Annotated in this window: 57 protein-coding genes and 1 pseudogene; 31 read left to right on the top strand and 27 right to left on the bottom strand. The window is 59.7% G+C overall.

Annotation, left to right across the window (positions count from 1 at the left end):
* From FN828_RS10115 to FN828_RS10125, 3 genes and pseudogenes are all read left to right on the top strand, one after another.
* Positions 1–89 (top strand): annotated as a pseudogene (locus FN828_RS10115) (IS5/IS1182 family transposase); the annotation flags it as partial.
* Between the two features lie 135 nt (positions 90–224).
* Positions 225–803, top strand: coding sequence for a hypothetical protein (locus tag FN828_RS10120; protein ID WP_142493290.1), 579 nt, complete (start codon positions 225–227; stop codon positions 801–803).
* Between the two features lie 36 nt (positions 804–839).
* Positions 840–1,268, top strand: coding sequence for a VOC family protein (locus FN828_RS10125; RefSeq protein ID WP_142493291.1), 429 nt, complete (start codon positions 840–842; stop codon positions 1,266–1,268).
* Positions 1,269–1,379: 111 nt separating this feature from the next.
* Here FN828_RS10125 and FN828_RS10130 read toward each other — a convergent pair whose 3' ends face one another.
* The 3 genes from FN828_RS10130 to FN828_RS10140 all read right to left on the bottom strand — a co-directional run bounded on the left by FN828_RS10130 (position 1,380) and on the right by FN828_RS10140 (position 2,644).
* On the bottom strand, positions 1,380–1,877 hold the full coding sequence (locus FN828_RS10130; protein WP_142493292.1) for a MarR family winged helix-turn-helix transcriptional regulator: 498 nt from the start codon (positions 1,875–1,877) through the stop codon (positions 1,380–1,382).
* A 90-nt stretch (positions 1,878–1,967) separates the two neighbouring features.
* Positions 1,968–2,246, bottom strand: a complete 279-nt coding sequence (locus tag FN828_RS10135; protein ID WP_142493293.1) for an FAD assembly factor SdhE — start codon at positions 2,244–2,246, stop codon at positions 1,968–1,970.
* Positions 2,243–2,644: a helix-turn-helix domain-containing protein gene (locus FN828_RS10140; RefSeq protein WP_142493294.1), complete on the bottom strand. Its 402-nt coding sequence runs from the start codon at positions 2,642–2,644 to the stop codon at positions 2,243–2,245. The genes FN828_RS10135 and FN828_RS10140 overlap by 4 nt, the downstream gene beginning before the upstream one ends.
* Before the next feature lie 105 nt (positions 2,645–2,749).
* On the opposite strand from FN828_RS10140, the gene FN828_RS10145 reads away from it, so the two are divergent.
* The 3 genes from FN828_RS10145 to FN828_RS10155 are packed head-to-tail and all read left to right on the top strand — an operon-like array spanning position 2,750 to position 4,730.
* A complete protein-coding gene (locus tag FN828_RS10145; RefSeq protein WP_142493295.1) occupies positions 2,750–3,952 on the top strand; it encodes a pyridoxal phosphate-dependent aminotransferase in 1,203 nt (400 codons plus the stop codon).
* Positions 3,949–4,326 (top strand): bleomycin resistance protein, encoded by a 378-nt coding sequence (locus FN828_RS10150; protein ID WP_142493296.1) that lies wholly within the window; start codon positions 3,949–3,951, stop codon positions 4,324–4,326. The genes FN828_RS10145 and FN828_RS10150 overlap by 4 nt, the downstream gene beginning before the upstream one ends.
* Positions 4,323–4,730, top strand: coding sequence for a hypothetical protein (locus FN828_RS10155; protein ID WP_142493297.1), 408 nt, complete (start codon positions 4,323–4,325; stop codon positions 4,728–4,730). Before FN828_RS10150 ends, FN828_RS10155 begins: the two co-directional genes overlap by 4 nt.
* A gap of 57 nt (positions 4,731–4,787) precedes the next feature.
* Here FN828_RS10155 and FN828_RS10160 read toward each other — a convergent pair whose 3' ends face one another.
* Positions 4,788–6,134, bottom strand: a complete 1,347-nt coding sequence (locus tag FN828_RS10160; RefSeq protein WP_235891455.1) for an MATE family efflux transporter — start codon at positions 6,132–6,134, stop codon at positions 4,788–4,790.
* 195 nt (positions 6,135–6,329) lie between these two features.
* On the opposite strand from FN828_RS10160, the gene FN828_RS10165 reads away from it, so the two are divergent.
* Together FN828_RS10165 and FN828_RS10170 are read left to right on the top strand one after the other, a co-directional pair.
* Positions 6,330–6,959 carry a DUF1007 family protein gene (locus tag FN828_RS10165; RefSeq protein ID WP_142493299.1) on the top strand — a complete coding sequence of 210 codons (630 nt, stop codon included), beginning with the start codon at positions 6,330–6,332 and terminating at the stop codon, positions 6,957–6,959.
* Positions 6,944–7,867, top strand: coding sequence for a nickel/cobalt transporter (locus tag FN828_RS10170; RefSeq protein ID WP_142493300.1), 924 nt, complete (start codon positions 6,944–6,946; stop codon positions 7,865–7,867). The genes FN828_RS10165 and FN828_RS10170 overlap by 16 nt, the downstream gene beginning before the upstream one ends.
* A gap of 63 nt (positions 7,868–7,930) precedes the next feature.
* Here the strand turns inward: FN828_RS10170 and ppk2 are convergent, their stop codons facing one another.
* Entirely contained in the window at positions 7,931–8,980 is a 1,050-nt protein-coding gene (gene ppk2, locus FN828_RS10175; protein ID WP_142493301.1) for a polyphosphate kinase 2, read from the bottom strand.
* A 127-nt stretch (positions 8,981–9,107) separates the two neighbouring features.
* Here ppk2 and FN828_RS10180 point away from each other — a divergent pair, with 127 nt between their 5' ends.
* Entirely contained in the window at positions 9,108–9,992 is an 885-nt protein-coding gene (locus FN828_RS10180) for an alpha/beta fold hydrolase (RefSeq protein WP_328592209.1), read from the top strand.
* Positions 9,993–10,004: 12 nt separating this feature from the next.
* On the opposite strand, the gene FN828_RS10185 is transcribed toward FN828_RS10180, so the two are convergent.
* Complete coding sequence (locus FN828_RS10185) at positions 10,005–10,670, bottom strand: dimethylsulfonioproprionate lyase family protein (RefSeq protein WP_142493302.1); 666 nt, start codon at positions 10,668–10,670, stop codon at positions 10,005–10,007.
* A gap of 207 nt (positions 10,671–10,877) precedes the next feature.
* Positions 10,878–11,573, bottom strand: coding sequence for a redoxin domain-containing protein (locus FN828_RS10190; RefSeq protein ID WP_185958985.1), 696 nt, complete (start codon positions 11,571–11,573; stop codon positions 10,878–10,880).
* 250 nt (positions 11,574–11,823) lie between these two features.
* Here FN828_RS10190 and parE point away from each other — a divergent pair, with 250 nt between their 5' ends.
* The 7 genes from parE to FN828_RS10225 all read left to right on the top strand — a co-directional run bounded on the left by parE (position 11,824) and on the right by FN828_RS10225 (position 17,936).
* On the top strand, positions 11,824–13,779 hold the full coding sequence (gene parE, locus FN828_RS10195; protein ID WP_142493304.1) for a DNA topoisomerase IV subunit B: 1,956 nt from the start codon (positions 11,824–11,826) through the stop codon (positions 13,777–13,779).
* 78 nt (positions 13,780–13,857) lie between these two features.
* Positions 13,858–14,490: an MT-A70 family methyltransferase gene (locus tag FN828_RS10200; RefSeq protein WP_142493305.1), complete on the top strand. Its 633-nt coding sequence runs from the start codon at positions 13,858–13,860 to the stop codon at positions 14,488–14,490.
* 2 nt (positions 14,491–14,492) lie between these two features.
* Positions 14,493–15,215 carry a BglII/BstYI family type II restriction endonuclease gene (locus FN828_RS10205; protein WP_142493306.1) on the top strand — a complete coding sequence of 241 codons (723 nt, stop codon included), beginning with the start codon at positions 14,493–14,495 and terminating at the stop codon, positions 15,213–15,215.
* 392 nt (positions 15,216–15,607) lie between these two features.
* Positions 15,608–16,300: a MotA/TolQ/ExbB proton channel family protein gene (locus FN828_RS10210; RefSeq protein ID WP_142493307.1), complete on the top strand. Its 693-nt coding sequence runs from the start codon at positions 15,608–15,610 to the stop codon at positions 16,298–16,300.
* On the top strand, positions 16,300–16,677 hold the full coding sequence (locus tag FN828_RS10215; protein WP_142493308.1) for an ExbD/TolR family protein: 378 nt from the start codon (positions 16,300–16,302) through the stop codon (positions 16,675–16,677). The genes FN828_RS10210 and FN828_RS10215 overlap by 1 nt, the downstream gene beginning before the upstream one ends.
* 3 nt (positions 16,678–16,680) lie before the next feature.
* Positions 16,681–17,076: an ExbD/TolR family protein gene (locus tag FN828_RS10220; RefSeq protein WP_142493309.1), complete on the top strand. Its 396-nt coding sequence runs from the start codon at positions 16,681–16,683 to the stop codon at positions 17,074–17,076.
* A complete protein-coding gene (locus FN828_RS10225; protein WP_142493310.1) occupies positions 17,073–17,936 on the top strand; it encodes an energy transducer TonB in 864 nt (287 codons plus the stop codon). The genes FN828_RS10220 and FN828_RS10225 overlap by 4 nt, the downstream gene beginning before the upstream one ends.
* A gap of 7 nt (positions 17,937–17,943) precedes the next feature.
* Here FN828_RS10225 and FN828_RS10230 read toward each other — a convergent pair whose 3' ends face one another.
* Positions 17,944–18,609 (bottom strand): TetR/AcrR family transcriptional regulator, encoded by a 666-nt coding sequence (locus tag FN828_RS10230; protein ID WP_185958986.1) that lies wholly within the window; start codon positions 18,607–18,609, stop codon positions 17,944–17,946.
* Between the two features lie 140 nt (positions 18,610–18,749).
* Here FN828_RS10230 and FN828_RS10235 point away from each other — a divergent pair, with 140 nt between their 5' ends.
* The 4 genes from FN828_RS10235 to FN828_RS10250 all read left to right on the top strand — a co-directional run bounded on the left by FN828_RS10235 (position 18,750) and on the right by FN828_RS10250 (position 26,348).
* Positions 18,750–19,898 carry an efflux RND transporter periplasmic adaptor subunit gene (locus tag FN828_RS10235; RefSeq protein WP_142493312.1) on the top strand — a complete coding sequence of 383 codons (1,149 nt, stop codon included), beginning with the start codon at positions 18,750–18,752 and terminating at the stop codon, positions 19,896–19,898.
* A gap of 24 nt (positions 19,899–19,922) precedes the next feature.
* Entirely contained in the window at positions 19,923–23,021 is a 3,099-nt protein-coding gene (locus FN828_RS10240; protein WP_142493313.1) for an efflux RND transporter permease subunit, read from the top strand.
* Between the two features lie 290 nt (positions 23,022–23,311).
* A complete protein-coding gene (locus tag FN828_RS10245) occupies positions 23,312–25,534 on the top strand; it encodes an NADP-dependent isocitrate dehydrogenase (protein WP_142493314.1) in 2,223 nt (740 codons plus the stop codon).
* A 136-nt stretch (positions 25,535–25,670) separates the two neighbouring features.
* On the top strand, positions 25,671–26,348 hold the full coding sequence (locus FN828_RS10250; protein ID WP_142493315.1) for a hypothetical protein: 678 nt from the start codon (positions 25,671–25,673) through the stop codon (positions 26,346–26,348).
* A 62-nt stretch (positions 26,349–26,410) separates the two neighbouring features.
* On the opposite strand, the gene FN828_RS10255 is transcribed toward FN828_RS10250, so the two are convergent.
* Positions 26,411–26,836, bottom strand: coding sequence for a c-type cytochrome (locus FN828_RS10255; RefSeq protein WP_235891456.1), 426 nt, complete (start codon positions 26,834–26,836; stop codon positions 26,411–26,413).
* Between the two features lie 6 nt (positions 26,837–26,842).
* Positions 26,843–27,241: a c-type cytochrome gene (locus FN828_RS10260; protein ID WP_142493316.1), complete on the bottom strand. Its 399-nt coding sequence runs from the start codon at positions 27,239–27,241 to the stop codon at positions 26,843–26,845.
* 151 nt (positions 27,242–27,392) lie between these two features.
* On the opposite strand from FN828_RS10260, the gene FN828_RS10265 reads away from it, so the two are divergent.
* Both FN828_RS10265 and FN828_RS10270 read left to right on the top strand, forming a co-directional pair.
* Positions 27,393–27,803: a PaaI family thioesterase gene (locus tag FN828_RS10265; RefSeq protein ID WP_142493317.1), complete on the top strand. Its 411-nt coding sequence runs from the start codon at positions 27,393–27,395 to the stop codon at positions 27,801–27,803.
* Between the two features lie 13 nt (positions 27,804–27,816).
* On the top strand, positions 27,817–28,260 hold the full coding sequence (locus FN828_RS10270) for a DMT family transporter (RefSeq protein WP_142493318.1): 444 nt from the start codon (positions 27,817–27,819) through the stop codon (positions 28,258–28,260).
* Here the strand turns inward: FN828_RS10270 and FN828_RS10275 are convergent.
* The 3 genes from FN828_RS10275 to proS form a co-directional block, all read right to left on the bottom strand.
* Positions 28,257–28,940 (bottom strand): ABC transporter ATP-binding protein, encoded by a 684-nt coding sequence (locus tag FN828_RS10275; RefSeq protein WP_142493319.1) that lies wholly within the window; start codon positions 28,938–28,940, stop codon positions 28,257–28,259. The two genes, FN828_RS10270 and FN828_RS10275, sit on opposite strands and share 4 nt — an antisense overlap.
* Positions 28,933–30,222 carry a lipoprotein-releasing ABC transporter permease subunit gene (locus FN828_RS10280; RefSeq protein ID WP_142493320.1) on the bottom strand — a complete coding sequence of 430 codons (1,290 nt, stop codon included), beginning with the start codon at positions 30,220–30,222 and terminating at the stop codon, positions 28,933–28,935. The genes FN828_RS10275 and FN828_RS10280 overlap by 8 nt, the downstream gene beginning before the upstream one ends.
* 188 nt (positions 30,223–30,410) lie before the next feature.
* Positions 30,411–31,763 (bottom strand): proline--tRNA ligase, encoded by a 1,353-nt coding sequence (gene proS, locus FN828_RS10285; RefSeq protein WP_142493321.1) that lies wholly within the window; start codon positions 31,761–31,763, stop codon positions 30,411–30,413.
* 162 nt (positions 31,764–31,925) lie between these two features.
* Here proS and FN828_RS10290 point away from each other — a divergent pair, with 162 nt between their 5' ends.
* Genes FN828_RS10290 through FN828_RS10305 form a run of 4 tightly spaced genes read left to right on the top strand, consistent with a single transcriptional unit; the run spans position 31,926 to position 37,518 of the window.
* Entirely contained in the window at positions 31,926–32,993 is a 1,068-nt protein-coding gene (locus FN828_RS10290) for an AI-2E family transporter (RefSeq protein WP_142493322.1), read from the top strand.
* The gene (locus tag FN828_RS10295) at positions 32,993–33,694 is read left to right on the top strand and encodes a P-loop NTPase family protein (protein ID WP_142493323.1); all 702 of its coding nucleotides are present in this window, start codon (positions 32,993–32,995) and stop codon (positions 33,692–33,694) included. The genes FN828_RS10290 and FN828_RS10295 overlap by 1 nt, the downstream gene beginning before the upstream one ends.
* A gap of 50 nt (positions 33,695–33,744) precedes the next feature.
* Positions 33,745–35,919: an RNA degradosome polyphosphate kinase gene (locus tag FN828_RS10300; RefSeq protein WP_142493324.1), complete on the top strand. Its 2,175-nt coding sequence runs from the start codon at positions 33,745–33,747 to the stop codon at positions 35,917–35,919.
* Between the two features lie 54 nt (positions 35,920–35,973).
* Positions 35,974–37,518 (top strand): Ppx/GppA family phosphatase, encoded by a 1,545-nt coding sequence (locus FN828_RS10305; RefSeq protein ID WP_142493384.1) that lies wholly within the window; start codon positions 35,974–35,976, stop codon positions 37,516–37,518.
* On the opposite strand, the gene FN828_RS10310 is transcribed toward FN828_RS10305, so the two are convergent.
* The 5 genes from FN828_RS10310 to FN828_RS10330 form a co-directional block, all read right to left on the bottom strand.
* On the bottom strand, positions 37,515–37,892 hold the full coding sequence (locus FN828_RS10310) for a hypothetical protein (RefSeq protein WP_142493325.1): 378 nt from the start codon (positions 37,890–37,892) through the stop codon (positions 37,515–37,517). The two genes, FN828_RS10305 and FN828_RS10310, sit on opposite strands and share 4 nt — an antisense overlap.
* 66 nt (positions 37,893–37,958) lie before the next feature.
* On the bottom strand, positions 37,959–38,987 hold the full coding sequence (locus tag FN828_RS10315; protein WP_142493326.1) for an endonuclease/exonuclease/phosphatase family protein: 1,029 nt from the start codon (positions 38,985–38,987) through the stop codon (positions 37,959–37,961).
* Positions 38,987–39,667 carry a molecular chaperone DjiA gene (locus FN828_RS10320; protein ID WP_142493327.1) on the bottom strand — a complete coding sequence of 227 codons (681 nt, stop codon included), beginning with the start codon at positions 39,665–39,667 and terminating at the stop codon, positions 38,987–38,989. Before FN828_RS10320 ends, FN828_RS10315 begins: the two co-directional genes overlap by 1 nt.
* Before the next feature lie 49 nt (positions 39,668–39,716).
* The gene (locus FN828_RS10325; protein ID WP_142493385.1) at positions 39,717–40,202 is read right to left on the bottom strand and encodes a GNAT family N-acetyltransferase; all 486 of its coding nucleotides are present in this window, start codon (positions 40,200–40,202) and stop codon (positions 39,717–39,719) included.
* 11 nt (positions 40,203–40,213) lie between these two features.
* Positions 40,214–40,837, bottom strand: a complete 624-nt coding sequence (locus FN828_RS10330; protein ID WP_142493328.1) for a VOC family protein — start codon at positions 40,835–40,837, stop codon at positions 40,214–40,216.
* An 89-nt stretch (positions 40,838–40,926) separates the two neighbouring features.
* Here FN828_RS10330 and nhaA point away from each other — a divergent pair, with 89 nt between their 5' ends.
* Positions 40,927–42,111, top strand: a complete 1,185-nt coding sequence (nhaA, locus tag FN828_RS10335) for a Na+/H+ antiporter NhaA (protein WP_142493329.1) — start codon at positions 40,927–40,929, stop codon at positions 42,109–42,111.
* A gap of 136 nt (positions 42,112–42,247) precedes the next feature.
* Here nhaA and scpA read toward each other — a convergent pair whose 3' ends face one another.
* Complete coding sequence (scpA, locus tag FN828_RS10340; RefSeq protein WP_142493330.1) at positions 42,248–44,374, bottom strand: methylmalonyl-CoA mutase; 2,127 nt, start codon at positions 44,372–44,374, stop codon at positions 42,248–42,250.
* A gap of 156 nt (positions 44,375–44,530) precedes the next feature.
* Here scpA and FN828_RS10345 point away from each other — a divergent pair, with 156 nt between their 5' ends.
* Positions 44,531–44,998, top strand: a complete 468-nt coding sequence (locus FN828_RS10345) for a DUF4174 domain-containing protein (RefSeq protein ID WP_142493331.1) — start codon at positions 44,531–44,533, stop codon at positions 44,996–44,998.
* A gap of 81 nt (positions 44,999–45,079) precedes the next feature.
* Here FN828_RS10345 and FN828_RS10350 read toward each other — a convergent pair whose 3' ends face one another.
* From FN828_RS10350 to FN828_RS10375, 7 genes are all read right to left on the bottom strand, one after another.
* Positions 45,080–47,128: an acetyl-CoA carboxylase biotin carboxylase subunit gene (locus FN828_RS10350; protein ID WP_142493332.1), complete on the bottom strand. Its 2,049-nt coding sequence runs from the start codon at positions 47,126–47,128 to the stop codon at positions 45,080–45,082.
* Between the two features lie 125 nt (positions 47,129–47,253).
* Entirely contained in the window at positions 47,254–47,460 is a 207-nt protein-coding gene (locus FN828_RS10355) for a hypothetical protein (RefSeq protein ID WP_142493333.1), read from the bottom strand.
* Positions 47,461–47,812: 352 nt separating this feature from the next.
* Positions 47,813–48,211: a hypothetical protein gene (locus FN828_RS10360; RefSeq protein ID WP_142493334.1), complete on the bottom strand. Its 399-nt coding sequence runs from the start codon at positions 48,209–48,211 to the stop codon at positions 47,813–47,815.
* Between the two features lie 78 nt (positions 48,212–48,289).
* Complete coding sequence (locus tag FN828_RS20495; RefSeq protein ID WP_185958987.1) at positions 48,290–48,430, bottom strand: hypothetical protein; 141 nt, start codon at positions 48,428–48,430, stop codon at positions 48,290–48,292.
* Positions 48,431–48,644: 214 nt separating this feature from the next.
* Positions 48,645–49,052, bottom strand: a complete 408-nt coding sequence (locus tag FN828_RS10365) for a DUF6497 family protein (RefSeq protein ID WP_221930546.1) — start codon at positions 49,050–49,052, stop codon at positions 48,645–48,647.
* Positions 49,045–49,398, bottom strand: a complete 354-nt coding sequence (locus FN828_RS10370) for a hypothetical protein (protein WP_142493335.1) — start codon at positions 49,396–49,398, stop codon at positions 49,045–49,047. Before FN828_RS10370 ends, FN828_RS10365 begins: the two co-directional genes overlap by 8 nt.
* Before the next feature lie 113 nt (positions 49,399–49,511).
* Positions 49,512–51,044, bottom strand: coding sequence for an acyl-CoA carboxylase subunit beta (locus FN828_RS10375; RefSeq protein WP_142493336.1), 1,533 nt, complete (start codon positions 51,042–51,044; stop codon positions 49,512–49,514).
* Between the two features lie 191 nt (positions 51,045–51,235).
* Here FN828_RS10375 and FN828_RS10380 point away from each other — a divergent pair, with 191 nt between their 5' ends.
* From FN828_RS10380 to FN828_RS10390, 3 genes are all read left to right on the top strand, one after another.
* Complete coding sequence (locus tag FN828_RS10380; RefSeq protein WP_142493337.1) at positions 51,236–52,450, top strand: multidrug effflux MFS transporter; 1,215 nt, start codon at positions 51,236–51,238, stop codon at positions 52,448–52,450.
* 71 nt (positions 52,451–52,521) lie between these two features.
* On the top strand, positions 52,522–53,919 hold the full coding sequence (locus tag FN828_RS10385) for a helix-turn-helix domain-containing protein (RefSeq protein WP_142493338.1): 1,398 nt from the start codon (positions 52,522–52,524) through the stop codon (positions 53,917–53,919).
* A complete protein-coding gene (locus FN828_RS10390; protein ID WP_142493339.1) occupies positions 53,919–54,740 on the top strand; it encodes an alpha/beta hydrolase in 822 nt (273 codons plus the stop codon). The genes FN828_RS10385 and FN828_RS10390 overlap by 1 nt, the downstream gene beginning before the upstream one ends.
* Before the next feature lie 71 nt (positions 54,741–54,811).
* On the opposite strand, the gene FN828_RS10395 is transcribed toward FN828_RS10390, so the two are convergent.
* Complete coding sequence (locus FN828_RS10395; protein ID WP_142493340.1) at positions 54,812–55,048, bottom strand: YdcH family protein; 237 nt, start codon at positions 55,046–55,048, stop codon at positions 54,812–54,814.
* Positions 55,049–55,179 lie beyond the last annotated feature (131 nt).

Raw genomic sequence — 55,179 nt, forward strand, 5'->3', positions numbered from 1 at the left:
GGCGGCGGGTCGCCACCCGATATGACCGCTGCCCCGAAGTCTTCCTCTCGGCCATCGCTCTCGCCGCAACAGTCATGTTTTGGTTATGAGTCCTGAGCCTAAGCCGCGTTGCCCTGTCAGACGAAGCGCAGGCACAGGCTCCCACCGCCCGCAACGCTGACTTTGCTTACAGCAAGCTGGAGCTTGGGCTGGAACACCGCATTGCTTTGGGGAAAGAACGGGGGATGATCACGTGGGACGGGGCTATCAGCCAGTCCTGGTATGGCGGCGCGGCCTATCAGGATGCGCTACGGCTGGGGGTTGCACGCATGTGGCCGCTGGCAGCGGGACATCAGGCCGAAGTATCGCTGGGATTAGAACACGCGCGCGCCGCATCCGGTGGCGTGGAACTGACACAGATCGACCTGCGCGCACGGGTTGCGCGGGAATTGAACACCGGGGCTACGCTTCAATATGGGCTGGCTTTGCAGATGGTGGACAGTGATTTTACCAATGCCAAACGGCGGCGCGGCACGGTCTATCTGGCCTATGGATTACCGCAAAAACTGGGGCCAGCCAAAGTTTCGATGAGCATCGGCGGATCGTTGGGGGATTACTACGATTACCGGGTGGGGCCATTCATCGTTCCCGGCGGGCGCGAAGACCGGACCCTGTTTGGAAGCGCAGATTTCATATTTGAACAGCTTGACTATGCGGGCTTCGTGCCGTCTTTGAAGATACAGGCGCAAAAGACGCGATCAAATGTCAGCCGGTTCGAGACAAATGAAATGTCGGTATCGCTGGGGTTCGTTTCGCGCTTCTGACTGCGGCCAACATGGACAGGAACGAGGGGTAAACCAATGGAACTACGGTATTTGCACACGATGGTCCGGGTGAAGGATCTGGAAAAAAGCATGGCATTCTATGCGCTGCTGGGGCTGAAAGAAACCCGCCGCTATGAAAGCGAGGCAGGCCGCTTCAGCCTGATCTTCATGGCCCCCGAAGGACAAGAAGAATGCCCGGTCGAACTGACCTATAACTGGGACGGGGACGAAGGGCTGCCATCCGACAGCCGCCATTTCGGGCATCTGGCCTATGAGGTCGAAGATATTTATGCGATCTGCCAACATTTGCAGGACAATGGCGTTGTGATCAACCGCCCGCCCCGCGATGGGCGCATGGCATTCGTGCGCTCGCCCGACAACATCTCGGTGGAATTGCTACAGGCAGGCGAGGCGAAAGCCCCCGCTGAACCGTGGGCCAGCATGGAAAATACCGGCCACTGGTAAACATGTCTTTGTCCGCAAGGGGGCGTGAAAATCCCGGCACTGTTTTTTCACGCCCCCCCTGCGGATCAAATATGGCAAAGGATTTTAGGTGCCTTCCCTGCATGACGATTGTCAGTAGATATAGCGTATCTGATCGGTCCAGTACCGTTCGACCCGCCGCAATGAATTGGTAATCTCTGCAATTCCGTCCGGCCCCAGAACGCCCTTGGCCTCTAGCCCTTCGGCGTGGCGGGCGAACAGTTCTGAAATCACATCCCGAATATCCCGCCCCTTCTGGGTCAGGCGCACGCGCACAGACCGGCGATCAATTTCGCACCGTTGATGGTGCATGAATCCGGTTTCCACCAGTTTTTTCAGATTATAACTGACGTTGCTGCCCTGATAATATCCACGGGTTTTCAATTCGCCCGCCGTCACTTCGTTATCGCCGATATTGAACAACAACAAAGCCTGAACCGCGTTGATTTCAAGCACGCCTACGCGTTCAAATTCATCCTTGATCACATCCAACAGCAGTCGGTGCAGCCGTTCGACCAGCGCCAGCGCCTCTAGGTAGCTGCCCATAAAAGCGGCGCGGTCGCCGGTGCTGATGGGGTTATGTATGCTCATCCTGATCTCCGTCCGGGTGTATTCCGAGCCAGAGACTGCGCATCATTCCCCAATATTCGGTTAAACTTGGGCGGATGGCTAAAATGCGAATTATTCCGCCGCACCGATCAGGTTGCGGATGTCACCGATCAATCCGGCGAACCGCGCATCGGGGATCACCTGCCCCGACACCCATTGATATAAATCCTGATCGTTTTCCGACAAAAGCGCATCATATTCTGTCAGCTCATCATCCGACATCGCCGCCAGTTTCGCATCTGCGTAACGTGACAGGATAATATCCATTTCCTTGATCCCACGTCGCATGGACCGCATCGAAAGCCGTTTCAGACGGTTTTCGTGGGTTTCCCCAGATGGCGCTACGCTCATGCGTCTTCCCCTTTGAGTTTCAGCCGAAGCTGTTTTTCCAAACGCCCAATCCGATCCGCCGCGCCTGAAATCTGTCCTTTCAGGTCGCGCAGTTCGATCAGCAGAGCGTTGATATCAGGCGAAAGCGGCGCATCGTCAAGCGGCGGTGACACACCTTCGCCTTCGCCCGTCAGCAACCACCCAACCGAAACATTCAACAATCCCGCCATCATCGTCAGCTTATTCGCGCGCGGTTCGGCAATATCATATTCCCAATCGCGCAACGTACCCAGCTTGATGCCCAACCGTTTCGCCAGTTGTTTCTGTGTCATGCCCGCGCTTTCGCGTGCCGCTGCAACGCGGTCGCCGAATGTTGCCGCTTCGGGTCCGTACCAATCGTCGTGATCCTGGGGTGACATAGTTTTTCCTTTCCGCCGATCCCACTTGATCGGCTGTACCGCGCAACCTATGACAGGCAGGCTAGGATTACAAATTCCCCTTATTCCAACCCAAAAGGTCTACCCATGTCTTTCCTGTCTCAGACACTTGCGCGCGTAAAACCGTCGCCCACGATCGCCGTCAGCAATTTGGCTATGGACCTGAAAGCACAGGGCCGCGATGTGATTTCGCTGGGCGCAGGGGAACCGGATTTCGACACGCCGGAAAACATCCGCGCTGCGGGCATCCGCGCAATCGAAGAAGGCAAAACCCGCTACACCGCTGTCGATGGTATCCCCGAATTGAAGCAGGCAATCTGCGCCAAGTTCAAACGCGACAACGGGCTGGATTATACCCCGAAACAGGTGACGGTCGGCACCGGCGGCAAACAAGTGCTTTATAACGCCCTGATGGCCACCCTGAATCATGACGACGAGGTGATCATCCCCGCCCCCTATTGGGTCAGCTATCCCGATATAGTGCTTCTGGCGGGCGGTATTCCCGTCTTTGTCGAAGCGACGCTGGAAAACGATTTCAAAATCACGCCTGACCAGTTGGAAAAGGCGATCACTCGCAACACCAAATGGTTCCTGTTCAATTCCCCCAGCAACCCCACCGGGGCGGGCTATTCGTGGGATGAACTGAAGGCGCTGACCGATGTGCTGATGCGTCATCCTCATGTCTGGGTGCTGACGGATGATATGTATGAACATCTGGCCTATGACGATTTCAAATTCTGCACCCCCGCGCAGGTGGAACCCCGCCTGTATGACCGGACGCTGACGGTAAACGGTGTGTCCAAGGCCTATGCCATGACCGGCTGGCGCATTGGCTACGCCGCCGGGCCGGAAACGCTGATTGCGGCCATTCGCAAGGTGCAATCCCAATCCACATCGAACCCCTGTTCGATCAGCCAATGGGCCGCAGTCGAGGCGTTAAACGGCCCGCAGGATTTCATCGCCCCCAATAACGTCATGTTCGCCCGCCGCCGCGATCTGGTGGTTGGGATGCTGAATGAAATTGACGGCATCACCTGCCCCACCCCCGAAGGGGCGTTTTATGTCTATCCCTTCATTTCCGGGCTGATCGGCAAAACCACCCCAAAAGGCGTGACAATCACCAATGACGAGGTGTTCGCCACCGAATTGCTGAACGATACCGGCGTGGCCGTGGTGTTCGGCGCAGCCTTTGGCCTGTCGCCTGCGTTCCGCATCAGCTACGCCACCTCGGATGACCAACTGCAAGAGGCGTGTAGCCGCATCCAGGGCTTCTGCGCAGCATTGACATGACGCACAATCGGATCACGGCGAACCTGCCCTCTTCGGATTTTGAACGCACGATATCCTTCTACGGCGACCTTGGGTTCGCCGTAGACTTTCAGGACGAGGGTTGGCTTATCCTGAAACGCGGGGCGCTGGAGCTGGAGTTTTTCCCGCACCCCGACGTGGATAAATGGTCCAGCTGGTTCAGTGCCTGCATCAGACTGGATGATATTGATACGATGCTGGCGGAATGGGAAACTCTGGATATTCCGCGCGACAACACATCAATTCCCCGACTGACCGGCGCATTCAAGCTGCCCAACGCCCCGCGCATGTTTGCACTGGTAGACCCTGACGGGTCTTTGCTGCGGGTACTGGAAAACGAGGATCAAAACCAATGACAGACTTGCCCGACTATTTCTTTCGCGTGCGCGACAATGGCGCCTTCGTGTTCCGGGTGGATGCTGAAAACCGGCAACGCCGCATTGACATGGACCAGATCGCAACCGTGAACATCCGTAACGGCGAAATCAAACCACAAGGCGACCGGGTATTGTCTGACGCGGATGTAACCGCCATCAAGGAATGGATGGATGACCGCCAGAAAGTCCTGAACAAGCGCGAAATCGAGGATATTCTTCGGACGGTAGACCACCTGAACCAAACCTCGCATTGGGCGCAATCGCGGGCGACAGATGCGCAACTGGAACGCGTGACCAATACGCTGCTGCTGGCCATGCACGATCTGCGGGGCGTTCTGGTCCGCCGCAAGGCGGATCGTCTGGCAAAAGACGAAAAAAGCTGATCCCGGCATCCCGCGCCTTGCGCACGCCCCCCGCCGTGCCGCGCGGCCTGAACGATATCAGGCCGCCGCGACGCGCTTGACGGCAAACCCCCAGAACCGCACGGTCATGAACACACCGGCACAGGCCAGCCCCACCGCCAGCCCCAGCCAGACCCCCGGCCCCTGCCAATCCAGAACAAAGCCCAGCAGATAGCTGACCGGCATCCCGATCCCCCAATAGGATACGGCGGCAATGATCATGGGCACTTGCGTGTCTTTTACCCCGCGCAACAGGCCCAATGCCATGACTTGCGCGGCATCCGCCAGTTGGAATAGCGCCGCCGCCGCCAGCAGCGGCACGCCCAGCGCGATCACAGTCACGCGATCCGGTTCCTCCGGGGACAAAAACAGCCCCATCATCCATTCTGGGATGGTCAGAAATGCCACGACGGTCAACGCAGCCACGACCAGAGACAACGCCACGACCACCTGACCGCCGCGTTTCAGATCCACAAGATCACCGCGCCCCACCGCGCGGCCTGCCCGCACGGTGGCCACGTTCGACAGGCCCAGATGCACCATGAACGTCAATGACGCGATCTGTAGCGCGATTCCATGCGCCGCCAGCGGCAAAGCCCCCAGCCACCCCATCATAGTCGAAGCCGCAGCAAACAGCCCCACCTCGGCCAGACTTGTCACGCCAATCGGCCAGCCCAGCCGGAAGACCTGTCCGAAGGCTTCCCAATCCGGGCGCCAAAAGCGGATGAACAACTGATGTTCAGCTGTGGACCACGCCGCATACAGGCCCAACAACAGCCCCGAAACCAATTGAACGGCAACCGATGCAATCGCCGCCCCGCGAATACCCAGTTCCGGCATTCCCCAATGCCCAAAGATCAGGGCATAATTCACCACCGCATTCACCGCCACGGCGCTTAGCGTGACCCACAGTACAACGCGGGTCCGCTCCAGCGCCGCCAGATAAGATTTCAGCACCATAACCAGCAAGGCGGGGATGATCCCCCACCCCGCGATCACCAGATAATCCGCAGCCAAAGCCGCAATATGCGGCGGTTGCCCCAGCACATGCAGCAGATGTTCCGAAAAAATCATCAACGGCATCACCGCCGCACTGAACAGCAGCGAAATCCACATCGCCATGCGCGTGAAGCGGCGAACCTGGGTGGTATTCCCTGCGGCTTCGGCCTCGGCCACCATCGGCATCACCGCCCAGGCAAATCCCGATCCCATCAGGAACAGAACGAAAAACACCATCCCGCCCAGCACCTGTGCGGCCAACGCCTGAACATCATACCATCCCAGCATGATGGCATCGGTCAGCGAAATCGCAAACTGCGCAATATGGCTGCCGATCAGCGGAAGGCCCAGAACCATAACGGCGCGGGCGTGTTGAAAATAACTCATACGCGTATCCATACCCTGCCGTAGCCCCCGCAAAGGAAGCAGGCAAGATGCCACGCGGCAGGCACCGGAAAACTACGGTGCGGGCGGAAACAGACGCAGGCACATCGCTTGCCCACAGGCAAAGACCCGCCAAGACCCAAATTTACAACGATTTCCGCCCTTTTCCACGTCCTTGCGCCGCGCTACATCCGTCACATGCGCTACCTGCTTGCCCCGATCTGTTCCCTTGCCCTGTGCGTGCCACTACCGGCATTCGCGCATCCCCATATTTTTGTTGCCACATCCCTGACTATTCTGACCGATGATCGCGGCCACGCCACCGGGGTCGAGGTCCAATGGAGCTATGACGATCTGTATTCCCTTCTGGTGCTGGAAGATATGGAACTGGACGGCGATTATGATGGCATTCTGACCCCCGAAGAACAGGCCAGACTGACCGGGTTCGACATGCACTGGGTCGAAGGCTACGAAGGCGATCTTTATGCCTCTGGCCCGGACGGGCCTGTCCGGCTCAGCGCGCCCGAACCGCTGGACACCCGGTTTGCCGATGGCAAAATCATCACGCGCCATATCCGCCGCTTCGATCAGCCACAAAGCCAGTTGGTGCTAAAAGCATATGATCCGACATTCTATACCGCCTATGATCTGACGGGCGGAGTCAAAACCCCCGATGCCTGCCGCACCGCGCTGACAGTCGCGGATGAAAACGCCGCCTTTGCCTTGGTGGAAACCAAGCTGAAAGAAGGCAATTATTCCGAGGACGACTATCCCGAAGTCGGTGAAGCCTTTGCCGATACGGTCACGGTGACATGTCAGGACGCTTGACCCTCCTTCTGCCTGTTCTGGCACTCGGTTTGATGGCGGCGCTGGCGATCTGGCTGTGGCCGATGGGGGGAATGATACAGGTGGAACGCTGGGCCACCACGGGCCAACGCGAGGTACAAACCGCAATGGCAGGTGCGTTGCGGCGGCTGAAATCTGGCGATCCCGCCGCGATGACCGCGCTTCTGGGTTTGTGTTTCGCCTATGGGTTTTTCCATGCCGCAGGACCGGGACACGGCAAGGTGCTGATCGGCGGCTACGGGCTGGGGCGGCGGGTGCCTTTGCTGCGCCTGTCCGGGTTGGCCGTGGCGTCGTCACTGGCACAGGCAGCCGCAGCGGTGGCAATGGTCTATGCCGGGGTTTTCGCCCTGAACTGGACGCGTGAACGCATGGTCGCCACCGCCGAGGCTGTCTTGGCCCCGGCCAGCTACGGGCTGATTGCGGTGGTCGGTCTGTGGCTGTTGCTGCGCGGGCTGGGACGGTTGCGCAAGGCTATTCGGGCGCGGCAACCTGAAACGCATGTCCACCACCATGACCACGGCGGCACCTGTGGCTGTGGCCATAAACATGGCCCCACAGCCGAAGAGGCCGCAGAGGTGCATTCGCTGCGCGAGGCACTGATCCTGATTGGCACCGTCGCAATACGGCCCTGCACCGGGGCGCTGTTTTTGCTGATCCTGACATGGCGCATGGATCTGGACTGGATCGGTATTGCCGGGGCTTTCGCAATGGGGTTGGGGACCGCATCCGTCACGGTTGCCGTGGCGATCGGATCGGTACTGCTGCGCGAATCCACCTTGGCCCGCACACAGCAACCGGGCCTGCTGCGCTTAGCCCTGCCTGCGCTGGAAATAACCGCCGGTGCATTGGTGGCGTTACTTTCCGTGAACCTGATGCTGACCGCGCTATAGAGCGGCACAAAATAAAAGCCGCCATTCATCATAGCGGCTTCCACTCTTGGTCTTCCCCATCGCTTATTTCGATACGGGCCGCTCTGCATCGCGGGCCTTGCGCATATCCGGGTGCAACGCGCTGCCCAGAATATGATCCGAGCGGTGGATCACATGGTTCGCGCCCCCCACGATCAACGGATCAGGCGCATGGGCGATGTGCAAATCTTTGCCGGGATAATCCAGCGTCGATAGGAAATGCAGCATACAGTTCAGACGCGCCCGTTTCTTGTCGTTCGACTTGACCACAATCCACGGCGCATCAGCCGTATCTGTATAAAAGAACATCGCCTCTTTCGCTTCGGTGTAATCGTCCCATTTATCCAAGGACGCCTTGTCGATCGGGGACAGTTTCCACTGTTTTAACGGATCGGTTTCGCGGCTTTTGAACCGGGCCTGCTGTTCCGCTTGCGTGACAGAGAACCAGTATTTGTACAGCCTGATCCCAGAGCGAACCAACATACGTTCCAGTTCGGGGGTCTGGCGCATGAATTCCAGATATTCGTTGGGTTCACAAAATCCCATGACCCGTTCCACCCCGGCGCGGTTGTACCATGAACGGTCATACAGCACGATTTCCCCCGCCGTCGGCAGATGTTCGATGTAGCGCTGGAAATACCACTGACCGCGTTCTTCGTCCGTTGGTTTATTCAGCGCCACAACGCGGGCGTTGCGCGGGTTCAGGTGTTCGGTGAAGCGTTTGATCGTCCCGCCCTTCCCTGCTGCATCGCGGCCCTCGAACAGCAAAACGAATTTTTGGCCGGTTTCCTGCGCCCAAAGCTGAACCTTCAGCAATTCGGCCTGCAACTTGGCCTTTTGCGCCTCGTAGGAACGGCGGGACAGCTTGGTGGTATAGGGGTATTCACCAGACTCGAAGGCATGGCGCACCTGATCGGGGGTCGGCTTGGGATGACGAAACCGCGTGGCTTTCGGGGCTGATTTCGCCTCGGACTGCGCCGCGATTGCTGGGGACGAAGCCTCTGGCGTGACGTCAGGCTTGGTTGCGGTTTTGCTGGTGGCATTCGCCGGAGCGGAAACAGAATTCGCCTTCGCGGCGGGCGGCGTCACGGTCATACGTTTCTCCTTAACTGGTATGAATGCACTCTATCGCATGGCCGCGTCCGGTGCTTTGATAGAGGTCAATAAACTGTTACATTCTGGCGCAGCACAGTCAGGCAACGCCCCGCGCAGGAGACACAGAATGTCGATGTTGAGCCACCATATCGAACTAAACGGCCAGCCATATCATTATCTGGGTGCCGGAAAATCCGGGGCGCCGGTGCTGTTATTCCTGCATGGGTTTCCTGAATATTCAGGGGCATGGGCCGATCTGGCCCCACGATTTTCCCACGAATATCACTGCATTGCCCCTGATCAGCGGGGATATGGCCAAAGCTGGGCACCGGCGGAAGTGGCGGAATACCATGTCACGAAACTGGTGGGGGATTTGTGCGCCCTTCTGGATCATCTGGGGGCGGAGCAGGCCACTGTCGTTGGCCATGACTGGGGCGCAGCAGTGGCCTATGCGCTGGCTTTCATGGCACCGGACCGTGTGCGTCAACTGGTCATTCTGAACGGCGTGCATCCCTTCCCATTTCAGCGGGCAATGGCGGCAGGTGGGGCGCAAACGGATGCCTCGCAGTATATCCATACGCTGAAACGCGACGGGGCCGAGGACTGGCTGGCCGCCAATGATTTTGAGAAGCTACAACAACTGTTCGCGGCCAAAATGGATCAAAGCTGGCTGTCGGGGGACAGGCTGGAGGCCTACAAAACCGAATGGGCACGCCCCGGACGATTACGGGGCATGGTGAACTGGTATCGCGCCTCGCCGCTGAAACTGGGCGGTCCCGGTGAACGTATCAAGGACATTCCAGAAATCCCGCTAGATCGGGTACGCATAAAAATGCCGCATCTGCTGATCTGGGGGCCGGATGACCGTGCGCTTTTACCCGAAGCAACCGAGGGACTGGAGGAGCTGTGCGATAACCTGACCCGCGTCGAGATACCGGGGACAGATCACTGGATCATTCATCAAAACCCCGACGCGGTAGAGCGGATCATGAAAGACTGGCTGTCCCTCTGATCCCTTCGGTGCCTATGCTTTGACGCGGGGCGTTCCCAGTACCATCTTGTTCCCCGACAGCACTGCTGGTTCCCCTATCCACGCATAGGCCAGCAGCGCGGGTTCCAGATCGGACACGGTGATCCGATGCGCATGGCCCGGCGGGTTGTAAATTGACGATCCCGGCGCATAGACCCCGTAATCGTTTTCCGAAACGGAACCGGACAGGCAGATATAGCTTTCAGTGATCCCCTGATGGGCATGGGCCGGGTAGATGCAGCCGGGCGCGAACAGAACCAACCCCAAAATCACCTGTGACGATGGGATTGGGCCATTCGGTCCGGCAATTTCGGCATAACCATAGGCACGGGCCAACCCTTTTGGCAGACGATCATAGCCATATTCCCAATGCAGCCGCCCGCGTACCGCATCCAGCGCCCGCGCAACAGGTGCCAGCACACCAGACCGGCCTTCGTCCAGCGCCCGGCGCAGATGGGCCGTCACCGGCAAGGCGGCAGGCGATACATCCCGCAACGTTGGATTTTCCCGGATCAAGCGATTGATTGCCTCGCGCACCTGTTTTTGGTGGCTGCGGATTGCTTTGCTACCGCCAGCAGGCAGAAAGCGGTACATTTCGTAATATTCGCGCAACAGGTACAGCCAATCAGGCTGATCCGTCAGCCGCATGATTTCAGGCATGTACTGGTCTGCCCCATTCCCTTGCATTGCTCTGCGCCCTTAACCGCCCGAAATCCCCGATCCGGGGCAGTTTGCGGGCATGACCCGGCCCTGTCCCACCCAGAACAGACCATTTGGATGTCGCAAACGGACAGCCAAGCCAAACCAGACAGAACAACGGATCAGACGACCCGCCCAACACGCGACGACAGCCACGAAAGCCAACGCTTAGACATGCGCGACCATCAGATAATCGCGAATCTTGCTCCAGTCCTCGCCAAAGACGCGTTGCATATCTTCGGCCTTCACGCCTTTGGGGGCGACCAGATAGTCCCCCGGCGTCCAATCTGCCGGGACGGCCAGCCCGGAATAATCAATGTCTTTCAACGCCTCGAAACAGCGCAGAACTTCGTTGGTGGAACGCCCCATTTGCGCAGGATAGGTAAACTGCATCCGCAGCTTGTTTTCCGGATCGACAAACAGGCTGGGCCGATTGCCCAGCCCCGCCGCACCATCCGCGATCATCCCCAAGTGGCGCAAAATGCTGCCGTCTTCGTCTGCGGCAACCGGGAAATACACATCCAGTCCGAATACTTTTTCCAGATCCAGCACCCATTCCAGCGTATTTTGCAGCCCTGCCGGGGTAATCCCCATCAGCCGCACCCCCAACTTCTCGAACGCGGCGCGATGAGCGGCCAAGGCCATCAACTCGGTCGAACAAACCGAGGCAAAGGTGGAAGGGAAAGCGAACAGATAAACCCAGTTACCCGTTGCCCAAGGCCGGAACCCAAGCCTGCCGCGCGTGGTTTCGGCCTGAAAATCCGGCACGTTATCCCCAAGCGTTTGGTTCCATCGTAAACGTGCCGGGTGGCGGGGTGTCACCGGACGAACCGGGGCAGCGGTGTGGTGCGGCTTCGAGGTCATTCTGACACTCCTTTGCATCAGGTTTTCACAGCGGTTCAGCGGTACGACTCCGCCCTTTCGTGTTAAACGTGCGCCCGCTTGGAATGTTCCGCCCCAATCCGGGCAAAATTATGTCCCTGCCCCGCGGATTGCACAGATCGACACGCAACATATGGGGCCGTCGTTGATCCGATGAAACAGGATAGGGCTTTCCCCGGCGCGGTGCGTCCCTTATGATCCCGGTCCAATCACAAGCAAACAGAGCAGCCGCATGACCGACCTTCTTGACGGAACCCAGCCGGAAACCTACGACGCCTCCTCGATCGAGGTGCTGGAAGGGCTGGAGCCGGTCCGCAAAAGACCGGGCATGTATATCGGCGGCACCGATGAACGCGCGCTGCACCATATGGTCGCGGAAATCCTTGATAACTCGATGGACGAGGCGGTGGCCGGACATGCCAACCGGATCGAGGTAGAGCTAAACGCCGATTATTCGCTGACCGTGCGCGACAACGGGCGCGGCATTCCGATTGATCCGCACCCGAAATTCCCCGGCAAATCCGCGCTAGAGGTGATCCTGTGTACCCTGCACGCGGGCGGCAAATTCAGCGGCAAGGCCTACCAGACCTCGGGCGGGTTGCATGGTGTGGGTGCATCCGTGGTGAACGCGCTGTCTGATCTTATGGTGGTGCAGGTCGCCCGGAATAAGGAACTGTATGAACAACGGTTCAGCCGCGGCATCCCCCAAGGCCCGGTGGAAAAGATAGGTGCCGCCCCCAACCGGCGCGGCACGACCGTCACCTTTCACGCGGACGAACAGATTTTCGGCAGCCACCGTTTCAAACCCGCGCGGCTGTTCAAATCCATCCGGTCCAAGGCCTATCTGTTCAGCGGCGTCGAAATCCGCTGGAAATCGGCCATTGATGACGGCGAAACCCCGACAGAGGCCACGTTCCATTTCCCCGGCGGTCTGGCCGATTACCTGAAGGAATCGATGAACGGATCGACCACCTATGCCGATCAGCCCTTTGCGGGCACCGTCGATTTCACGGAAAAATTCAACACCCCCGGCAAGGTGGAATGGGCGATCAACTGGACCCCGTCGCGCGATGGATTCATCCAGTCCTACTGTAACACCGTCCCCACCCCCGAAGGCGGCACACACGAGGCCGGGTTCTGGGCCGCGATCCTGAAGGGCATTCGCGCCTATGGTGAATTGGTCAACAACAAGAAGGCCAACCAGATCACCCGCGACGACCTGACCACAGGCGGCTGTGCGCTGGTGTCGTGCTTCATCCGCGAACCGGAATTCGTGGGGCAGACCAAGGACCGCCTTGCCACGGTCGAGGCGCAGCGCTTCGTGGAAAACGCCGTGCGTGACCATTTCGACAACTGGCTGGCGGCGGATACCAAATCTGCGGGCGCCATTCTGGATTTTCTGGTACTGCGCGCCGAAGAACGCCTGCGCCGCCGTCAGGAAAAGGAAACCGCCCGCAAAACCGCCACGAAAAAGCTGCGCCTGCCCGGCAAGCTGGTGGATTGTTCGGCCACCAACCGCGAAGGCACCGAATTGTTCATCGTCGAGGGCGACTCGGCCGGTGGATCGGCCAAAATGGGCCGCAACCGCAACAATCAGGCGCTGCTGCCCCTGCGCGGCAAGATTTTGAACGTGCTGGGCGCGGCATCGTCGAAACTGGGCACCAATCAGGAAATTAACGATCTGTGCCAAGCGCTTGGCGTTGGGATGGGAACGAAATTCAACGTCGACGATCTGCGCTATGACAAGGTCATCATCATGACAGACGCCGACGTGGACGGGGCGCATATTGCCTCGCTTCTGATGACGTTCTTTTTCACCCAGATGCGCCCGATGATTGATCACGGCCACCTGTATCTGGCCTGCCCGCCGCTGTTCCGCCTGACCCAAGGGGCCAAACGCGTCTATTGTCTGGACGAGGCCGAGAAAGAACAGTGGCTGGCCAAGGGGCTGGGCGGCAAGGGTAAAATCGACGTATCGCGTTTCAAAGGCTTGGGCGAAATGGACGCCAAGGATCTGAAAGAAACCACGATGGACCCCAAATCCCGCAAACTGATCCGCGTGACGATTGACGAGGACGAACCCGGCGAAACCGGCGATCTGGTGGAACGGCTGATGGGCAAAAAACCCGAACTGCGGTTTCAGTATATTCAAGAGAATGCTCGGTTCGTGGAGGAGTTGGATGTGTAATGCCCTGCGGCATTAACTAAATCTTGAGGTTTGGACTACTTTTGTTCTAACCTGACACCAGCCACCGAGGGAAAACAAATGAGCCAAGACGCGTCGCAAGACCTGAGACAATTTCTAGACGGGCAGAAATTCGCGACGATCATGGCAGACCCGCCGTGGCGGTTTACCAATCGCACCGGCAAAGTGGCCCCTGAACACAAGCGTCTGGCCCGCTACCCCACGATGGATCTGGATGACATTTGTGATCTGCCAGTGGCCGAGCATCTGGAAGATACCGCACATTGTTATCTTTGGGTTCCCAACGCCCTGCTCCCCGACGGTTTGCGCGTCCTGTCGGCTTGGGGGTTTGAATATAAATCCAATCTGATCTGGCACAAGGTACGCAAGGATGGCGGTTCGGACGGGCGCGGTGTTGGCTTTTATTTCCGAAACGTAACGGAAATCTTGCTGTTCGGTGTACGCGGGAAAAACGCCCGCACGCTGGCTGCGGGACGGCGCCAAGTCAATCTGTTCAGCACCCGCAAGCGGGAACATTCCCGCAAACCGGACGAACAATATGACATCATCGAAGCCTGTAGCTGGGGTCCATATCTGGAACTGTTTGGCCGTGGGCGGCGTGACAAATGGACGGTTTGGGGCAATCAAGCGGACGACGATTACAAACCCACTTGGAAAACCTATAAATACAATTCCAGCTTGGCCGCCGAATAATCATGTCATCAGACCAAAATGATGTGTCCTTTGGCAAAGTGGCTGATCATTCTGCCGCGCTTGACCGGATTTTTCCCGAAGACATTCGCCAGAAGTTTGAATTGTTCAGCTATCGAAATGCCGCTGCGATCCTGAAATCCAGCTTCCCAGAACATTATGACGAATTACTGGGTATTCTGCGTAATTTCTCGATCAGTCGAACGATGATCCGCACCCCCGGCGGCAGCAAAAGCGAAATTGCAAAATATGTGGATGATCTGTTCGATGACAGTTGGCAGGAAACGCGTATTTCCGCTGATCTGCATGTGAAACTGATCCATGCCAACCAATCCACGCGTGTTCTGTCTGAATATACCCAAGAAGGGTATCTGGATGGCCACCGCATTGATTTTGTAAAAGACAAAGTCGCACTCGATCTGGAATGGAACAGCAAAGACCAGACCTATGACAGGGATCTTTATGCGTTTTCCGCCTTTTACGAAGCGGGGGCCATTGATGTCGGCATCATCCTAACACGCGGCAGCAGTCTGGATAACACATTTTTCCGCAGCCTTGGCAAAGTCTTAAAGAAAGACGGAACGGACGGAACCGAGGAAGTGTATAAAAAATACGGCGCATCGACGACATGGATGGGTAAGCTTCTGTATCGTCTGGACGCTGGTCGGAACGGTGGCTGCCCGATTTTGGCGATTGGCATCACACCCGAATGTGTATCAGATTCCTGACCTCCTATTCCTTACAGGTCAGGAATCCCTGACTGTCGCCCTACCCTGTCCGAACGTATAGTCACCCCATAAGCACGAATATTTTCAGTGGGTTCAGATATGCGTTTCACCACGATCATTGTAGGGTGGGCCATAGCCGTCACGGCGATTTCCGCCATTGTGTCGGGTTTCGATGCGCAGGCTGTGCCGATCTCGGCACCTGCGGTCCTACGGCCCTGACCCGGACAGATTTCAGCAGCAAAAAGGGGCGGGCGCAATCCCGCCCCTTTGTTATGGTCCAACCGTTCTGCGGCCCTGTCCCGATGTCGCGCCCCTGCCCCTGACGGTTGACAAGCCCAGCCCCAATACCGGAAACCACCCACAGCGATCAGCCCCCCCGAAAGGACCCCGGTATGGAACCCACAGCCGCCCCGACCCCGACCGCCCTGCATCAGGGGTTGGCATCCGCTTGGGAATTCTTGCTGCTGGGCGGCCCGGCCATTTGGGCGATTGCGGCGTTGTCGGTGATTACTGTGGCGCTGATCCTGTGGAAAATCTGGGATCTGTCCCACTTAGGGGCATGGAATGGCGGGCGTCATATGAAACGTGCGGTTGCCCAATGGGCGGACGGGCACGAGGATGCCGCACTGGCAACCCTGAAAAACCGGCGCACCTGCCGGGCTGTTTTGGCACGGGCGGCGATGATGGCGCGGCGCGATGCGTCCTTGGATCACGAAGCGGCGCAGGCGGAAACCGCGCGTGTGGCGCGGCAGGTGCTGGCCCGTGCGCAGCGGGGTCTGCGCCCGCTGGAACTGATTGCAACGATTGCACCGCTGTTGGGGCTGTTGGGAACGGTCATGGGGATGATTGCGGCGTTTCAGGCCTTGCAACAGGCCGGGGCCAAGGCTGATCCGGCCACGCTGGCTGGCGGCATATGGGAGGCCTTGCTGACCACCGCCGCCGGGATGGCGGTGGCGATCCCGGCCTCTATGGCGCTAAGCTGGTTTGAAAGCGTCGCGGACCGGCTGCGTCACGAAATGGAGGACGCAGCAACGCGGATTTTCCTGCGTCCCTCGCAAGATCGGGCGCTGAAGGCCGCCGAGTGATGCAGTTCGGCCAACCCAGACCACGGCGAAAGCCCAGCCTGACGCCCATGATTGATGTGGTGTTTCTGCTGCTGGTGTTTTTCATGCTGGCCGCGCGGTTCGGCACCGATACACAGATGCCGTTGATGATCGGGGGCCAAGGACAGGATACATGGCAGGGGCCGCCCCGTCTGGTGGATATTGCCCCCGATGGGCTGCGGTTGAACGGAATCGCCACCCAGCCCGAGGCATTAGCCGGGGAACTGGCCGCGCTGATGGACGGCCCCGGCGATACCATCGTGCTGCGCCCGACCGAAGAAACACCGCTGCAACGTGTCGTGGCCGTGATGGAGGCGTTGCAAGGGGCCGGGCTGACCGCGCTGGTGCTGGTGGAATAGGTCATGCAGTTCCCCGCCCTGCCCCGCCGTCCGCGCGCCGAAAGCATCGTACCGATGATCAATGTGGTGTTTTTGCTGCTGATCTTTTTCCTGATGACAGCGCAAATCGCACCACCCGATCCCTTTGCCGTGACCCCGCCCGAAGCGGCAGCGGGCGATCCTGCTGACGGGCCTTTGGCCTTGTACCTGTCCGCCGAGGGGCAAATAGGCTTCCGCGACACGCTGGACGAGGCCGCGCTGGCAGCATTGCAGGCGGAATTGGCGAACGACCCAGAGCAGACAAAAACCCTGATGCTGCGGGCGGATGCGCTGGCCCCGGCGCTGGCCTTGGCACGGTTGATGCCCCGGCTGGCCGATATGGGCCTACGCGATGTGCAACTGATCACGGTGACGCCATGAAGGCGCTGGCAGAGGGGGCGGTTTTTCTGGCGGTTGCGGCGGGGCTGCATGTGCTGGCCTTTACCGCGCTGACCGCGCCGGGGGATGCTGCGGGGGATGCCGGGGCGGATGGGGCGGCACGGCTGACCTTGGCAGCGGCCCCGGCCAGCCTGACCGCACTGGTGCAGCAATGGGACAGCCCGCCCGAGGTTGCCCCCGCCGTAGCAGCGCCCCAAGCGCCGGAAATGCCGGACACCCCGCAACCAATGCCCCTGCCGGACAGCCCCACCTTGGCGCGGCCATCTGCCCCCGGTTTGGCGCTGCCGATGCCACGCACAGCAGACCTGCCGCAGATGGACACCACCCCGGCCCAACCACAGCCAGAGCCAGAGCCGAAAGAATCCCCCAAACCTCCACCAGAACCAGACCCGTTACCGGACCCCAAGCCGAAACCTGAACCAAAGGCCAAGCCGAAACCCAAACCGCCCAGCCCCGGTGTGGCGGCGCAGCGGGCGGCGGGAAAAACCGGGGCCAGCAGCAGCGGACAGGCCGGACAAAGCCGGTCTGGCACGGCCAGCCTGTCCAAGGCGCAAACCCGCAGCCTGACGGCGAAATGGGCGGCGCAGATCGTCAGCCGGATCGAACGGCGCAAACAATACCCGCGCGATGCACGGGGGCAGGATGGCACAGTGGGCTTGCGCATTACCGTTGGGCGCGATGGCGGCTTGCGGGGGGTCAGCGTGAACCGCAGTTCGGGCGTGGCGGCGCTGGATCGCGCGGCTGTCAGCGCGGTCAAACGCGCGGGCCGGTTTCCGGCTGCCCCGGCAGGGCTGGTTGCCCCCAGCTATGGCTTCAACCTGTCAATCCGGTTCGACAGCTAAGCGCCCCCTACCCCGTAGCGTCAATCCCACTGATCCCGCGCAGGAACACCCCCAGCGCCAAATCGCGCCGCTGTGCGCGCTGTTCGGGGCCAAGCATATCAGCACCAGGGTCCAAAAGATGCGGCAACACGTCCTCGAATGTCATATCCAGCAACAGTTCAGCCGCCTGTTGCGCTGGCACATCGCCTTTGGCGATTTCACCCCGCGCCACGGCCCGGCATAATTCCTGCCGCAGCAATCCAACCATCGGATACCACCCGGCCCGATGCACCCGCCGCGCCAGTTCCGGAAATTGCTTTTGCCCCGCCACCACGGCCCGCAGCAATTCGATCGAGTTACGTTCCAACCCCGGCATTTTGTTCACCGTCAGCAAACGGCGCAAACGGGACTCCAGCGGTAATTCGGATTCTTCGGCGGTCAGCGGGCGGAAAACCTGTTCCACCATCCGCGCCAAAGCCGCCAGCAACATCGCTTCGCGCGAGGGGAACATCGCATATAATGTGCGCTTTGACATAGACACATGCGCAGCCACATCGGCCATGCTGATCGCATCAAGCGGATGGTCACACAGCAGCACCGCGACAGCATCCAGCACCATTGCCTCGCGCCGTTCGGGGGCAATTTGTACCGGACGTCCCCGGCGGGATTTGCGATTGACGGTTTCCTTGCCCATTGGCTGACCTATTTCCCACAGCAGGGCCATTGTGCCTTAGTGCACAGAACGGCGAACTTTACAAAACCTATCGGTTTCCTTAACAGTTCACAAGACTCGCGGCCCTGCCCGCACCAGATATTTGAATTTCGGAGTAATCCATGCCGGTTCCCCAGTTTCTAAAGGCTGCCACATTTGCAACCATGACCCTGACGATGGCGGCCCTGCCCGTCACCGCACAGCAGGCAGGCCAGCAACCCCCGACCGCCGTCACGGTGGTCACACTGAAGGCACAAGATGTCACCCTGACCACGCGCCTGCCGGGACGTGTTGCAGCATCGGGTGTGGCGGATGTCCGACCACAGGTTACGGGCATTCTGGTGGAACGGCTGTTCACCGAAGGCCGCCCTGTCACCGAAGGCGACCTGCTATACCGGATCGACCCCGCCCGCTATGACGCCCAAAAAGCCGCCGCCCAAGCCGCATTGGCGCAGGCACAGGCCACATTGAAAGCCGCCGAACAAGAGGCCGTGCGCCAGCAAACGCTGCGCGACCGTTCCGTAACCAGCCAGCAAAATCTGGATGATGCTCTGGCACAGCGCGACGTGGCCGAAGCAGCGGTTCAGGTGGCAAAGGCCAATCTGTTATCTGCCGAAATCGACCAGACCCACACCGAAATCCGCGCCCCCATTTCCGGGGTTGTCGGGCTAAGCCAGGTGTCGCGCGGCGCGCTTGTGACGGCGGGTCAGGCCAATGCCCTGACCACGATCCGCACCTTGGACCCGGTCCATGTGGACGTGACCCAATCGGCGGCGGAAATGCTGCGCTGGCGGCGCTCCGGTGGGGCGCCAGCGGATCTGGAACAGGCGGATTCGCAAACAGTGACGCTGAAACTGGCGGATGGCACGACCTATGAACAAACCGGCCATTTGTCAGCGGCGGAACCCTATGTGAACGAACAAACCGGCGTTGTGGTGCTGCGGCTGGAATTCCCGAACCCCGATCATCTGCTGCTGCCCGGTATGTATGTACAGGTAGAATTGCCGCAGGGCATGATTGAAAATGCCATTCTGGCCCCCCAAGAAGGCGTGACCCGCGACCGCCGTGGCCGCCCGATGGCCATGATTGTCAACGCGCAGAACGTCGTGGAAACCCGCGAACTGACGATCCGGCAGGATCAGGGCGCACAATGGGTTGTGACCGAAGGTCTGACAGACGGGGATCGCCTGATCGTGGCCGGTTTCCAGAAAATCGGCAATGGCATGACCGTCACCCCCGAAGAACGCGCCGCCCCGGCAGCGACCCAATAACCGCAGACAGACAGGACGCTTTTCATGGCCCGTTTCTTTATTGACCGCCCTGTTTTCGCATGGGTGATTTCTATCCTGATTATGGGGATCGGATTGTTATCCGTCACCACCCTGCCGATTGCACAATATCCACAGATTGCCCCGCCTTCGATCCGCGTCACGGCGGTGTATCCCGGTGCCTCGGCGGAAACTGTTGCCAACACGGTCACACAGGTGATCGAACAACAAATGACCGGGCTGGATGGGATGCGCTACATGTCATCCAACTCGACCTCGGCCGGGGCGGCATCCATTACGCTGACCTTTGACACCGAAACCGATCCCGATGTGGCACAGGTGCAGGTGCAAAACAAACTGGCGCAGGCGACCAACCTGCTGCCCGAAGCTGTGCAGCGTCAGGGCGTCCGGGTGCAAAAAGCATCGTCCTCGTTCTTTATGGTGATTGCGCTGATTTCCGAAGATGGCCGTTTGGAACAGGCCGACCTGTCGGATTACATGAGCAGCAACATGGTGGACGAGTTCAGCCGGATCGAAGGCGTGGGCGGCGTTCAGGTGTTTGGCTCGCCTTATGCGATGCGCATCTGGCTGGACCCGTCGAAGCTGGCTGCCTATGAAATGACGCCTTCGGATGTGGTGGCGGCGGTATCCGCGCAAAACGCGCAGATTTCTGCCGGGGCATTCGGGTCCATGCCCGCCCCCGCAGGGCAGCAATTGAACGCCACGATCACCGCGCAATCGCTGCTGTCCACCCCCGAGGATTTTGAAAACATCATCCTGCGGTCGGAAACCGATGGCGGTTTGGTGATGCTGGCCGATGTCGCCCGCGTGGAAATCGGCGCCGAAACCTATGATTCTATCGCGCGGTTTAACGGCAAACCCTCTGCCGGGATGGCGCTGCAACTGGCCTCTGGTGCGAATGCGCTGGATACGGCGGAATTGGTCAAACAAAAGGTCGAGGAATTTTCAGCCTTCTTCCCCGACGGGGTTGGCTATGTGATCCCGTATGACACCACGCCCTTTATCGAAATTTCGATCCATGAGGTGCAGAAAACCCTGTTCGAGGCCATCGGGCTGGTTTTCGTGGTGATGTTGCTGTTCCTGCAAAACTTCCGCGCCACGATCATTCCCACGCTGGCTGTGCCGGTGGTTATTCTGGGGACGTTCGCCATTCTGGGTCTGGCCGGTTTCACCATCAACACCCTGACCATGCTGGCGATGGTGCTGGCGATTGGTCTGTTGGTGGATGACGCCATTGTGGTTGTCGAAAACGTTGAACGTATCATCGAAGAAGAAGGGCTTTCCCCACGCGAGGCCACCCGAAAATCAATGGACCAGATCACCGGCGCCCTGATCGGTGTGGCACTGGTGCTGTCGGCGGTGTTTGTGCCGATGGCATTTTTCGGCGGCTCTACCGGCGTGATTTACAAACAGTTTTCGATCACGATCGTGTCGGCGATGGGGCTGTCTGTTCTGGTTGCCCTGACGCTGACTCCCGCGCTATGCGCCACGATCTTGCGCAGCAAAGACGCCCATCACGCCAAACGCGGCCCGTTGGGATGGTTCAATGTGGGCTTTGACAAGCTGACAGGCGGCTATGCCGGGACCGTGGGCTATGTGATCCGTCGCCCGCTGCGCATTCTGGTGATCTATCTGGCCATTGGCGGCGGCATTGGCTGGCTGTTCACCAATACGCCCACCGGGTTCCTGCCGAACGAAGATCAGGGGATTCTGATGACCCTGATTCAGGCCCCCACCGGGGCCACCGCAGAACGCACGCTGGACGTGGTGAAACAAGTCGAAAACCATTTCCAGAACGAAGCAGCCGTGCAATCGGCCTTTGGTGTGGTTGGCTTTTCCTTTGCTGGTCAGGGGCAAAACATGGGTCTGGCCTTTGTTCGGATGAAAGACTGGTCAGAACGCACCGATCCCGCAATGAGCGTGCAAGCGGTGGCGGGACGGGCCTATGGCGCGTTTTCCCAAATCCGTGACGCGCTGGTTTTCCCCATCGTACCGCCTGCGGTGATCGAATTGGGGAACGTGTCTGGCTTTGATTTCTATCTGACGGCACAAGGCGGACAAACCCATGAACAGCTTTTGGCCGCACGGAACCAGCTTTTGGGCATGGCATCGCAAAGCCCGCTGATCGCCTCGGTCCGGCCTTCGGGGTTAGAGGACGCGGCGCAGTTCAAGCTGGATATCGACTGGCGGGCCGCTGGGGCGATGGGCGTCAGCCCCGCCAATGTGGGAACGGTTCTGTCCGTGGCATGGGCTGGCACCTATGTGAACGATTTCAACGACAATGGCCGGATCAAGCGCGTTTACGTGCAGGGCGAACCGGACAGCCGCGCCGTACCGTCGGATTTCGGCAAATGGCGGGTGCGCAACGCGGCCGGGGAACTGGTGCCGTTTTCCAACTTCACCACCGAACGCTGGCAATATGGCCCGCAGGGGCTAACCCGGTATGGCGGCGTTCCAGCCATGCAAATACAGGGCAGCCCGGTTCCCGGCGTGTCCACCGGCGAAGCGATGGCCGAGATTGAAAAACTGGTCAGCCAGTTGCCCGGCGGGTTCAAGGCAGAATGGACCGGCCTGTCCCTGGAAGAACGCGAATCCGGCGGGCAAGCGCCCATGCTGTATGCGCTGTCGCTGGCTGCGATCTTCCTGTGCCTTGCCGCGCTGTACGAAAGCTGGTCCATCCCGTTCTCGGTCATGCTGGCCATGCCGATTGGTGTGGTCGGAACGCTGGCCGCCGCCTATTGGTTCGGCTTTGAAAACGGCGTGTTCTTTCAGGTAGGTCTGCTGACCGTGATCGGTCTGACCGGCAAAAACGCGATCCTGATCGTGGAATTCGCCCGCGAAAGATACGAGGCAGGCGAAGAAATGCTGACCGCCGTGAAAGAAGCCGCCAAGCAGCGTTTCCGCCCGATCATCATGACCTCGATGGCGTTTTCACTGGGCGTTCTGCCGCTGGCGCTGTCCACCGGGGCGGGGTCTGGCGGGCGTACCGCCGTGGGGACCGCCGTTCTGGGTGGCACATTGACCGGCACCATTCTGGGCGTGGTTTTCGTGCCGCTGTTCTTTGTGGTGGTCCAAAAACTGTCCGGGCGCAAAGGCCGGGGATAACCCCTGCCCCTTTCGTCCAAGGATCAAGACGCGCCATCGCCACCCGTGCAAACGGACAGGCGGTGGCGCTGCCGTATCCCGCCCCCAGATACGCCCATTCCCTGCGCATCGCGGATGCCGTGGCATCATGTCCGCAAGATTTCTGCACTGGCGAATTGATCTTTGCCGCCCCGTGATCTATGGGGAGGGCGGAATTTTGCCCCGCGGTTGCAACCACGGGCATCCAAGGGAAGCAGCATTATGCTGCTCTGCGTCACATCCTGCTACCAAAACAAAGAAAGGTAGAAAAAATGGCTGAAAACTCGACCCCCGACATTTTGTATACCATTGTAGACGAAGCGCCCGAACTGGCCTCGGCCTCGTTCCTGCCGATCATCCGCAAGTTCGCCTCGGCGGCTGGTGTCAGCGTTGGCACCAAAGACATTTCGCTGGCTGCGCGTATTCTGGCCACCTTCCCCGAAGGTCTGACCGATGCACAAAAGCAATCGGACGATCTGGCCGAACTGGGCGAATTGGTGAAAACCCCCGATGCCAACGTGATCAAGCTGCCGAACATTTCGGCATCCGTGCCGCAATTGGTGGCCGCAGTCAAAGAACTGCAATCGCAGGGCTATGACATCCCCGCCTACCCCGAAGACCCCGCAACCGATGCGGAAAAAGCCATTCGCGCCCGCTATGACGCGATCAAAGGGTCCGCTGTGAACCCGGTCCTGCGCGAAGGCAACAGCGACCGCCGCGCCGCCAAGGCCGTGAAAAACTATGCCCAGAACAACCCGCATTCGATGGGTAAATGGGAAAAAACCTCGAAGACCAAAGTGTCCTCGATGCCCGGCAATGACTTCTACGCGAACGAAGTTGCCGCCACGCTGACCGCCGCACAGGCCGGTGCCGCCAAAATCGAATTCGTCGGCAAAGACGGCGCAACCACCGTTCTGAAAGACGGCTGGCCCCTGATCGAAGGCGAAGTGGTCGACGCAACCTATATGTCCGTAAAAGCGCTGTCGGCATTCCTGGCAGATGCGATTGAAGACACCAAAAAAGACGGCACGCTGTTTTCGCTGCACATGAAAGCCACGATGATGAAGGTGTCGGACCCGATCATCTTTGGCTACGCGGTCAAGGCATGGCTGGCCCCGATCTTCGACAAATATGCCGACGATCTGAAAGCTGCTGGCGTGAACGCCAATTCCGGCATGGGCGACGTGCTGGCCCGTATCGCCGCCCTGCCCAACGCAGCCGCGATTCAGGCCGACATTGACGCGCTGACCGCAGACCGCCCCGGCATGTACATGGTGAACTCCGACAAGGGCATCACCAACCTGCATGTGCCGTCGGATGTGATCATCGACGCCTCCATGCCCGCGCTGATCCGCGCAGGCGGCAAAGGTTGGGGCGCAGACGGCAAAGAAGCCGATACCAACTGTGTCATCCCCGACAATTGCTATGCCACGGTCTATGACGAAGCGGTGGAATTCTTCAAAGCCAACGGCGCGCTGGATCCGCGCACCGCAGGCACCGTGCAGAACGTGGGCCTGATGGCCCAGAAAGCCGAAGAATACGGTTCCCACCCCACCACGTTCGAAGCCCCGGCAGACGGCACCATCCGTATCGTTCTGGCCAATGGCGATGTGCTGCATTCGCTGGACGTCGAAGCCGGTGATATCTGGCGTGCCTGCACCGCGAAAAAAGCACCGATTGAAAACTGGATTCAACTGGCGATGGATCGTCAGCGCTTGACAGGGTTCCAGGCGATTTTCTGGCTGGATGCAAACCGCGCCCATGATGCAGAGCTGATCAAATACGTCAAACCCGCGCTGGAAGCGGCAGGCGTGGCGGATAAGTTTCAGATCATGGCCCCGCGCGAAGCCACCCGCGCCTCGCTGGAAACGATCACCGCAGGGAACGACAGCATCGCCATCACCGGTAACGTGCTGCGCGACTATCTGACCGACCTGTTCCCGATCTTGGAACTGGGCACCTCGGCCAAGATGCTGTCGATCGTGAAGCTGATGAATGGCGGCGGCATGTTTGAAACCGGCGCTGGCGGTTCGGCCCCGAAACACGTTGAACAGCTGGTGAATGAAAACCACCTGCGCTGGGATTCGATGGGCGAATTCTGCGCCCTGTCGGAATCGCTGAACTTCCTGGCCGATGTGAAGGGCAATGCCAAAGCTGGCGTTCTGGGCACCGCAGCCGAGGCCGCAACGCAGGGCATTCTGGATAACAACCGTTCGCCCTCGCGCAAGGTTGGCCAGCCGGATAACCGCGACAGCCATTACTGGTTCGCCCGCTACTGGGCCGAAGCACTGGCCGCACAGTCGGACGATGCCGAACTGGCCGCCGAATTTGCCCCGGTTGCCAAGGCGCTGGCCGATGGCGAAGCCGCAATTCTGGCGGAACTGGCCGCAGCACAGGGCGCGGCTGCCGATATCGGCGGCTACTATCACCCCAGCTTTGAAAAGAAAGCGGCCGTGATGCGCCCCAGCGCCACGCTGAACGCGATCATCGGCTAAATCGCTGACATAGAATGGAAAACGCCCGCGCCTGTCGCGGGCGTTTTTGTTTTCGGTGGGTGTGGACATGTTCAGGCGCTCAACCTGCACTGCGAATCCCCTTGCCGGGCGGGCCGGATTTCGGCCTAATCGGATCATGCGGGTTTTGCTTTTTGCTTTTCTGGTGCTGTCTGCCTGTGGGCGTCCTTTGACGCCGAATGAAATCGCCTTTGCCGACACATTATTCGCGGATCAGGTTGATCCGGCGCGGGTGCGTTTTGTGCGGGGACATCTGGCCGAAAGCTATACCTTTCGCTATCAGGCGCGGCCACGCGTGACCTGTATGGAACGCATTTATCCGCCCCCTACGGACCCGGTCATCACCACCAGCCCCGGCGCGATTTCTCTGTTTAACAAGGTATTTTACCGCAAGGATATGTATCTGGACGATTACGCCCACGCATCAGGCGGCAAGGGCAACCTCTATGCGCTGATGCTGTTCGCGCATGAAATGACCCATGTCTGGCAATGGCAAAACCGCCGCAAAACCGGCTATCACCCGCTGAAGGCAGCACAGGAACACAGACCCGGCCACGATCCCTATTTGTTTGATTTAGGCACGCAACCGGCGTTGCTGTCCTATCCATATGAACAACAAGCCGCGATTGTCGAAGAATACGTCTGCTGCCGCGCACTGGCCCCCAAGGCCGCCCGCACCCAACGCCTGCACGATATGCTAAGCCGGAACATACCCGTGGCGCGGCTGTCGCAAATCGTGGAAAATCACGCTTTTGTGCCCTGGAAAGGCGCTGATCTGAACGGGATTTGCGACTGACCCCACCGCCGCGCGGGCGGAAGGGACAGGATCGAGTATTTTTGGCAAGATGAAACGACGCGTCAGCGCCCGCGCTGGATGCTTTCCAGATAAGCCACAAGCGCGGCCAGCGGGCGTGGGACCGGGGAAAACTCATCTTCGGCCAGTTGCACGGGAACGGTATCGCCCTCTAGCAGCGCGCCATATTCCGGCATCACCTGATCGCGGCCCTGCATCCGGGTATAGCCGTCGATCTGCGACAGCACCTTGGCCGTGGGGAAACTGCCGCCCGCGCGGGCGGAAATCAGCGTCAGGTCCGGGGGGGCCGTGGGCAAATCGCGGGCCAGTTCACCGCCGCCCCGCGCATCCGTACCGTGGCAGACCGCGCAATTGTCAGCGAACAGCTTTTGCCCCTCAACAGGTTCCGGCATCCAGTCCGGTTTGCATCCAGCCAGCAGAACCAGCCCCGTAATCGCCATTGCCTTGTGCATCATATCCCCTTTGGTCAACAGGTATCAGCCCTGCAAGGATAGCAGATAGGCCACAAGATCGGCAATCGCCCGGCTGACCAGAACGGGCTGACCGCTGGCGGTTTTCAGGGCGGTATCGTCGCCTTCAAAAAACTCTCCATAGACCGGCATAGCGCTGCCATGACTGACCAAGGGTTCGCGCCCATCAATCCGGCGCACCACGCGCAACAGCGGAAATTCACCATTATTTTCAGCAGAAAGGCGGGTCAAATCCTTGGGTTGCACCACCAAGGCCGGGGCCATCGGACCATTGCCATTCGCGGCCTGCCCGTGACAGGTGGCGCAATGTTTGACGTACAGCGCCCGACCGATTTCAGCCTCTTGCGCGGGGGCTGCCCCCGCCAAGGCCAACAAGACCAGAGTAGCAAAGGTGATGGTTTTCATGGGGGTCTCCGTTGTTATGCCCACCGTTACAGTGTTTCATAATCTGCAAACCGTGGCTTTGATCCGCATCATAGCGCCTCCCCTACATCAGGCGCGTGACATTCCATTTCGGTTTCGCCATCCTGCGCCCGGAACCGGCAAGGAGGAACACATGGTTTTGACGGTGGAACAGGCGCAAACCTGTCTGGAGGAGGGCTTTGCCCCGTGGGTGAAGGCGCTGAACCTGACAGTCGAGGAAATAAGCGCGGACCATGCTGTGCTGTCCATGCCGATCACGGATCAATTGGCACGGATGGGCGGAATCGTATCCGGGCAGGCGCTGGCCGCGATGGCCGATACGTCGATGGTGATTGCCTGTCTGGGCTCGTTCGGGGAAATGCGCCCCATCGCGACGACCAATCTGGACACACAGTTCTTGCGCCCCGGCACCGGAGAGTGCATTCGCTGCGACGCGCGGATCGTGCGGGCCGGAAAGGCGCTGATGTTCTGTCAGGCGACAATGATTGCCCTGCCGATGGACAAGCCAATCGCCACCGCAACCGCAACATTTTACTGCCCCTGAAGGATCAACATATATGTCCCCCAATACCGCTTATGCCCTGACGATGATGGCCGCCGGGATCGGCATCCCGATTCTGGCCGCGCTGAACGCCCAGCTTGGGGTGCGGATCGGTTCCCCCGTTGCAGCGGCGGCCATCCTGTTTTGCGTGGCCTTTACCGCCGCCAGCATTGCCGTTCTGCTGCATGGCCCCGCCCCAATCGCGCAGGCCGTTCACGCCCCCAAATACCTGTTTCTGGCTGGGCTTCTGGTGCTGTTCTATGTGCTGTCCGTGACCTTTGTCGCGCCGAAGTTCGGCATCGGAAACGCGATTTTCTTTGTCCTGCTGGGGCAGTTGATCAGCGCCGCCGTGATCGACCATTTCGGCCTATTCGGCGCACGGCTGAACCCGCTGAGCCTGAACCGTACCATCGGCATCGCGCTGATGTCCGCCGGGGTCTATATGGCGCAAAAGGCCTAGACCGAGGTTAAGACACCTTTATCCATGCGCAGAACGCGATCCATCCGGGCGGCTAGGTCCATGTTATGGGTCGCGATCAGCGCCGACAGACCAGTGCCGCGCACCAATCCCATCAACGTGTCAAACACATGGTCCGAGGTTTCGGGGTCCAGATTGCCGGTCGGTTCATCCGCCAGCAAAAGACGCGGTTCATTCGCCAGCGCCCGGCACAGCGCGACACGTTGCTGTTCCCCCCCGGACAGGGCCGCAGGACGGTGATCGGCCCGAGGCTCCACCCCGACACGGCACAGAAGATCAGCAGCGCGGGCCTGCGCCTCGGCCCGTGCAATACCATTGGCCAGTTGCGGCAGCATCACGTTTTCCAGCGCAGTGAATTCTGGCAGCAAGTGGTGGAACTGATAGACGAATCCGACATCCGACCGCCGCACCGCCGTGCGCTTGCGATCCGACTGCCCCACCATGTCAGCCCCGCAAATTTTCACGCTGCCTGAATCGGGCGTATCCAGCAGCCCCGCGATATGCAGCAGCGTGGATTTCCCCGCCCCCGATGGGGCCACCAGCGCCACGATTTCCCCCGGTTGCACAGTCAGGTCAATCGCCTGCAACACCTGCACCGCGTTGGGTTTGCCCATGTTATAGGTCTTGGCGACCCCCGCCAGTTCCAACACCGGGTTATTCATAGCGAAGGGCCTCCACCGGGTTCATGCGGGCCGCACGGCGGGCCGGGAATATCGTGACGACAAAGCTAAGCGACAGTGACAACACCACCGCCGACAGCACATCATTCAGCCGCAGTTGTGCGGGCAGGTTGTAGATACCGCGCACCGATGGGTCCCAAACGCCGCCGCCCGCCACATAGTTCACAAAGCTGAAAATCGGGTCGATATAGATGGCGAACAGGCAGCCCAGCACCACACCGAACACGGTGCCGATCACCCCCGTGAACGCCCCGCAGATAAAGAACACCCGCAGCACCGCGCCTTCGGTCAGGCCCATTGTGCGCAGGATGCCAATGTCGCGGCCCTTGTTTTTCACCAGCATGATCAGCCCCGACACGATGTTCATGGACGCGATCAGCACAAGGATCGACAGGATCACGAACATCACGTTATCCTCGATGTCCAGGGCGCGCAGGAAGCCGCCGGACGCATCCCGCCATGTCCAGATTTGCCCACGTTCCCCGCTGGCTTGCAGCAGGTTCAGCGCCATCGCGTCCACCTTTTCGGGATTGGCAACCATCACTTCCAGCTCATCCGCCACGCCCTCGCGGTTGAAAAAGCTCTGTGCCGCGGCGAATGGCATATAAACCCGTGTGCGATCAATATCATAGCGCCCGGCAGTGAACACATAGACCACCTCATAGGCCACCACGCGCGGACTGGTGCCAAAGGCGGTTTTGACGCCATTGGGCGAGATCAGTTTCACCTTATCCCCGATGCTGACACCCAGTTCCCGCGCCACGCCCGAACCAATGGCAATCCCGTCGTTGAAATAGTCCAGCGTCCCGGCGTAATCGTCAGGATGGGCCACGCGAGGAATGGTTTTCAGATCGTCTAGGGCGATGCCGAACACCTCGACCCCGGCGTTGCGGTCACGGGCGTTGGCCATCACCTGCCCTTTGACCAGCGGGGCCACGCGGGTCACGCCCGGCACCGTACGCAGGGTTTCCGCAACATCCGCATAATCGGCAAAGGTCCGATCAATCTGCCCCGTCTGCGGGTCCACCCGGCCGATATTGTAAACGGTGACATGGGCGTTGGCCCCAAGGATCGTGTCCACGAATTCCGCCCGAAACCCCGAACGCACCGCCAGCGTGGCGATCAGCGCGAACACTGCCAACGTGATGCCGATCAGGCTGATCCATGTCATCACGCTGACCCCGCCCTCGGCCCGGCGGGCACGCAGGTAACGCCACGCGATCATCCATTCAAAACGCGCAAATGGCGCGGTGGAGTTGGTCATCATCGGCCCCTAACATCTGCCTGCCCCCGTAGTGGGCGAGCCAATGCGCAACGTCAAGTCATGCCTGCGGAACCCCGCCGAACACGGACCGGACCGCGCAGGGTATAAAGGCGAACCGCCCCCAACGCCGTGCGGGCGGAGGGGGCGGGATTGAGTATTTATTGCAAGATGAAAGGCGCGAATGCGTCTTACAGGCCGCGCACCATGTGGCCCGCGTAGATTTGCGCAATCTTTTCCACCGCCTGTTCGGGTGGCAGTTCCTCGGATGCGCCAGTGCGGCGGCAGGTCAGTTCGACCACGCCGTTTTTCAACCCGCGCGGGCCAACGGTAATGCGCCACGGCAGGCCGATCAGGTCCATCGTGGCGAATTTACCGCCAGCGCGTTCGTTGCGGTCATCATACAGCGGGTCCAGCCCCAGCGCGGTGAAGCTGTCATACAGCGCCTCACAGGCGGCGTCGGCTTCGGCATCGCCCTGTTTCAGGTTGACGATACCAACATGGAACGGAGTCACGCCTTCGGGCCAGATGATACCATTTTCGTCATGGCTGGCCTCGATGATGGCACCGATCAGGCGGGAAACGCCGATACCGTGGCTGCCCATGTGAACCGGAACCGGCTTGCCATCCGGGCCTTGGACGGTGGCGCCCATCGGTTCGGAATATTTGGTGCCAAAGTAGAAGATCTGCCCAACTTCGATCCCGCGGGCGCTGCGGCGGCGCTCTTCTGGGATGGCGTTGAAAATCGCCTCGTCATGGGTTTCGTCGGTGCGGGCATAAAGCGCGGTGAATTCTTCCATGATCGCCTGACACTGGGCCTTGTCGTCATAGTTGATGTCACGTTCGCCCAGACGAATATCGGTAACGGCGCTGTCATAGAACACTTCGGATTCGCCGGTATCGGCCAGCACAAGGAATTCGTGGGTATCGTCGCCACCGATGGGACCGGAATCAGCCCGCATCGGGATTGCCTGAAGCCCCATACGTTCATAGGTGCGCAGATAGCTGACCAAATGGCGGTTATAGGCGTGCAGCGCGTCTTCCTTGGTCAGGTCGAAATTGTAGCCGTCCTTCATATAGAATTCGCGGCCCCGCATCACGCCGAACCGGGGGCGTACCTCGTCCCGGAATTTCCACTGGATATGATAGAGCGTCAGCGGCAGGTCTTTGTAGCTGCCGACATGGCTGCGGAAAATATCCGTGATCATTTCCTCGTTCGTGGGACCGTACAGCATATCGCGGCCATGCCGGTCGCTGATCCGCAGCATTTCTTCGCCGTAATCATCATAGCGCCCGGATTCGCGCCACAGGTCCGCCGATTGCAGCGTAGGCATCAGCATCGGGATATGGCCCGCGCGCATCTGTTCTTCGTGAACGATGTTTTCCAGCTTGCGCAGCACCTTGAAGCCCATCGGCAACCAGGAATAAATCCCGGCGGACTGTTGCTTGATCATGCCCGCGCGCAACATCAGGCGATGGCTGACGATCTGCGCCTCGGACGGGTTTTCTTTGAGAACAGGCAGGAAATAGCGCGACAAACGCATGGAAGGACCCCTTTGGGATGTTTGGGTATTTGTATCGGGGTTTAGTGAAGGATCGCGCCTCAGACAAGCCACCCATGCGTATCGTTCCGCCCATCGTGACAAACAGGGTTGCGAAATCGCCCCATAACCCCGACATAATGCCTCAAACATGCAGGAGCGCACATGGCATTGCCAGTCAGGGAACAGGTGAAATACTGGGGCGTCGCGGCGGCGGTCTTTATGATCGTGCTGTGGTATCTGGGCAATGTGATCCTGCCCTTTGTGCTGGGCGGGGCGGTGGCGTATTTTCTGGACCCGGTTGCCGACCGGCTGGAAAAGATGGGGGCGTCGCGGGCGCTGGCCACGGCCATCATTACCATCGTGGCTGTGGTGATCTTTATCATTCTGGCGCTGCTGGTGCTGCCAACGCTGGTTCAGCAATCGCTGGCGCTGTTTGAATTCGCCCCCAAACTGTTCGAGGATTTGCGCGCCTTCCTGACCACGCATTTCCCATCGGTTCTGGATAACACCTCGGCGCTGCATCAATCGCTGAAAACCGTGGGCGAAACCATCCAGTCCAAGGGCGGGGAATTGTTGCAGGCGGTATTCAGTTCCGCGATGTCGATCATCAACGTGGTTATGCTGCTGGTGATCGTGCCGGTGGTGGCCTTTTACCTGCTGTATGACTGGGACAACATGATTGCAAAGATCGACGATCTGTTGCCGCGCGATCATGCGCCGATCATCAGGCAACTGGCGTCAGAGATTGACAAGACACTGGCCAGCTTCATCCGGGGGATGGGAACCGTTTGTCTGGTGCTGGGCACCTATTATGCCGTGGCGCTGATGCTGGTGGGGCTGCAATTCGGGATGGTTGTGGGGTTTGTCGCCGGTGCGCTGACCTTTATCCCATATGTGGGGGCCTTTGTGGGCGGGGCTTTGGCGATCGGGCTGGGCCTGTTCCAGTTCTGGGGCGAATGGCTGTCCCTTGGGCTGGTTGCCGGGGTTTTCGTTCTGGGACAAGTGATCGAAGGCAACGTGCTGACCCCGAAACTGGTGGGCAGTTCGGTGGGGCTGCACCCTGTTTGGCTGATTTTCTCGCTGTCGGTCTTTGGCACCTTGTTTGGCTTTGTCGGGATGCTGGTTGCCGTGCCTGTCGCCGCTGCGCTGGGGGTGATTGCCCGTTTCCTGATTGCCAACTACAAAGAAGGCCGCCTGTACAAAGGCCTGTCAGGAATGCCGAAAGACTGATGACCACACAACTAAGCTTTGATCTGCCCGTGCGCCCGGCGCTGGGGCGCGAAGATTTCTTTGTTTCGCCCGCCAATGCCTTTGCGGTGGCGATGATTGAAAACTGGCGGCACTGGGCCGGGCGCAAGCTGGCGCTGATCGGCCCGGCGGGATCGGGGAAAACCCATCTGGCCCATGTCTGGGCTGCCGCTGTACAGGCGCGGATCGTTCGGGCGGTTGATCTGACCGAAGCGGATATTCCCGATCTGGCCCGCACCCCGATTGTGGTCGAAGACATCCCAGCCATCGCCGGACACCCCGAGGCCGAAAAGGCGCTGTTCCATCTGCATAATCTGGTTCTGGCCGAAGGGCATTCCCTGCTGGTGACAGCGGATAAACCCGTGCTTGCGTGGGGGCTGCGCCTGCCCGATCTGCTGAGCCGGATGCAGGGAACGCAGGCCGCAACACTGGACCAGCCGGACGATCAATTGCTGGCCGCCATCATCGCCAAAATGTTCGCGGATCGGCAGGTTGCCCCCACCGCCGGAACCATCCCCTATATGGTGCTGCATATGGAACGCAGCTTTGATGCCGCGCGTGATCTGGTGACGCGAATCGACCGCGCCGCGCTGGACGGGAAACGCCCGGTCAACCGGGGGCTGGCGGCTGATATTATGGCGCAAACGCCGATGCTGCCCTATCTGGACAATCTTGACCCGTAGGCGCAGTCTGGTGTCATGAACGCGTCACACCAAATCAGCATAAGCCCGTTATGAAAAACGCAGATTTCCTTACGGCACCCTTTGCCGCCCCCATCGAATTGCCCGAACTGGACCCCACCGGACCGGGCCGTTTCTATAACCGTGAACTTAGTTGGCTGGGCTTCAACTGGCGTGTGCTGGAAGAAGCCGAAAACAAACGCGTCCCCCTGCTGGAACGGGTGCGTTTCGTTTCCATTTCGGCCACCAATCTGGATGAGTTTTACACGGTCCGCGTGGCGGGTCTGCGCGAACTGGCCCGCGAAGGCAACATGAGCCCGGCTCAGGACGGGCTGAACCCGCTGGAGCAACTGGCGCTGATCAACGAAGACGCCCGCCGCCTAATGGATGCCCAGCAGCGGATTTTCAACGATCTGCGGCAGGAAATGACCGAACAGCGGATCGACATTCTGACCCGCAACGACATCCCCGAAGCGGCCAAGCCCTTCTTGTTGGATACGTTCCTGAACCACGTTTTCCCGGTTCTGTCACCGCTGGCCGTTGACCCGGCCCACCCGTTCCCGTTCATCCCAAACACCGGGTTCTGTCTGGCGCTGCAACTGGAACGCCGCCGGGACAAGCGGATGCTGATGGTGCTGCTGCCCATTCCGCAGCAGATCAACCGCTTTGTGGAACTGCCCGGAAACGACGACCGCCACCGTTTTCTGCCACTGGAAGAGCTGTTGCTGCTGTTCATCGACAAACAATTCCCCGGCTACCGGATGCAGGGGCATTGTACCTTCCGCGTGCTGCGCGACAGCGATCTGGAGGTCGAAGAAGAAGCCGAGGATCTGGTGCGCGAATTTGAAACCGCGCTGAAACGCCGCCGCCGTGGCGAAGTGGTTCGGATGAAAATCTCAGCCGGGGCGCCGGATGAATTGCAATCCGTGATCATGCGCGAACTGCATGTGACCCCGGCGGAAATCGTGGAAATTGACGGCATGATCGGCATTGCCGACGTCAAGGAACTGGTGCTGGATGCCCGCCCTGATCTGCTGTGGCCCAGCTTTGCCCCACGCGTCCCGGAACGGGTGCAGGACCATGACGGCGACATGTTCGCCGCCATCAAACAAAAGGACATGTTGCTGCACCACCCCTATGAAACCTTCGATATGGTGGTGCGCTTCCTACAACAGGCCGCGCGTGATCCCGATGTGGTGGCGATCAAACAGACGCTTTACCGGACCTCGAAAAATTCGCCCATTGTCGAGGCACTGTGCGAAGCTGCCGAAGACGGCAAATCCGTCACCGCGCTGGTGGAACTGAAAGCCCGCTTTGACGAAGCCGCTAATATCCGCCAGTCCCGTCGGCTGGAACGGTCCGGGGCACATGTGGTTTACGGGTTCGTGGACCTGAAAACCCACGCCAAGATTTCCACCGTGGTCCGCCGCGAAGGGGACAAGCTGGTGACATATACCCATTACGGCACCGGCAACTATCACCCGATCACGGCCCGCATTTATACCGACCTGTCGTTCTTTACCTGTGACGATGCGCTGGGGCGCGATGCGACCAAGGTATTCAACTACCTGTCGGGCTATGTCGAACCCGAAGGGCTGGAAAATCTGGCGATCTCTCCGACCGGGCTGAAACCGCGCTTGTTAGAAGGCTTCGCGCAAGAGGCCGAACATGCCCGCGCCGGACGCCCGGCGGAAATCTGGGCCAAGATGAACTCGCTGATCGACCCGGAAATCATCGACGGGCTTTATGCCGCGTCACAGGCCGGGGTAAAAATCAGCCTTGTGATCCGTGGCATTTGCGGGGTGCGACCGGGGGTCAAAGGACTGTCGGAAAATATCCGTGTCAAATCCATCGTGGGCCGTTTTCTGGAACATTCCCGCATTGTTTGCTTTGGCAACGGTCAGGGTTTGCCCAGTAAAAAGGCACGGGTGTATATTTCGTCGGCGGACTGGATGGGGCGGAACCTGAACCGCCGGGTGGAAACGCTGGTGGAGATCAACAACCCCACGGTCAAGGCACAGATCGTCAGTCAGATCATGGCCGCAAATATGGCAGACACCGCCCAAAGCTGGGTCATGGCCCCCGATGGCCATTTCGACCGGGCCATCTTGGAAGAAGGCGAATTTGCCTTTAATTGCCACAGGTTCTTTATGGAATACCCATCCCTGTCCGGTCGCGGGTCGGCTGGGGCCAAGGACGTTCCGAAGTTGACCCATACGGATGATTGACCTATCTCCCGGCCCTAACGCATTGTTGGGCCGGAAGCACAGGAAAAGGCAATGATGGACGACACCACCCTTCCCCAGACAACCGACTGGGGGCCATTCGGGCGCCCGTTGTTCAATGACCCATCCTCGAAAGCCCTGTCACGGGTTGGCGTGGTTGATGTCGGGTCGAACTCGGTCCGGTTGGTTGTGTTCGATGGGGCGGCCCGCAGCCCGGCCTATTTCTATAACGAAAAAATCATGTGTGCCTTGGGCGAAGGCCTGTCTGAAACCGGCCACCTGAACCCCGAAGGCCGCGTTCGCGCCATATCCGCCCTGCATCGGTTTCAAAAACTGGCCGCTGGTCTGGGCATTCTGCCCCTGACCGCCGTGGCCACCGCCGCCGTGCGCGAAGCCAGCGATGGCGCGGCATTCGTGGCACAGGTCGAACAGGAAACCGGGCTGAAAATCCACGTCATCGACGGCAAGGAAGAAGCCCGTCTGTCTGCACAGGGTGTTTTGCTGGGTTGGCCCGCCTCTTACGGGTTGGTGTGTGACATTGGCGGATCGTCTATGGAACTGGCCGAAATCGGCGGCGGTCAGGTGGGGCGGCGCGTCACCTCGGCCCTTGGTCCGCTAAAGCTGCGCACCCTGCCCGGTGGCAAAAAAGCCCGCAAGGACTACATCCGCGAAACCGTGGCCCAACTGGCCGAAACGATGGGTCAGCAACGCAATCGCCTGTTTCTGGTGGGTGGGTCGTGGCGTGCCATCGCCCGCATCGACATGGAGCGGCGCAATTACCCGCTGCATGTGCTGCACGAATACCGGATGAATTCCAAATCCATCGACGCCACGATCCGCTATATCGCGGAAAACGATCCGGCGGACCTGCGTGCGCGGTGCGGGGTGTCATCGTCCCGTATGGCGCTGGTCCCCTATGCCGCCGAAGTCCTGCGCGAAGTGGTGCGCACCTTTCACCCGCATGACATCGCCATTTCCAGCTATGGTATCCGCGAAGGCATGTTGTACGAACAGATGCCGCAACAATTGCGCGACCGCGACCCGCTGATTGAATCGTGCTATTTCGCAGAAGCCAAGGATGCCCGCATTCCCGGCTTTGGCAAGCTGCTGTATCAATTCGTGCGCCCGCTGTTCAATTCCGCCCCGCTGGAACGCCGCCGCCTGATCAAGGCCGCCTGCCTGCTGCACGATGTCAGTTGGCGCGCGCATCCCGATTATCGCGCCGAAGATTGTTTCGACAACGCCACCCGCGCCAATCTGGGCGGGCTGAAACATTCCGAACGGGTGTTTCTGGGGCTTGCCCTGCTGCACCGCTATAAAAACTCGCGTTCAGGCACATCATTCGAGAAGATTTTTGGGCTGGTCGACGAGCGCACCCAAAAACAGGCCGAAATTCTGGGCAAGGCCATGCGGTTCGGCGCGATGCTGTGGCTGCAAAAGGAACAGCCATTCGGGGAACTGGAATGGCACCCCAAGAAAAAGCACCTGACGCTGATCCTGACCGCCGACGCCGCCCCGCTGTATGGCGAAGTCGCCGCGTCGCGGTTTCAATCGCTGGCAAATGCCTTGGGTGCAGATTCCGAGGTGCGGATCAAAGGTTAAAGCTCGACCTCGCCTTTATCGGCGTTGTCGGTCGGGGCTTCGGGGGTGGGTTCCGCCGGTTGCTTGCGCCGCATGATGATATCCCCGTTCGGAAGCAATTCCGGCGGGTGATACAGTGTCAGATCATCGACCTTTTTCAACACATCGGCCAACGCCGGTCCCATTTCGCGCACGAATTGGCGCATTGCGGGTTCCATCGTTTCGGCAAAGCTTTTCAGGTCATCCATCGCAGGTTCCATTTCCTGCATGATGCCCTTGAAAAACAGCTTTGCGCCTTCTTCCATCAGGGAAAACCCTTCGTCGTCCTTGTCCTGCGCCAAAACCGGCGCGGCGCTCAGACAAACGACAAAAATGGGGGCAATGATCCGTTTCATACCGCTTAATATAGCGCATTCGCGTGACAGTTTTAGGGGGAACAACGCCGAAAGCGCAAATTCCGCCTACTCCAGATCAATATCCAGTGTCACCGGGAAATGATCTGACGCGGTAATCAGGGCGTCGCGCAGTTCCGGCACGGACTGGCAATCATCGTCATCATAGGGATGCCAGATGCGCCAATTGCCCCCTTTTTCCATCAGTTCCGGCGACACCATGATGTAATCCAGCAACGCCTGAAGATACCGCCGCCCCTTGGGCATGTGGAACCGCGCCGTGGTGGGCATGGTGCCGATCCGCTGATGCAGCGCCATCGCGGCGTGGGGGTCATAAAGTTTCAGATTGTCCTTTTCCCCCATCACGATTTCAACCGATGAACGCCCGAACAAATCTTCATATTCATCCAATCCGGGACCATCGTTCAGATCGCCCAGCACGATCAGCGGCTCTCCGACCGCCAGATGTTGCTCGACCCGGCGGCGCAGCCAGATCGCCTGCGCCAATTGTTTGCGCCGGTTGGCAATCGCCGCCCGCATGACCGCATGTTTTCCATGCGCCCCATGCGGAGCCTTGGATTTCAGATGCGCCCCGATCATGCGAAACCGAAACCCGCCAGCGGTTTTAAGGCCCACCTCTAGCGGGGGTTTGGAAAAGCGAACCAAATCTTCGGTGTCGTCCACATCCAGATCAATGCGGAACACCCCATCAAAGCGCGGGCAATGGTCTGATCCTTTCTTGCCCGTCGGATCGCCCAAGGGATCATGCCACGCCGTCAGCACATCGGGATCATACATCAGCGCGATTTCCTGCTGCGTGTCGTTCCCGAAGCCCACCAGCGCCTTGCGCGCGCGTATCCCGAATGTGCTGGCAAATGTTTCCAACGCCGGAACCGTGGCGCGGCGGCCATTGTGATCAGGGGCTTCGATCACCATCACCGCATCCGCATTCAGCGCGGTAAAAACGATCCCCAATGCCTCGATCTGCTGAATACGGGTGACGTTCAGCCGCCCCGACCACCCATCATCGGCCAGCAACGCCCCCTTGTCGTCAAACAGGTTGTTAAACCATTCCACATTATAGGTGACGATCCGCATCAGCCCCGTGCCTCTTGGATTTCCTCCCACGCGCGGTTCAGGTCCACCATACGCTTTTCCGCCAGCTTCACAGCTTCCGCAGGAACCCCCCGTGCGATCATCGCATCGGGGTGCGATTCACGGATCATCCGCTTCCACACCGCCCGAATATCCGCCAAGGACATATCCGGGCGAACCCCCAACACGGTATAAGGGTCCGGCACCGCATCCGGCACAAAACGGCTGCGCAAGCTGCGGAACTCGGCCTCGGGCAGGCCAAAAATTTCAGCCACACGCTGCAAGAACGCATCCTCGGCCGGGTGATAGGTGCCGTCCGCCATCGCGATGTGGAACAGCCCCTCCATCAAATCACAATAACAGGTGCCGCTTTCCCCGAACATCGCGCGAATCTTGCGGGCGTAATCCTCGAACCCGGCCACGTCCTGCCGCGCCAGATTGAACACCCGCGCCGCGCCAGCCTCGTCCTCGCGGGCGATTTGAAACACCTCGCGTATGGCGGTGACTTCGTCACGCGTGACCAAGCCATCGGCCTTGGCCATCTTGGCCGATAATGCGATGACAGCAATGGTAAAGGCCACGCTGCGTTCCGGCGGGGTACGCAGCTTTTCAAAAACCAAGGCAAGGCTTTCGCCATTCGCCAAGGCCGCGATTGCATCAGATATGCGGGTCCAGATCGACATACCGCACCCTACCCCGCCCCGCCCGCCATGTCATCGCGACATCGCAGCGTCACAGCATTTTCTGCATCAGCACCAGATCCATCCAGCGCCCGAATTTGAACCCGACCTGTTTCAATCGCGCCACTTCGGCATAGCCAATCGCAGCGTGAAACGCTTTGCCTGCCGTGTTTTCCGCACTGACACCGGCAAACATGGAATGCGCCCCGGCGGCACGGGCGTGATCCTCGATCGCGGTCATCAGCGCCCGCCCAACCCCGCGCCCGTGGGCCGATTCAGACAGGATCACCGTATGTTCCATTGTCCGGGCATAGCCCACCCCGCCCCGAAACTGGCCATAGGTGGCAAAGCCCACAATCGCCCCATCCAGCTCAGCCACGAAAAACGCCTTCCCCTCGGCCTCTTTCGCGGCAATATCGGCGGTCAGCCCCGGCGCGGTCTTTTCCGCGCTGTTAAAGGTTACAGCCGTATCGCGGATAAACGGGTTCCAGATCGCCAACACCACCGGCACATCATCGGAACAGGCCGGGCGGATCAGAAAAGCCGCAGTCATTCGGCCCGGCCCAGACTGCGGCGCTCGCCATTCACATCGAATTCGGCAACCAGCGCCGGGCGGTCGGCCCGTTCAAACACCACCCGCGGATCATCCAGCAGGGGTGCCATTTCAGCGGCCAGGGTGTCCGCCTCGGGGTGGCGAACCACCAGGCGCAGCAGCCGCGCCCCGGATTGCTTCAACCCCGCGGCCGGGTGCCGCCCCTGCCATTGAATCAACGCAGGACAGGTTTCATCATAGGGCAAACGCCCATCTTCGGGCACGGCCATTTTCCACCGCAAATCCCCCCGCGCCAGCGCCACCACCCGGCCCGCCCCTACGGGCATCCGGGGCAGGTCCGCCGCCATATCCTCGGTCCGGCAAATCCAGTTGTGCAGACAGGGGTCGTCTTCGAATTCATCCAGCCGAAACCAACGCGGATCAGGGGGCAGATCGGCCTGCGGGTCCACCGCGATCACCTCCAGATACAAACCGTCCTCTAACCCGATCAGCAGGTTATGCGTACCAAAGCGGGGATGCTGCCCCCCCTTTTGCAAGCTGATCCCCAGCGCCTGTTCTACGAAAGCGCGGCCTTCTTTCAATGTGCGGGCCGCAACCGCAATGTGATCCAGCGACAACATTCTGCCCGGTCTCCCCAGTTTCCGGTATTGATGCAGGGCCAAAAAGCCCCATCTAGCAACGAATTAGTCACTAGAAACAGGGAAAGGCAATGCTCCTACGCGCGATAGACAAGTTTTTCAAACACGAAGCCTCGGGCGGTATCCTACTGATGCTGTCCGCCGCTGCCGCCATGATGGTGGCCAACTCCTCGCTGTACGGCGCTTATGATGGGGCGCTCAGCAGCTATTTGCGCGTTACCCTGAACGGCGAAGGGCTGGAAAAGCCCCTGATCCTTTGGATCAATGATGGCCTGATGGCCGTCTTCTTCTTTTTGATCGGTCTGGAACTGAAGCGTGAAATGCTGGAAGGCAAGCTAAAGAACCCCGCCGATGTAATGCTGCCCGGTCTGGCGGCTGTCGGGGGCATGATCGTTCCCGCCGTGATTTTCGCGGCCTTCAACTGGGGCCAACCCACGATTGCAGGCTGGGCCATTCCGGCGGCCACGGACATTGCCTTTGCGCTTGGTATTCTGGCGCTGGTCGGCAGCAAGGCCCCGACATCGCTCAAGGTGTTCCTGCTGACGCTGGCGATTCTGGATGACCTTGGGGCCATCGTGATCATCGCGCTGTTTTACACCGCGGATCTGAAACTGGATTACCTGTATCTGTCCCTGATCCCGCTGGCGGGGCTGCTGTGGCTGAACATGAAAGGCGCGCATCGCGTAGCCCCGATGATCCTGCTAGGCGTGGTGATGTGGTTCTTTGTGCTGAAATCCGGCGTTCATGCCACGTTGGCCGGTGTGATCACCGCCTTCTGCATCCCGCTAAAGGATAAGTGGGGCAAATCCCCGCTGCACGCACTGGAACATGGGCTGACGCCTTATGTGCTATACCTGATCGTGCCAATTTTCGCCTTTGCCAATGCGGGGGTTGTGCTGACCGGGCTGACCTTCTCGGACTTGCTGGCCCCGCTGCCGATGGGCATTGCACTGGGTCTGATCGCGGGCAAGCAACTGGGCGTGTTTGGCGTGACCTTCCTGCTGGTGAAATCCGGCATGGCCCGAATGCCCGCCGGGGCGAACTGGCTGCATATCTACGGCATCTCCTGCCTTGCCGGGATTGGCTTTACCATGTCGCTGTTTATCGGCGGGCTTAGCTTCTCGGACGCCACCCTGATGAACGAGGTACGTCTGGGCGTGCTGTCTGGTTCGATCATTTCGGCGATTTTGGGCTATACCGCGCTGCAAGTGGCCGTCAAACGGCAGGCCACAGAAGCAACCGCAACGGTTCACTAAGGTTAACGCCCCGGCTGGCCACAACAGCAACCGGCGCGACAAAAGCAAAGGGGCCAGAGTTTACTCCGGCCCCTTTTTTCATCTTGCAGAAAATACTCTCGGGGGGTGTGGGGGGGCAGGCAGCCCCCCACCCTTTTTAGCTGCGCGCTTCGCGCACCAGCCGCAGAATATCCCGCGCCGCTTCGGGGATGTTGGTGCCGGGGCCAAAGATCGCCTTTACACCCGCGCCTTTCAGGAAATCATAATCCTGCTGCGGGATCACACCGCCGCAGATCACGATGATGTCGCCCGCATCCTTGTCCTTCAGCGCCTGAATCAGTTGCGGTGCCAGCGTCTTATGCCCTGCCGCCTGCGAACTGATCCCAACCACATGCACGTCGTTGTCCACGGCGTCCTGTGCGGCCTCATCCGGGGTTTGGAACAGCGGGCCAACGTCCACGTCAAACCCAATATCTGCGAATGCGGTGGCAATCACCTTGGCCCCACGGTCGTGACCGTCCTGACCCATTTTCACCACCAGCATACGCGGGCGGCGGCCTTCTTCCTCGGCAAAGGCATCCACGTCCTTCTGGATCGCGGCAAAGCCTTCGTCACCTTCATAGGCGGCACCATAGACACCAGCCAGCGTTTTCACTTCGGCGCGGTGACGGCCGAATTCTTTTTCCATTGCCATGCTGATTTCCCCAACAGATGCTCTGGCGCGGGCTGCTTCCACAGCGGCTTCCAGCAGGTTGCCCCCTTCTTTGGCGCGGCGGCTTAGTTCTGCCAGCGCGGCCTGACAGGCAGCTTCGTCCCGTTCGGCACGCATCTTTTCCAGACGCGCAATCTGGCTTTCGCGGACTTTCACGTTGTCCACGTCAAGAATGTCGATCGGGTCTTCCTTGTCCTTGCGGTACTTGTTCACGCCAACAATGACTTCCTGACCACGGTCGATCATCGCCTGACGCTTGGCCGCCGATTCCTCGATCCGCAGTTTCGGCATCCCGCTGGCAACGGCCTTGGTCATGCCGCCCATTTCCTCGACTTCCTGCATCAAGGCCCAGGCTTTTTCCGCCAGATCGGCGGTCAGTTTTTCAACGTAATACGACCCGGCCAGCGGATCGACCACGTTGGTGACGCCGGTTTCTTCCTGAAGGATCAACTGCGTGTTCCGCGCGATACGGGCGCTGAAATCGGTCGGCAGTGCAATCGCTTCGTCCAGCGCGTTGGTGTGCAGCGACTGGGTGCCGCCCAGAACCGCGCTCATCGCTTCGTATGCCGTGCGGATCACGTTGTTATAGGGGTCTTGTTCCTGCAACGACACGCCCGAGGTCTGACAGTGCGTCCGCAGCATCTTGGACCGCTCATCCTTGGCGCCGAATTCGGTCATCACGCGATGCCACAGCAGACGCGCCGCCCGCAGCTTGGCCGCTTCCATGAAGAAGTTCATGCCGATGGCAAAGAAGAACGACAGGCGACCGGCGAATTTATCGACGTTCATGCCCGCATCCATCGCCGCGCGCACATATTCGCGCCCGTCCGCCAGCGTATAGGCCAGTTCCTGCACCAGATTCGCGCCCGCTTCCTGCATGTGATAGCCGGAAATCGAGATCGAATTGAACTTCGGCATCTCGTTCGAGGTATACTCGATAATGTCCGAAATGATCTTCATCGACGGTTCAGGCGGATAGATATAGGTGTTCCGCACCATGAACTCTTTCAGAATGTCATTCTGAATGGTCCCGGCCAGCACCGATTTGTCATGCCCCTGTTCTTCGCCCACAACGATGAAATTCGCCAGAATCGGGATCACAGCGCCGTTCATGGTCATCGACACGGAAACCTTGTCCAGCGGGATGCCGTCGAACAGGACTTTCATATCCTCAACGCTGTCAATCGCCACACCGGCCTTGCCCACGTCCCCCACTACGCGGGGGTGGTCGCTGTCATAACCCCGGTGCGTCGCCAGATCGAACGCCACCGAAACGCCCTGCTGACCGGCGGCCAGATTGCGGCGGTAGAACGCATTCGATTCCTCGGCGGTGCTGAAGCCCGCGTATTGGCGGATGGTCCACGGACGGCCCGCGTACATGGTGGCCTTCACGCCGCGCGTGAACGGGCCGAACCCCGGCAAGCTGCCCATATGCGGCAGGTCTTTGGTGTCTTCTTCGGTATAAAGCGGCTGAACCTCGATCCCTTCAAGGGTGTTCCAGGTCAGATCATCCAGCGACCGCCCGCGAAGCTCTTTCTCCGCCAGCTTACGCCAATCGTCCTTTGTACTCATGACTGTGTCCTTTTCTTGCTGCCGCCCGTGGGGGTGGCCTTATTGGATAAGATCAGATGCCCCGGATGCGGCAGATCGCGCTTTGCCCGGTGACTTCTGTGTTTCGCGGTCGCAATTTTCCCGGCGCTTCCTATATTCATCCCGACAGGAGGCCCCATGATCACGCGACTAATATTTGGAATCGCTTTGCTTTTCGCCGCGCCGGTGGCCCCGGTATCGGCGCAGACCGTGGGCGCACCACCGTCCGATGCGGGGACGGAATTCGCGCCGCTGGACGGCACCAGCGCCACGTTAGAACAATTCCTGTGGACCGCCCGGCCCATCGTTGTCTTTGCCGACAGCCCCGCCGACCCGCGGTTCGTGGAACAGATGCGGTTCCTGTCCTCGGACGTTCCGGGCCTGCTGGCGCGGGATGTGGTGGTGCTGTTCGATACCGATCCGAAATCCAGATCCGATCTGCGCCAAACCCTGCGCCCACGCGGGTTCATGCTGGTGCTGATCGACAAGGACGGGCAGGTGAAACTGCGCAAACCCGCGCCGTGGACCGTGCGGGAAATCACCCGGTCCATCGACAAATGGCCCACCCGGCAGCAGGAAATCCGCGAGGAACTGGGCAAGGAATGACCGCGCCAAACCTCAGGTGGCAGCGCCCCATGTCGGGGCGCCACCCGCCTGTTGCGGTATGGCGCGGCCCCAAGCATGCGCTTATTCGAACTCCATGATCACTTCGTCCACGGCCAGACTGTCGCCGGGGCCTGCGTTGATCTTGGTTACGATGGCCTTTTTCTCGGCGCGCAGGATGTTTTCCATCTTCATCGCCTCGATCGTGCAAAGGGCCTGCCCTTCCTGCACTTCCTGACCTTCTTCCACGTCGATCTTCACCACCAGCCCCGGCATCGGGCACAGCAGCAGCTTCGACGTATCCGGCGGCAGTTTTTCCGGCATCAGCTTGGCCAGTTCGGCCTGACGCGGGCTACGCACATGCACCTTCAGGTCCGCGCCACGGCTGCGGATACGGAACCCGCCCGAGATTTTGCCGACCTTCAGCACCAGACCATCATGGCCTGCGATTGCGATCTGGGCCAACTGGTCGCCCGGCGTCCAGTCGCTTGCCACGCGCAACGCCTGACCATCGTCAAAGGTCACTGTCGATCCATCATGATCGGCAGCAATCGTTACCGGGAAATCCTGCCCTTGCAGGCTGACCACCCAATCCGTGCCAACGCGGCGTTCATGGTTGTCCATCCGGCCCGACACGCGCGTGCGGCGGATTTCTGCGACGCGATGCATTGCAGCGGCCGAGGCTGCAATCTTGCGCAGCGTATCGGCAGGCAGTTCCACACCTTCGAAACCTTCGGGGTATTCTTCGGCAATGAAGGCGGTGGTCATGTCGCCGCTGATGAATTTCGGGTGATCCATCACAGCCGACAGGAACGGCAGGTTGTGGCCGATGCCTTCCACCTCGAAACCATCCAGCGCGTTGCGCATCGCTTCGATGGCTTCGGCGCGGGTGGGTGCCCAGGTACACAGCTTGGCGATCATCGGGTCGTAATACATGCTGATTTCGCCGCCTTCATAGACGCCGGTATCGTTGCGCACCGCATGATCGCCCGAAGGCGCCTGCCCCTGCCATTTGTCATTCACCAACAGCGGACCGGCGGCAATTTCTGCCGGGGGACGATAGCGGGTCAGACGGCCAATCGACGGCAGGAAGTTGCGATACGGGTCTTCCGCATACAGACGGTTTTCAATCGCCCAGCCGGTCAGTTTCACATCGTCCTGTGTGATGCTCAGCGGTTCACCATTGGCCACGCGGATCATCTGTTCCACCAGATCAATACCGGTGATCAGTTCCGTAACCGGGTGTTCCACTTGCAAGCGGGTGTTCATTTCCAGGAAGTAGAAATTCTTGGACCCGTCCACGATGAATTCCACGGTCCCGGCGCTGGCATAGCCCACGGCCTTGGCCAAGGCCACGGCCTGTTCGCCCATCGCCTTGCGGGTGGCTTCGTCCAGGAACGGGCTGGGCGCTTCTTCGACAACCTTTTGGTTGCGGCGCTGGATCGAACATTCGCGTTCGCCCAGATAGACGCCATTGCCGTGGCTATCGCACAGAACCTGAATTTCGATGTGGCGCGGCTGGGTCACGAATTTTTCGATGAAAATCCGGTCATCGCCAAAGCTGTTAGCCGCTTCGTTCTTGGACGACTGGAACCCTTCGCGGGCTTCGGTGTCGTTCCACGCGATCCGCATCCCTTTGCCGCCGCCGCCCGCGGACGCCTTGATCATCACCGGGTAGCCGACTTCATTGGAAATCTTCACCGCTTCTTCTGCGTCTTCGATCAGGCCCATATAGCCCGGAACGGTCGAAACACCGGCTTCTTGTGCGATTTTCTTACTGGTGATCTTGTCGCCCATCGCTTCGATCGCGCCAACGGGGGGGCCAACGAAAGCCACGCCTTCGGCGGCCAGCGCCTCGGCGAATTTGCTGTTTTCCGACAGGAACCCATAACCGGGGTGAACCGCCTGCGCGCCGGATTGGCGAATGGCATCCATCACCTTGTCAATGACGATATAGGACTGGTTCGCAGGCGGCGGGCCGATATGAACCGCTTCGTCGGCCATCTGCACATGCAGCGCGTGCTTGTCTGCGTCCGAATAGATGGCAACCGTCTGGATTCCCATCTTCCGGGCGGTCTTGATCACCCGGCAGGCGATTTCGCCCCGGTTCGCAATCAGGATCTTATTGAACATTTCTCGTCCCTTCCGGTCTTGGCTGAAGGCCCGTGCCCCCAGCAATGGCAATAAAAAACCCACCCCGACCAAAGGCCGCGATGGGTTTCCGATTCAGATCTGGCCCACAGGCCAGCACGCCCCGCTTAGTTGCAGCGGGACGGATATTGGTTGCAATAGGCGACGTTGGCCGCAGCCCCGACAAGCGCGGCTGTGCCGACGCTGCCATTGGTGACGGCTGCACCAGCCGCACCGGCGCCAGCGCCCAGAAGCGCCTGTTCGCCAAACGTGTCGCCGCAGGCCGCAAGGCCCGCACAGGCCGCAAGGCCCATAATCCATTTCCGCGTGTGCATTGTTCCGGTCCTCTCTGCTCAGGATATCTTGCAGACAGAACATTTGGCACGATTTTCGGTTCCCGCAAGAGCGGCTCACCCTTGCGTGAACTTTCGGCAAACCCTTGCTTATAAAGGGTATTTTCTGGATTTTCAGGCAAAAAGAAGGGCAGCGGGCCTATCTGGAAGCCACGCCGCCCAAAAGGGGAAGGGTAACGGTAAAGACAAATCGTCCCGGCCCGCTCATCTCGGGCCGCCACTACATTTACCACGCTGCCGCAGTTGCCCGCGCCTGCCAAGCACGCAATCACAGGGCGGCCGTTTTGGGCCGCTTCCCGCTCAAATTGCTGTCCGCTTAGCAGAAACATGCCGATCACCAATCCTCGTCTTCGTCTTCTTCGTCATCGAAGTCGTCAAAAGCATCGCCGCCGGTAAAGGCCTCGGGGAACGACGCGCGTGCGACGGCTTCGTCAATGACCAGCAGCGTGTCATAGCTTTTCGGATCGAAATCTTCTTCGACGGCCTTCACCTCGCGCCCAAGCAACCAGCTAAGCCGCCCGGCATCCAGATTGCCCCGCTCGAACGGTTCATCCCCGAAATGTTCCCAAAGCGCGGTCATAAAGGCCAGATCGGCGCGACGATCCACGGCCTTGCGGTCGCGATAGCGTTCCAGGCGCTTCAACGGGGTAACGCCCTTGGGATTGGCGCGACGAATGGTGAATTGAAAATCGGTGCCGGGCATACGGCCCGGAAATCCGCGGTGCTTCAGCATGGGCGTTCTCCATGACCAGCATCGCGGCGGGTCAGATCGGGCGACACCGCCCGATCTGCCTGCGTAAAGGGCTGGCCCTTACTTGTATTTCCCGGTGTAAACCGGCTCTTGGCTGATCGGCTCAGGCTCGACCACCACAAATTCTTCTTGCGGTGCGGCGCACGCGGCCAAGTAGGCAACGCTGCACAGCGACAGCACGACTTTGAAGACGTTCGACATCTGCTTCTCCTGTTATCTGTTACTTGTAAACCGGGGGGATTTTCCCCCGACTGCCTCATGAACGAGAATTGGGCAGCGCTTACGCCACCCACAGGAATCATAACCGAACTGACACTCGAAAGATATTGGCACCCGCCAAGGTTGGCAGGCTGTGACTCGAAAGCCTCAAAACCACAGAAACATGAAGAACGTGCCGCAACATCTTGTGGGTGCATTAAAACCCCTCCCAGATGCAGAGCCCGTTTTCAATGCGATAAGCCTCGAAAAACTGGATGATGTCAGCGTCAGCAACGCCGAACGCGACAGGCTGGGACGCCAGCGAAATAACCACCTGATCCACCGCCTGCCCTGCCTGTGACAACCGGGGCAGCGCCACCTGCGCACACAGGGACGGCAAATCCTGCTCGACCTTGGCAAAGCTCACACCTTCGGCAAGCGCCGGGGCGACAAACCGGAACCGCGCCCACAGCGCCCCATCGGGCTGTGGCTCTACGAAATATTCCTGTAACTGAATCGACAGACCAGAGGGCACGGCGGGAGCCTCCTCTTGCCCCGCTGCCGTGGCCACGCTTGCCAACAGGCACCCCTGAAGCGCGGCGAATGTCCGAGTCGCCTTATTCATAGCAAACCCTGCGACCATACGCCACCCACCGGGAACGATTCTTTCCATCCGTTAGCATTTCGCGCAACTTTGCTTCACATTCAGCTTTTGGAAAGGGTTTTCGCGCAACCTGCCCCCCGGCAATTACGCGCAGCCCTTGCCCCACCTCTTCGACCCGTACAACCGGGGAAAAGCCGGGTAAGCGCTGCAAAAGACGCCACATGTCTTGGCGCACCTGCACGGCCAATCGCTGTTTACCGCATCGCGGCAACACCGCTTCGACCGACAGATCGAACCGCACCGGCAGGCGGCGCGCCAGCGTCAGCGCTCCGTCTTCCCGCAGGATATGCCACTCGGTCCGGCTCATGCTCCGCCCATTCCATACCGATCACACAAGGCGACCGGCCTTTCATCTTGCGTTAAATACGTCCGGGCTGTGGGGGCCATCAGCCCCCACGTTTCCCGGCTGACACACCCACCTTACAGCGGGATATTGTCGTGCTTTTTCCACGGGTTCGTCAGCTTCTTGTTGCGCAAGCTGGCAAAGGCCCGGCTGACCCGGCGGCGGGTCGAATGCGGCATGATCACCTCGTCGATGAAACCACGCTCGGCCGCTTTGAACGGGTTGGCAAAGTTCTTTTCGTATTCTGCCGTATGCGCCGCGATTTTCTCAGCGTCGCCCAGATCAACACGGTGGATAATCTCGGTCGCGCCTTTCGCGCCCATCACCGCGATTTCCGCAGTCGGCCACGCGTAGTTGAAATCGCCACGCAGGTGCTTGGATGCCATCACGTCATAGGCGCCGCCGTATGCCTTGCGGGTGATCACGGTAACTTTTGGCACCGTGGCTTCGCCATAGGCAAACAGCAGCTTCGCGCCGTGCTTGATAACGCCGCCGTATTCCTGCGACGTCCCCGGCAGGAAGCCCGGCACATCCACCAGCGTCAGGATCGGAATTTCAAACGCATCGCAGAAGCGGACGAAACGGGCGGCTTTGCGGCTGCTGTCAATATCCAGACATCCCGCCAGAACCATCGGCTGATTTGCCACCACACCCACGCTCTGTCCTTCCAGACGGATAAAGCCCGTGATGATGTTTTTCGCGTAATCTTCCTGAATTTCGTAGAAATCCGCCTCGTCCGCGATTTTCAGGATCAGCTCCTTCATATCATACGGGGTGTTGGCGTTTTCCGGCACCAGCGTATCCAGCGAGGCCTCGACCCGACCGGGTTCATCAAAGAACGGACGCACGGGCGGTTTTTCGCGGTTGTTCAGCGGCAGGAAATCGACCAGGCGGCGCACTTCGGCCAATGCCTCGACATCGTTTTCAAACGCGCCATCCGCAACCGACGATTTCTTGGTATGGGTGCTGGCCCCGCCCAGTTCTTCGGCGGTCACAACCTCGTTCGTCACGGTTTTCACCACGTCAGGGCCGGTCACGAACATGTAGGAGCTGTCTTTGACCATAAAGATGAAGTCGGTCATCGCGGGCGAATACACGGCCCCACCAGCGCACGGCCCCATGATCACCGAAATCTGCGGCACCACGCCCGAGGCCATGATGTTGCGCTGGAACACTTCGGCATAGCCCGCCAGCGATGCCACGCCTTCCTGAATCCGCGCCCCGCCAGAATCGTTCAACCCGATCACAGGCGCACCGTTCTGCATTGCCATGTCCATGATCTTGCAAATCTTCTGGGCGTGGGTTTCCGACAGCGAGCCACCGAACACGGTGAAATCCTGACTGAACACATACACCATGCGGCCATTGATCGTACCCCAGCCGGTGATAACACCATCGCCCGCAGGTTTTTGTTTTTCCATGCCAAAATCGGTACAGCGGTGCGACACGAACATGTCGAACTCTTCAAAGCTGTCTTCGTCCAGCAGCAGTTCGATACGTTCACGCGCAGTCAGCTTGCCCTTGGCGTGCTGGCTGTCGATGCGCTTTTGCCCCCCGCCCAGACGGGCATCGGCGCGGCGGTCTTCCAGTTCCTGGAGGATATCTTTCATAACGGTCCCCTTCTGAATTGATACGGGTATAAGGCCACCTCTGGCAGTCGCAAAGATGTTTTCGGCAAATTTGCAAAAATTTGGCAAGCAAATAAAAGCGAAACGCAAACATGCAAATTTCCGTTACGTCAGCAAGCAATTTCCAGTGCCCCGAGTGGACAACCTGACGCACCCGTCCTATTCATTCGCACATGAACAGTAAGCCAGTGGTCCGCTATTTTAACAGGGCTACCCCACCACATCTGACGACACTGATTTTCCTAGCCGGGCTGTCCGCCTTGGCGATGAATATCTTTCTGCCGTCGCTGCCCGGAATGGCCGCCTATTTTCAGGTGGATTATGCGTTTATGCAGCTTTCGGTCGCGCTGTATCTGGGGGTTAACGGGGCCTTGCAGATTTTCGTGGGGCCGCTTTCAGACAAATATGGCCGCCGCCCGATCATCCTGACCGGGGTCGGGCTGTTTTGTCTGGCAACCATCGGCTGCCTGCTGGCCACCAGCGGCACAATGTTTATGGTTTTCCGCATGTTACAAGCGGTGATCGCCGTGGCAATGGTGCTGTCCCGCGCCGTGGTGCGCGATATGGTTCCCGCGGACAAGGCTGCCTCGATGATGGGGTTTGTCACGATGGGCATGTCGCTGGTTCCCATGCTTGGCCCGGCCACCGGCGGATTTCTGGAAGAACACTTTGGCTGGCACGGCAGCTTTGTCGCCCTTTTGGTGCTGGGGATCATCATGTTCACCGTCGCATGGTTCGATCTGGGTGAAACCGCCCCGAAAACCGACAACACGGTGCTGCAACAGTTCAAGGAATACCCCGAACTGCTAAAAGCCCCCCGGTTCTGGGGCTACTGCATGGCCTCGGCCTTTGGCTCCGGGGCGTTCTTTGCTTACTTGGGCGGCGCGCCTTTTGTGGGGTTAACCGTCTACGGCATGAGCCCCGGCGAGCTGGGCCTGTATTTCGCGGCCCCCGGCATTGGCTACTTTTCCGGGAATTTCATATCGGGGACATTTTCCGCACGCGTCGGCATCAACCGCATGGTGCTGTGGGGCGCCATGACTGTTGTGCTTGGCCTTTGCTTGTCCTTTGCCCTGAACCTAAGCGGCCACGGCTCTGCCGTCGCCTTCTTTGGCTGCATGGCATTCGTCGGGCTGGGCAATGGCATGACGATCCCCAACGCGACCGCCGGGATGCTGTCTGTGCGGCCCCATCTGGCCGGTACGGCATCCGGTCTGGGTGGCACGATGATGATCGGGGGCGGCGCGGCGCTTTCGGCGCTGGCCGGGGCGATGCTAAAACCCGGCTCGACAGAACTGCCCCTGCTGTCCATCATGATGGCAACCGCGCTCCTGTCGTTGGTATCAATCCTGTTCGTCATACACCGCGAACAACGGCTGGGCCTGTAACGCCCCTTGCTCCGGCAATTTTGCAAAGCTAACCTGTATGCAAACCCTATTTGCAAACAGGCATATGCCATATGGCCACCCAAAAACTTTATGCCGGGGCAAAGCTGCGTGAAACCCGCACCCGCCTTGGCCTGACGCAAAAAGAATTCGCCGCCAAGCTGGGGGTGTCCCTGCCCTATCTGAACCAGATGGAAAACAACAACCGTCCGGTATCGACCACCGTGGTTCTGGCACTGGCGCAGGAATTTGGGTTCGACGTGACCGAGCTATCGACCGGAGATTCCGAACGTCTGGTTTCCGACATGCGCGAAGCGATGGCCGATCCCGTCTTTGCCGATGCCGCCCCGCCGCTGGCCGATCTGCGATTAACCGCCTCGAACGCGCCCGCACTGGCCCGCGCGTTTCTGGACCTGCACCGCGCCTATCGCCAGACCCACGAACGGCTGGCGTCACTGGACGAAGCATTAGGCCGCGAAGACAGCCGCACCCAGCCATCCCCCTGGGACGAGGTGCGCGATTTCTTTCACTATTGCGACAACTACATTGATGCCGTGGACCGCGCCGCCGAACATTTCGCCCAAGGGGCCGGGGATCAGGGTATTCGCGCCCATGCCAGCCGCGCGTTACGGGCTGCGGGGATTACCCTCCGGATGGACGATAACGCCCCAACCCGTCATTATGACCGCGATAGCCGCACGCTGTCGCTATCCTCGCGCGCACTGCCGGAAACCCAGACCTTTCAGCTATTGCTGCAAATCGCCCTGCTGCATCAGGACAAATTGCTAGAGGCGACGCTGGATCTGGCCCGTTTTCAATCAGACGAGGCCCGCTCGATCGCCAAAATCGGTCTGGCCAATTATTTTGCCGGGGCGGCATTGATGCCCTATACCCGTTTTCTGAAAGCCGCACAGGACAGCCGTCACGATCTGGAATTGCTGGCCCATCATTTCGGTGCCTCCATCGAACAGGTGGCCCATCGCCTGTCTACACTGCAACGCCCCAACGCCAAGGGCATTCCGTTCTTTTTCGTCCGTGTCGATCAGGCCGGGACGATCACCAAACGCCATTCCGCTACCCGCCTGCAATTTGCTCGTTTCGGCGGGGCCTGCCCTTTGTGGAACGTGCATCAGGCCTTTGAAACACCGGGGCGTTTTCTGCGGCAACTGGCCGAAACCCCAGACGGGGTGCGCTATATCAGTCTGGCCCGCGATGTGTCCAAACCCGGCGGCAGTTTCGGCGCACCCGTCCGCCGATTTGCCATTTCGCTGGGCTGCGAGGTCCGCCACGCCACGGATCTGGTTTATGCCGACGATCTGGACCTGTCCAATCCCCGCGCCTATGAACCCATCGGCATTTCCTGCCGCATTTGCGAGCGTAAAAATTGCCATCAGCGATCCGTTCCCCCGCTAGAACGCCGCCTGACCATTGATGCCGACGAACGCGGCGTCCTGCCGTATCGGGTGGACTGATGCGGCGTCTGGTGTTTCGCCTGACCCTGCTGGCGGGCCTGTTGCTGGCCGCAATCGCCGCCGCGTCACAGGCCGAACGCTGGGCATTGTACCCGTTCGATCCACGCCACCAGACCCCGGCGCAGGCCGGACTGCCCCAAATCAGCGAAACCCGCCTGACCACCCCCGACGACGAAACCCTGATCGTCTGGACCGCCCCGCCGCACCCCGGCAAGCCGGTGATCCTGTATTTTCACGGCAATTCCGGCAATCTGGCCAGCCGCGCCGGGCGCTTCCGGCATTTCCTGTCACAAGGCTATGGGCTGGTTGCCCCGGCCTATCGTGGATCGTCTGGCAGCAGCGGCACCCCAACCGAACATTCCCTGATCTCTGACGCAACCCAAGTCGCCAGCCATAGCGACTGGCCCGGCTGGCCCGCCCATCCCGGACCGATCATTGCCTATGGCGAAAGCCTTGGCACGGCGGTCACACTGGGGCTTTTGTCGAACACCGACACGCCACCCGATGCGATCATCCTCGAAGCGCCCTTTACCTCGATTCAGGCGTTGGCCGAAAAACACTATCCCGCGCTGGCCCCCTATATCTCTTACCTGAAAAACCAGTGGCCGACACTGGACCGCGCCCGAACCTATCTGCGCCAACCGCTGCTGATCCTGCACGGTACACAAGACGAACTGATTCCCACCGACATGGGCCGCGCGATCCACGCCGCCGCCCCCTCGCCTGACAAAACCTTGCTGATCGTCCCCGGTGCGGGCCATACCGATTTGTGGCGCAGCGACACCCTGCCAAAGCTATGGCGCTTTCTGAACGCGCAATAGCCCCCCCGGACACACAAAAAGACGGCGCAAAACCCTGCGCCGTCCCATTATTCACCGGAATTTTGCCGCCGTCACTCTGACAGCATCCCCCAGATTTCGTCTTTCAGTGCCGCCCGCCGCTTGCGCAGATCGGTTTCCGCCAGTTGCTCAATCGGCTCCACGTTGGTTTCGGCCCGATGAACAGCGCGGTTCAGCTCGTGATACTCTTCCGCCAGCTTTGCGAAATGCGCATTTTCCTGCTTCAGGGCGCTGATCTTGTCGGCGTGTTCGGGGAATTCCTCGTGCAGTTCATGAGGGGTGTTTGACATCGCGCGGTCTCCTTTAACTCGATTGCACCAGACCGTAATCCACCGTCACGGCCTGTACTTTGACACGGATCAATCTGCGCCGTTTTCCACCCCGCTCCCCGTCACTCTTTCGTCAGAAACACCTATCCGAA

Origin of the sequence: Thalassovita litoralis (genome assembly GCF_900182725.1) — a bacterium.
GTDB classification, from domain to species: domain Bacteria; phylum Pseudomonadota; class Alphaproteobacteria; order Rhodobacterales; family Rhodobacteraceae; genus Thalassobius; species Thalassobius litoralis.

Excerpts from the sequence above, each read along its gene's own strand:
- FN828_RS10120 (WP_142493290.1), top strand. The coding sequence starts at position 225 with ATGATCACGTGGGACGGGGCTATCAGCCAGTCCTGGTATGGCGGCGCG.
- FN828_RS10125 (WP_142493291.1), top strand. The coding sequence starts at position 840 with ATGGAACTACGGTATTTGCACACGATGGTCCGGGTGAAGGATCTGGAA.
- FN828_RS10130 (WP_142493292.1), bottom strand. The coding sequence starts at position 1,877 with ATGAGCATACATAACCCCATCAGCACCGGCGACCGCGCCGCTTTTATG.
- FN828_RS10135 (WP_142493293.1), bottom strand. The coding sequence starts at position 2,246 with ATGAGCGTAGCGCCATCTGGGGAAACCCACGAAAACCGTCTGAAACGG.
- FN828_RS10140 (WP_142493294.1), bottom strand. The coding sequence starts at position 2,644 with ATGTCACCCCAGGATCACGACGATTGGTACGGACCCGAAGCGGCAACA.
- FN828_RS10145 (WP_142493295.1), top strand. The coding sequence starts at position 2,750 with ATGTCTTTCCTGTCTCAGACACTTGCGCGCGTAAAACCGTCGCCCACG.
- FN828_RS10150 (WP_142493296.1), top strand. The coding sequence starts at position 3,949 with ATGACGCACAATCGGATCACGGCGAACCTGCCCTCTTCGGATTTTGAA.
- FN828_RS10155 (WP_142493297.1), top strand. The coding sequence starts at position 4,323 with ATGACAGACTTGCCCGACTATTTCTTTCGCGTGCGCGACAATGGCGCC.
- FN828_RS10160 (WP_235891455.1), bottom strand. The coding sequence starts at position 6,134 with ATGAGTTATTTTCAACACGCCCGCGCCGTTATGGTTCTGGGCCTTCCG.
- FN828_RS10165 (WP_142493299.1), top strand. The coding sequence starts at position 6,330 with ATGCGCTACCTGCTTGCCCCGATCTGTTCCCTTGCCCTGTGCGTGCCA.
- FN828_RS10170 (WP_142493300.1), top strand. The coding sequence starts at position 6,944 with ATGTCAGGACGCTTGACCCTCCTTCTGCCTGTTCTGGCACTCGGTTTG.
- ppk2 (WP_142493301.1), bottom strand. The coding sequence starts at position 8,980 with ATGACCGTGACGCCGCCCGCCGCGAAGGCGAATTCTGTTTCCGCTCCG.
- FN828_RS10180 (WP_328592209.1), top strand. The coding sequence starts at position 9,108 with ATGTCGATGTTGAGCCACCATATCGAACTAAACGGCCAGCCATATCAT.
- FN828_RS10185 (WP_142493302.1), bottom strand. The coding sequence starts at position 10,670 with ATGCCTGAAATCATGCGGCTGACGGATCAGCCTGATTGGCTGTACCTG.
- FN828_RS10190 (WP_185958985.1), bottom strand. The coding sequence starts at position 11,573 with ATGACCTCGAAGCCGCACCACACCGCTGCCCCGGTTCGTCCGGTGACA.
- parE (WP_142493304.1), top strand. The coding sequence starts at position 11,824 with ATGACCGACCTTCTTGACGGAACCCAGCCGGAAACCTACGACGCCTCC.
- FN828_RS10200 (WP_142493305.1), top strand. The coding sequence starts at position 13,858 with ATGAGCCAAGACGCGTCGCAAGACCTGAGACAATTTCTAGACGGGCAG.
- FN828_RS10205 (WP_142493306.1), top strand. The coding sequence starts at position 14,493 with ATGTCATCAGACCAAAATGATGTGTCCTTTGGCAAAGTGGCTGATCAT.
- FN828_RS10210 (WP_142493307.1), top strand. The coding sequence starts at position 15,608 with ATGGAACCCACAGCCGCCCCGACCCCGACCGCCCTGCATCAGGGGTTG.
- FN828_RS10215 (WP_142493308.1), top strand. The coding sequence starts at position 16,300 with ATGCAGTTCGGCCAACCCAGACCACGGCGAAAGCCCAGCCTGACGCCC.
- FN828_RS10220 (WP_142493309.1), top strand. The coding sequence starts at position 16,681 with ATGCAGTTCCCCGCCCTGCCCCGCCGTCCGCGCGCCGAAAGCATCGTA.
- FN828_RS10225 (WP_142493310.1), top strand. The coding sequence starts at position 17,073 with ATGAAGGCGCTGGCAGAGGGGGCGGTTTTTCTGGCGGTTGCGGCGGGG.
- FN828_RS10230 (WP_185958986.1), bottom strand. The coding sequence starts at position 18,609 with ATGGGCAAGGAAACCGTCAATCGCAAATCCCGCCGGGGACGTCCGGTA.
- FN828_RS10235 (WP_142493312.1), top strand. The coding sequence starts at position 18,750 with ATGCCGGTTCCCCAGTTTCTAAAGGCTGCCACATTTGCAACCATGACC.
- FN828_RS10240 (WP_142493313.1), top strand. The coding sequence starts at position 19,923 with ATGGCCCGTTTCTTTATTGACCGCCCTGTTTTCGCATGGGTGATTTCT.
- FN828_RS10245 (WP_142493314.1), top strand. The coding sequence starts at position 23,312 with ATGGCTGAAAACTCGACCCCCGACATTTTGTATACCATTGTAGACGAA.
- FN828_RS10250 (WP_142493315.1), top strand. The coding sequence starts at position 25,671 with ATGCGGGTTTTGCTTTTTGCTTTTCTGGTGCTGTCTGCCTGTGGGCGT.
- FN828_RS10260 (WP_142493316.1), bottom strand. The coding sequence starts at position 27,241 with ATGAAAACCATCACCTTTGCTACTCTGGTCTTGTTGGCCTTGGCGGGG.
- FN828_RS10265 (WP_142493317.1), top strand. The coding sequence starts at position 27,393 with ATGGTTTTGACGGTGGAACAGGCGCAAACCTGTCTGGAGGAGGGCTTT.
- FN828_RS10270 (WP_142493318.1), top strand. The coding sequence starts at position 27,817 with ATGTCCCCCAATACCGCTTATGCCCTGACGATGATGGCCGCCGGGATC.
- FN828_RS10275 (WP_142493319.1), bottom strand. The coding sequence starts at position 28,940 with ATGAATAACCCGGTGTTGGAACTGGCGGGGGTCGCCAAGACCTATAAC.
- FN828_RS10280 (WP_142493320.1), bottom strand. The coding sequence starts at position 30,222 with ATGACCAACTCCACCGCGCCATTTGCGCGTTTTGAATGGATGATCGCG.
- proS (WP_142493321.1), bottom strand. The coding sequence starts at position 31,763 with ATGCGTTTGTCGCGCTATTTCCTGCCTGTTCTCAAAGAAAACCCGTCC.
- FN828_RS10290 (WP_142493322.1), top strand. The coding sequence starts at position 31,926 with ATGGCATTGCCAGTCAGGGAACAGGTGAAATACTGGGGCGTCGCGGCG.
- FN828_RS10295 (WP_142493323.1), top strand. The coding sequence starts at position 32,993 with ATGACCACACAACTAAGCTTTGATCTGCCCGTGCGCCCGGCGCTGGGG.
- FN828_RS10300 (WP_142493324.1), top strand. The coding sequence starts at position 33,745 with ATGAAAAACGCAGATTTCCTTACGGCACCCTTTGCCGCCCCCATCGAA.
- FN828_RS10305 (WP_142493384.1), top strand. The coding sequence starts at position 35,974 with ATGGACGACACCACCCTTCCCCAGACAACCGACTGGGGGCCATTCGGG.
- FN828_RS10310 (WP_142493325.1), bottom strand. The coding sequence starts at position 37,892 with ATGAAACGGATCATTGCCCCCATTTTTGTCGTTTGTCTGAGCGCCGCG.
- FN828_RS10315 (WP_142493326.1), bottom strand. The coding sequence starts at position 38,987 with ATGCGGATCGTCACCTATAATGTGGAATGGTTTAACAACCTGTTTGAC.
- FN828_RS10320 (WP_142493327.1), bottom strand. The coding sequence starts at position 39,667 with ATGTCGATCTGGACCCGCATATCTGATGCAATCGCGGCCTTGGCGAAT.
- FN828_RS10330 (WP_142493328.1), bottom strand. The coding sequence starts at position 40,837 with ATGTTGTCGCTGGATCACATTGCGGTTGCGGCCCGCACATTGAAAGAA.
- nhaA (WP_142493329.1), top strand. The coding sequence starts at position 40,927 with ATGCTCCTACGCGCGATAGACAAGTTTTTCAAACACGAAGCCTCGGGC.
- scpA (WP_142493330.1), bottom strand. The coding sequence starts at position 44,374 with ATGAGTACAAAGGACGATTGGCGTAAGCTGGCGGAGAAAGAGCTTCGC.
- FN828_RS10345 (WP_142493331.1), top strand. The coding sequence starts at position 44,531 with ATGATCACGCGACTAATATTTGGAATCGCTTTGCTTTTCGCCGCGCCG.
- FN828_RS10350 (WP_142493332.1), bottom strand. The coding sequence starts at position 47,128 with ATGTTCAATAAGATCCTGATTGCGAACCGGGGCGAAATCGCCTGCCGG.
- FN828_RS10355 (WP_142493333.1), bottom strand. The coding sequence starts at position 47,460 with ATGCACACGCGGAAATGGATTATGGGCCTTGCGGCCTGTGCGGGCCTT.
- FN828_RS10360 (WP_142493334.1), bottom strand. The coding sequence starts at position 48,211 with ATGCTGAAGCACCGCGGATTTCCGGGCCGTATGCCCGGCACCGATTTT.
- FN828_RS20495 (WP_185958987.1), bottom strand. The coding sequence starts at position 48,430 with ATGTCGAACGTCTTCAAAGTCGTGCTGTCGCTGTGCAGCGTTGCCTAC.
- FN828_RS10365 (WP_221930546.1), bottom strand. The coding sequence starts at position 49,052 with ATGAATAAGGCGACTCGGACATTCGCCGCGCTTCAGGGGTGCCTGTTG.
- FN828_RS10370 (WP_142493335.1), bottom strand. The coding sequence starts at position 49,398 with ATGAGCCGGACCGAGTGGCATATCCTGCGGGAAGACGGAGCGCTGACG.
- FN828_RS10375 (WP_142493336.1), bottom strand. The coding sequence starts at position 51,044 with ATGAAAGATATCCTCCAGGAACTGGAAGACCGCCGCGCCGATGCCCGT.
- FN828_RS10380 (WP_142493337.1), top strand. The coding sequence starts at position 51,236 with ATGAACAGTAAGCCAGTGGTCCGCTATTTTAACAGGGCTACCCCACCA.
- FN828_RS10385 (WP_142493338.1), top strand. The coding sequence starts at position 52,522 with ATGGCCACCCAAAAACTTTATGCCGGGGCAAAGCTGCGTGAAACCCGC.
- FN828_RS10390 (WP_142493339.1), top strand. The coding sequence starts at position 53,919 with ATGCGGCGTCTGGTGTTTCGCCTGACCCTGCTGGCGGGCCTGTTGCTG.
- FN828_RS10395 (WP_142493340.1), bottom strand. The coding sequence starts at position 55,048 with ATGTCAAACACCCCTCATGAACTGCACGAGGAATTCCCCGAACACGCC.